Raw genomic sequence first — 56,423 nt, 5'->3', positions numbered from 1 at the left:
AACATCAGCGTGGGTGCCGCCGTTGGCCAGTAAGTCGCTCCATGCAGCCTTGCCGCCTGCATCAGCGGCGCGACCGGTAGCGGTCAGGTACAGATTGTTGATGAAATCGCTATCTGCCTTGGTTGCAGCTTCCTGCGAACCAGCGATGCCCTGAGCCACTTCAGCACGGCTGGTGCCGTTGAACAGTTGGGATACCCAATTGCTCAGGCCACCTTGATCCTGATTGGCATCGCGACCCAGTACTGAGGCGTACAGGTCACGGACGAAGTCGCCGTTCGACTGGTCGAGAGCTTGCGCCTCGGTGGAAACGGCGAGGCCTGCTGCAACGTCAGCCAGAGTGCCGCCGTTAGCTATCACTGCTTGCCAGTTGGCAAGGCCACCAGCGTCTGCCGCACGGCCCAACAGTTCGGTGTACAAGCTACTGATAGGAGCCGCAGAGGAAGTATCGGCAAACTCGGAGGAGTTCAGGAAGCTATTGGCGATGTCGGTCAACGATGCACCGGAATTCGCCAGGCCAGCGAACGCCTGAGCGCCACCCAGATCTGCGTCACGACCCAGAATGCCTTCGAACATGCGCAGAGCTGTAGCTTCTGTATCGTTCTGTGCCAGAACAACAGTTTCAACAGCGCTGGTAGTAGTGTTGACGAAGGTCAGGAACTCAGCGCCAGTGATCGAGGCAGTTTGCGCGCCGGTCAGGTTGACGTTGAAGTTGTTGCCAGCAGTGAAGGTGTAGTCAGCAACCGAACCGTCCAACTGAACAACGTCGTAGCCTGCGCCTGCATTGACGACGTCTGCGTGGTTGGTGCCACTCAGAACGATGGTGTCGTTGCCGCTACCGGTGATCACGTTGTTGTTGCCAGCACCAGCGATAATAGTGTTGTTACCGTTGCCAGTGATGATGGTGTCGTTGCCTGCACCTGCATCGATGAAGTTGTTCTGATTGCCATTGACGATGATTACGTCATCGCCTGTACCAGTGGTCAGCAGGAACTGAGTGGTAGCGGAAGCATCAGCCGACACAGCAACGCGAGCCAGCGACGAAGCGTCGGCAGCAGCACCAGTCGCGATGGTCGGAGTGATGTTGACGTTCAGGTTAGCCTGGCTGTCCAGAATGATTGCCTTGGCAGCAGCCACTTCAGCAGTAACATTCAGGGTGACCAGATCGCCACGTGCACCAGCGATAGTGCCGGTGATGACGTCAGTAGTACCGGTTTGGCCGGTAGGAATCTGGAGAGCGTTTACGCCATCCCAGCTAGCGAGGTCTACGGTGGTCGCAGTGTCGAGAGCCAGAAGAGTACTGATTGCAGCCGTGGTGCTGTCAGTCAGATTGGTAGCCGTCAGAAAAGTGTTGAACTGAGTTGTAGTTACCGGGGCATCGTATTGCATGGGAAATTCCTGTTACTTCAAGCCATCTGGCCTGTGCTGCTAATTTTCTGCGTCAATGCAGAGTTTTCCCACGGAGACTTATAGCGGGCAGCGTTCATCTTCGTAGCGGGTGCGATGCAAATGTGTAACGCCACCAGAGGCTCTTTGCCGGTGGGGCCGTACATCATCTGGTTGGCAACGATGACCTGCGGCGCAGCGCCGCGGAAGACAAGGTGGCCAGACAATTCATAAAAATGCTGATTGGGTCCTACCAGGCTGAAACCTGCCGAGACCAGAGGCAAAGACTTGCCGCGGGTACCTGTGAAGGCTCCCGAAGCGACATTAGGGCTGGGGCCGGAGCCTGCAACGGTAGAGGTGTAAACCAGGTCCACGCCTGCCGGCTTGTCGCCCCAAAGGATGGAGAACCCTTCAAGGCGCCGGGTGCCGTCAGGTTCGCCGGCCCAGCCTTCCGTAGAGACCACATCACCTTCTCCCTGCAGATGCGCAACCAGCTTGAGAGCCACGGGCATGGGAGTTGACGAGATCGCCGCGCTCGGTTCGGCGGTCGCAGCAATAGTGAAATTGCGCATGATGGCGGTGGAAGTGTCGATTCGGTCGATGCGCAAGTCGATAGGGTCGATGACTGCATCGAACATATGGTATTCGGTGATCAGAACCGTGGTAATGCCACCCTTGACGCGAGCAACGATGGTATCGCCCAGCCGGGTCAGCATGTTCTTGCTGACACCTTCGGCCGGGAAGAAATCAATAGATCCCTTACCAAGGGGGGCTTGCTGCAGTGCGATGCACACAGGCTTGTCCGCGGGTGGCTGCGAGGCATAACGGAATATGTACATTCCTGGCTCGAGCAGCGTCACGCGAGAGCTGATCTTTAGTCCATCAAGTTCTGGAGACTGCACCCAACAAGCTTCCTTCTTATCCTAAGCCGGCTACGCCGTCAGTCCTTCTAAAGGGCTGATAACACACTGCTCGGGTACTGCTACACATGGTTGGTGGCTCTGTGCTAGCCAGATTGCGAGAGTAGTCCTTTGGTAGGAAAAGTCAATTTGAATCAGATGAATTTTCGTGGCTTTGTGTAGGAGATTTCTCGTGTACAAATTCTGGCCAAAAGTACCGTTTTATTGTCGCAAAGCGGCGGAATGCCACAAGTTTTTCGAGTCCTTTCTTGTGCTCGGTCCGATTGATTCGAGATGTTTCCGCGCCGGCGTAGAGATTTACGTTTTTCTCTAAAAGACCAGATTTGGCAAATCTGTCGAATTTCGTATCAAGCGGGTCCAGCCCTCGATATTGTTCTACAATTCGCGATAGGTGAATCGTTTAAGCTACAGACAGGGTGCCTCGTGTGCTGACGGTCTATGCCATATAAAGGCTTGTTGAAGCCGGATCCGTATCCTTTTACTGCTTACTGCTTACTGCGCCTTTGCCTATATGACAGTTTTTGCATTGCGCGCTTTTTTTGCACTGTCAGATTGAAAGATTTAACTTTCGAAGTTTGTTCAGGTTTCCGGCGGTATGTGTGGCGGTGTCGAACCTTGACGCCCGGAAACCTTCACTTGTATCTGGCTGAATTTTGCGTATTTTGATGGCGCCTCAATGCTGCTTTGCTTCAAAAGCAGGTGCTACACTGCCGCGCGTTCACCGCTCTCTCATCAGTACGGATTCTATGAGTCGTTCACACGAAAATAATTTGCAGGTAGCCCTCAAGGCTTGCAAAGGCAGCTTTATCTCAGTCGGTTTCTTCAGTCTGTTCGTAAACGCCTTGATGCTGGCCCCCACCCTTTACATGATTCAGATATCCGGACGAGTGGTGCCCAGCAGCAGCGTCCCGACCTTGATCATGCTGACCTTGATCCTGACCGTACTGATGATCACTATGGGGGCGCTGGAGTGGGTTCGTTCCAGAATCATGGTTCGTATCAGCAACAGGCTGGATGTCCTTCTAAGCCGTGACGTCTATCGAGCCAGTTTCAGGAAAGCGTTGAAAAGTGGCGGTATGGATGCGTCAGCACAATCTCTAAACGACCTTACATCGTTGCGCCAGTTCCTTACCGGTAATGGCCTTTTCGCATTTTTTGATGCTCCCTGGCTGCCCATTTATACCGCCGTGATGTTCCTGTTTCACCCATGGTTTGGATGGATGACCGTCGGTTCTGCAATCGTGCTGATAATACTTGCCTATCTGAACCACCGGTTCACCGGTAAGGCTCTGACCGAAGCCAATCAGCAGAGCATGGTTGCGAATCTGGTGACTACCAAAAACCTGCGTAACGCTGAAGTCATCGAGTCCATGGGGATGCTCGATACTCTGATGGCTCGTTGGGGTGTTCGTCAGCGCAGAGTCCTGGTGCTGCAGTCTGATGCCAGCGACAAGGGCGGTATTGTTACCTCAATCTCAAAAACCTTCAGGAACTGGTCGCAGTCGATCATGTTGGCTCTGGGTGCGTACCTGGTCATAACTCACCAAATGAATCCTGGCTTGATGATGGCTGGCTCACTGCTGTTGGGGCGCGCGCTTTCTCCGGTCGATCAGATTATCGGCACTTGGAAAGGTTTTGTGGCTGCGCGCATTCAGTACACTCGCCTGAGTGAAACGCTTGAAAAGCTGCATAACGAACCGGATCGCATGGCTTTGCCTGATCCCGAAGGGCATATTCAGGTCGAAAACCTGGTAGTCACACCGCCGGGTGGCAAGAACCCGGTCATTCGCAACATCAGTTTCGTAACGCCGGCTGGTACCATTGTGGGTATTGTCGGGCCGAGCGCGGCAGGCAAATCGACGTTGGTAAGAGCTCTGTTGGGCATCTGGCCTGCGCAGCACGGCACGGTGCGTCTGGACGGTGCCGACATCAGTGCCTGGGACAAACAGAAGCTTGGCCCGCACCTTGGCTATCTGCCACAAGATATCGAACTGTTCGAGGGCAGCATCAGCGATAACATCGCCCGGTTTACCAAGGTCGACCCCGAGAAAGTGGTTCTGGCGGCGCGCACCGCGGGTGTGCATGAAATGATCCTGCAGTTGCCTGACGGCTACGACACCGTGATCGGCAGTGATGGCGTCAACCTGTCCGGTGGACAGCGTCAGCGCATCGGTCTGGCCAGGGCTATCTACGGCAGCCCGCGGTTGATTGTGCTGGATGAGCCCAACTCCAATCTCGATGAAGTCGGCGAGCGTGCCCTGAGCGTCGCCTTGCAACTGATCAAGGAGTCAGGCGCCACGGTATTCATCGTCTCTCACCGCCCCAATATTCTGTCGCGACTTGATCGGGTCATGGTCATGAACGCCGGCACCATCACCTTGTACGGCGCGCGTGATCAGGTCATTGCCGAATTGGCACAGCAACAGGCCAAGGCGCAGCAGGCTCAGCAACGAGTGGCTCCTGCTGCCACCGGTGTTGCACCGGCGCAACCTGGCGCGTGAAAGGAATTCATGAATGAGCATTAAGACAATATCCACGCTCGACACTCACGCGGATGACATGCCCACCTCAGATCGCGGGATTCGCCGGATCGGTGTGGCGATCGTACTGGTCACCTTCGGCCTGTTCGGTACCTGGGCAGCGCTGGCTCCATTGGATAATGCGGTGTATGGCTCAGGTGTGGTGATGGTGCAGAGTTATCGCAAGACGGTTCAGCATCTTGAAGGCGGTATCGTCAAGGAACTGCTTGTCCGTGATGGGGACACCGTTCACAAGGGTGATCCTCTGATCGTGCTGGACGACTCGCAATTGCGCTCTCAATACGAGTCGACCCGCAATCAGTTGATTTCTACCCAGGCCAAGGAGGCGCGACTGCGCGCCGAGCGCGACGAACTGCCCTCGATTCCGCCACTGACCATCAGTGGTACGGACAGTGTGCGGGCCAAAGAAGCCATAGCAGGCGAGCAACAAGTATTCAGCACCCGGAAAAATTCCCGCCTGACCGAGATATCGGTACAACGCGAACGCATCGGGCAATTGAAGCAGCAGATCAGTGGTCTGCGAGACATGATCCGCACCAAGATCAGCCTTGAAAAATCCTACAGCAGTGAGATCACCGAGCTAAAGGATCTGCTATCTCAGGGCTTCGTGGATAAGCAACGATTGCTTGAGCAGGAGCGCAAGCTGGACATGCTCAAGTCCGAAGTGGCCGATCACGAGTCCACGATCACCAAGACTCAGCTACAGATCAGCGAGACCGAACTGCAGATCATTCAGTTGAACAAGAATTTCAGCTCTGACGTCGCGAAAGAGTTGAGCGATGTGCAGTCCAAGGTATTCGATTTACAGGAGACCGCTACCGCGCTGCAGGACCGTCTGTCTCGCGTGGTCATTCGGGCTCCTGAGGACGGCATGGTACTGGACATGAAGGTTCATACCGTGGGCGGCGTAGTCAGCGCTGGCACGCCATTGCTGGATATCGTGCCGGAATCTTCCGAGCTGGTCGTTGAGGCTCATGTCGCTATCACCGACATTGATCGGATTTCCATCGGCAAGCTGACGGACGTTCACTTCAGCGCCTTCAACAGTGCTACTACTCCTGTCATCGAGGGTGAGGTGACGCGTATCTCCGCCGACCGTTTGAAAGACGATGCCGGTGAGCCGTATTACCTGGTTCGGGTAAAACTGACCGAGAAAGGCTTGAAGCGTCTTGGTGACCACAAGCTGCAGCCGGGCATGCCCGCTGAAGTGCTGATCAATGCTGGCGAACGGACCATGCTTCAATACCTGTTGAAGCCGGCGTCCAATGTGTTTATCAAATCAATGATCGAGGAATGATCGTGCTGCGCTTCGTTCCTGTGTTCCTTTCCCTCGGGCTGGTCAGTATTCAGGTTCATGCAGACCCTACGCAGCCCGCTGCGCCTCAGGTCACCAGTGCTTCGGCATACTCCGTGGATCTGATGAAACTGTATCGAGAGGCGCGTCTGGAAGACCCGCGAGTGTTGTCTGCCTATCTGCGTGCTCAGTCGGCAGTCGACAGCGAGCGTGATGCCTTTGGCGGGCTGTTGCCGCAGGTCACTGCGAACAGCAGTTACAACCGGATCCTGCGCAAGGATGACACGGAGCGCGAGATTTATAACAACTCCAGCTATTCGCTCAACCTGACCCAGTACCTGTACAACAAACAGGCTTGGGAAGCCTACCAGAAGGCCAAGAGCACGACGGAGCAGAAGGGGCATCAGGCCGAAGATGCCCAGGCTGAGGCCACGGTTGATCTGGCCAAACGGTATTTCCAGGCGCTGTCTGCCGACGATGAACTCGAGCTGATCATGGCTGAGCGCCGGGCGACGCAAAAGAGCCTGGATCGGGTCAGTGCGATGTACGACAAGAAGATGGCCGTCGTCACTGATCTGCTGGATCTAAAGGCACGTGTCGATTTGCTGGCCGCGCAGGAGGTTGATGCCCGCAACCAGATCAGGCTCAGCCGTGCCGGGCTCTCGGAAATTGTCGGGCGGCCGATCACCGAGCCTTTGAGCCGCATCAGAAACGACATTGCGCTGCAGGCACCGTCTAAATCGATGGATACCTGGGTGGCCCAGGCCATCGACAGCAACCCGCTGCTCAAGGCACGTGAAAGCAGTCTCGACGTCGCCAACGCCGCGGTACGTGAAGGCAAGGGTGGGCATTATCCGACGCTGACCTTCACCCTGGGTGCCCAGCAAAGTGACGTGGGCTACGACAACACCCTGTCACCGCGTAGCGACAGCTATGTGGCGACAATCGGCGTGCGCGTGCCGATCTACAGCGGCGGCTCGACCTCTGCGCGGGTGCGTGGGCTGTACAACGAGCAACTGGCCACCGAACAGGATGTGGAAAGCGTGCGCCGCCAGGTGGTCAAGGAAACCACCAACGCCTACCTGACGGCGTTTTCCAGTGTCGAGAAGATCCGCGCCAACAAGAACGCGCTGGGATCGGCAGAGCAATCGAGTATTGCGGCGCAGAAAGCCTTTTCCTATGGCGTGGTGAACGCGGTCGATGTGCTGACCAGCGTGCAGAACGAGTTCAAGGCGCGGCGTGACCTGCTCAGGGCGCAGTACGACTTCATCACCAACCTGTTCATCCTTAATCGATGGGCAGGCCGTCCGCCGCAGGAGAGTGTCGACAGCGTCAATGTCTGGCTGGGTGGAACCAATCCGGCAGTCGAGAAGGCTGCGGACTCGGCCTTGAAAAAGACGCCCTGATCGCACCTGCTACGCGCTTAAGGGCTTGTGCCTGGTGGCTCTTCTAGCGACGAGCCGCCAGCACTTTGCGGTAAATATCCAGCGTGCTCTGCGCACAGGCATCCCAACTGAAATGACGCGCACGTCCTAGCCCTGACTGGACCTTGCGCTCACGTTCTTCAGGCTGTTCCAGGACTGCGAGCATAGCAGTGCTGATGCTTTCTGCACTGTGTGGGTCGACAGCCCATGCTGCATCGCCTGTCACTTCCGGCAGTGAAGAATTGTTGGACGCGATCAGCGGACACTGCGCCGCGAATGCCTCGATGGCCGGCAGACCGAACCCTTCATACAGCGAAGCAAACACCAGCGCTCCGGCACTTTGCAGCAGCGCCAGCACCTCATTCTGTGGCAGGTAACTCAGCCAGCGACCTTCGCCACGTTGCTGCAACGCCTCAAGCTGCGGTAGCAGTTCTTCGTTACTCCAACCGTCACGACCGACAATTACCAGCGGATGCTCTTTACGTACCTGTGCGGGCAGTTGCTGGAAGGCTTCCAGCACGCGCTGCAGGTTCTTGCGAGGCTGCAGGGTGCCGACTACCAGATAGAAGCCGGGTTTGAGGCTATAGGCGTCCAGCACCCTGTTGCGCTCGGCGGCGCCGATGCGCTCGAAATACACAGGGTCCACGCCTAGGGGTGTAACGCTGATGCGCTCTGGCGCGATGCCCAGGTGACGAATCATGTCCTGCTTGCTGTATTCGGAGATGGTGATGATGTGATCGGCACGTTCGATGCTGGTGGTGAACAGCCAGCTTTTCAGGCGCTTGAGGTCTTGCTTGATCCATTCCGGGTGCAGCACCGGAATCATGTCCATGATCGTAGCGACGACAGGTACGCCTTTGATCCGCGGGATATGGTGATCCGTTGCATGGAACAGTTGTACGTCTTTGGCGATGCTTGTCGAGCTACCCAATGGCAGTTTGAGGACGCCACTGAGCACGGCATGAATACGGTAGTCGCTGGACAACTGTTGCGGCTGACCACAGGCCAGGACTGGCAGTTGCTTGCCGAAAGCGTAAGGTTTGACGTGGATATCTCCAGCCTGACTCAGCTTGGTCAGGCTGTGCCAAAGCGCCCTGGAATATATGCCGATACCGTCCAGATGGCCGGCACGTTCGCCTTTCGCCCAGACCGTACAACTCAAGCCTATATCCATGTTCTGTCGTTCTCAATGTCGATCAATTACATTACTTCTCAATGGTGTACCAAGGCAGCGTATTACGCTTGCGTGTGGCGGATATGCGGAATCGGGCGCGGAATCGGGCGCGAAGACTAACATGCGGCGGCCTGGCTCGCACGGGGTGGCGAGCAGTTGCGGCGACGGAGTTACTGAATGGTAGGCGTATTGTAGTGGCCTTCATGTTGCATAGCAGCCAGAGCACCCGGATAATGGGCCTTTGCCACGCCTTTGTGGCCCAAGAATGGAGCGTCTATGTTCACCCCTGTAATCCTGGCTGGCGGTAGTGGTTCGCGGTTATGGCCTTTGTCGCGACAGAGTTTCCCGAAGCAGTTTCTTGCCCTTGATGGCCAGGATCAGGGAACGATGTTTCAACGCACGCTGGCTCGCCTGAAAGGTCTTGAGCACTCGCCTGCGGTCGTTGTGAGCAATGAAAATCATCGCTTCATCGTCGCCGAGCAACTGCGTGTAGCGAAGATGGGTAGCCGTCGTGTCATTCTCGAACCACTTGCCCGCAACACGGCGCCGGCCATCGCTCTGGCTGCGCTCGAAGCAACGGCGGATGGCACCGACCCGATTCTGCTGGTGCTGGCTGCCGACCACCATATCCATGACGAAGAAGCTTTCCGACAAGCCGTAGCGGTTGCACAGGTACATGCCGAGGCGGGTCGTCTGGTGACGTTCGGGATTACCCCGACTCACGCTGAAACCGGTTTTGGGTACATCCACTGTGGTGAATCCATTGCTCAGGGTGGCTTCGCGATCGAGGCCTTCAAGGAAAAGCCTTCCCCGGAGATGGCTGCCGAATACCTGTCCTCAGGTGCTTACCTGTGGAACAGCGGTATGTTCATGTTTCGTGCCTCGGTGTTCCTGGCTGAGCTGAAAAAGCATCGCTCCGACATATTGTCTGCCTGCCGCATAGCCTTGGCTGACTCCGATGCCGACAACTACTTCCTGCATGTCTCGGCCGAGAAGTTTGCCTTGTGCGCCGATGAGTCCGTGGACTACGCAGTCATGGAGCACACCGACCTCGGTCTGGTCGTGCCACTGGATGCAGGCTGGAACGACTTGGGCAGCTGGGCTGCGATCTGGGATGTAGGCCCACATGATGCCAATAGCAACCGCCTGGAAGGCGATGTGATGGCAATCGACACGCGCAACTGCCTGGTGCAGTCGCACCATCGACTGGTTGCCACTGTTGGCGTCGAGGACCTGATCGTTATCGAAACCAAGGACGCCGTTCTGGTCGCCAACAAGCACAACAGCCAACAGGTCAAGGACGTGGTAAAGCGTCTGCAGGCAGAAGAGCGTCCCGAGTTCGTCACTCATCCACTGGTCAACCGCCCGTGGGGCCACTACGACACGATCGATCTCGGCGAGCGCTACCAGGTCAAGCGCATCAGCGTGCTGCCGGGCGAGTGCCTGTCGCTGCAGATGCATTACCACCGCGCAGAGCACTGGATCGTAGTATCGGGTACCGCCAAGGTAATTTGCGACGATCAGGAACTGATTCTCTCCGAGAACCAGTCCACCTACATCCCGCTGGGCGTCAAACACTCGCTTGCCAACCCCGGCAAGGTGCCGTTGGAGCTCATCGAAGTGCAGTCGGGCTCGTACCTGGGTGAAGACGATATCGTCCGTTTCGAAGACCGCTACGGGCGTCTGAAGAAGTAAGTTTCTCAGGCACCGCTACACGTTTGGTAAAACGCCCCGCAAGCTCGCTTGTGGGGCGTTTTTGTTTGCACGGAAATGTTTACGGGTAGTTGTGGCGATACCGTCGGATGTAACAAATCCTGCCGCTGTGTAGAGGTCTTCCGAGACTTCAGCAGCGTTACCTATATTTTGAATAAATTTGATAAGCTTCGAAGGGCTTAGGAGTGCAGCGATCAAAAAAAGGGAGCTACATGAGTATACAGTCGAGGGATCCGGTGACAGATCGAGCCGCACCAACTGAAGATTCACCCATCAGCTTTTACTGCAAGCTTGAAGACGACAATGCAGTTAAGGATTATTTGAGGGGTGGTCGATGCCTGAGATTTACAGGCGTGAAGAGTTCTGAATGGAATGAGGTATCTCTGCGTCAAGGCGTTGATGTCTATGTCATCGATGTTGATTTCTGGTCAACCAATAAAGGTAACGGGCTTTCCTTTATTGGTACCCACAAGCAATCATTGGTTGAGCATCAGCCGGTCTCCGACTGGTTTCTTCTGGAGTTTACACCTGGGAAAGGGCGTAATTACTACTATGCCGCCTTTAGTGATCCCTCGGAAAACAAACCAACGTTTGGTAGCGTGCTGTTAGACCTCGACCCGAAGGCGGGGCCTGAACTGCCAACCCCGCCTAGCGTAAAGTCGATAAAAATGGATGCTGGCGACGATTACAGCTTTTACTCGTTTCACGTGGGGCAGGGTATGGCGTCGCTCCTTGATAATGAGCATGACGGCGTACTGTTTGATGCCGGGGCTGGTTGCCCGATAAAACGACCGGACTATCCTGATCTACTCGTAAACGATTTGAAAACCGCTGTTCAGGCTTTACACCGCGTCATCATGATCCTGTCTCACCCTGATCTCGACCACTGGCGGCTGTTGCAATGGGATCCGACGCTTTCGGGCAAAATAGACAGCATTTATGTGCCGATCAATACAAAGCAGTTGGTTTTTTCTGATAAAAGTGTAAACAAAAAAATCAAGGTTTTTGACGGTACACTTATTCCTTTGACGGTTGGTTCTTCTCTCGATTTGCATCGTAGTCAACCCAGTTACCCTGACAAGAATGGTGAGTGCCTTGTGTGTGTTTTTCACGCGCGTGGTCAGACGGTTCTTATCCCAGGTGACTACGTGTATGAGCGTATGAGACAAGATACGAACTCGCTTATCTCTGGCTTGGCAAATACTTCATACACCGCGATTATTGTCCCGCATCATGGAGACTTTGCCAGCAGCATTGGTGTATTCGCCGCACGCAATTCACAGTCGATTGCTTTTTTTTCGGCAGGTACCCATAAAGGATATAACCACCCTACTGAAGCATCGTTGATCGCCCACCGCCAAGGGGGCTTTAAGGAAGTTTCAGATAAACACCAGCCCAATATTGTTAAAGTGAGGTTGTGTTGAGCCGATTGGGCCAAGTGAGCCAACGCTCTGGCGGTGTCGCTACCTTCCAGTTGGCAGGCATTCAATCTGCGAAAAGAATCCGCGTCTATCAAACCAGTCGAGTAATCGAGCGTGAGTGAAAATGCGCGGGAGGCCATATTGGCAGTTGCTAAAGCAGCGGCTCAGGTGCACGGCTATAGTGGCATAAATTTCCGCATCATCGGCGAGGCGCTACTGGCAGGACGCCGCAGCTGTGCTGGAGGCATTACGAGATCCGGATCCGAGCCTTAGCTTGCAGCACTATCCTTCAACATTTCGAACATCGCTGGAGCATGCCAACCGACTTTGCATGGCCAGCTTCATGGCCGCTGAGTACGAAGACCTGCCCGAAGAGGTCAAGGTTGAAGTAAAGGCGTTTGCAGATACAAACGTGGCCTGGCTGACCGATGTCCTGATTGACGCAGGACTGGGCGATTCAGCCAGCTGTGAGCGACGCGCCCGTTCCATCTACACCGCCGTTGCCGGTGCGCAACTGATGGCCCGTATCCGCTGTGATATCGGTTTGTTCGATGAGCTGATACTTACTTGTCAGGAAGCGGGACTGATTCCTGTGCGGCAGATGTAACGTGCCTCGCCGGCACGTTACATCAGAAACAGAGCGCCGCGACGTATCGCGGCTTTATCAGGGGTATAATATTCTTCGGTGAATATCTGCTTATAGAAACCAGCTCTTGCTAAGTCCGCCTTATTTTATTACGATCGACAGCTTTTTTGTGGCTGCAGAAGTTCAAAACATTGACTGAGCCGCTTAATGAAAAGCAATATATAAAACGGGTTTTTCATGTTTATGCCTGCCCCCCTTTTGGTAATAATTTCCTTTGGGGGGACATGTCTTGGTTGAACCCATCAGGTACTGGTTTGAAATCCTTAAGGGGTGAGCGATGGCTGGACTGGAACTGACGCAGACCTTGAACATCAATCTCGCCAGTGATGCAGTAGTCATGATTACCCCCTTTGACTCTTAAAAGGTCGCGTTTCCAGCGATCTTTGTAAGGCGCGCGGATTCTACTATCACCGTATTGGCGATTATTGCATTGAATAATGTAAGCGTGTATGTCCAGTGCTGCCGATTCAACAAGAGCGTTAAAGGTATCGGTATCGCTGTTCCATTCTGGTACGAATAAAGCGTCGATCTGACCCCTGAGGTCGGCGCGATAGCGAAGGTTTGTCAACTCACTGCAGTTGAGAAGGGCAAAGCGAAAATCTCCATGTTGAATTATAGGTGGAGATTTCCATGTTTCAGCAGGGATCATTCTCGCACCAGCGAGCCTGAATAACTCCTGTTCTTCATGAAAGGCTGGGAATTGTTTGTCTTGCCTGTAAAGCATTAACGAGGGATAGCCAAGGCCATCATGGGTAAGTGATGCCCATATTTGATTATGAACTTTACTGTCATGAGTGTGTAAATATTCCACGCCCGTAATTAAAGATATCCCCCTGCCTTTAAGTTTTTCAGATATACGCATAAACCACTGTGGTGGGAGTGATAACTCCGGAAGAATGAGATAGCCTGTACCATCTGGTCTCGATATTAGCTCATTTATAAGACGATTGAGCCGTTGATAGCGGCGACGGCTATCAGGATCTGGTTTGCCCATCGCTGCCGCAACAAAGCTTTGGTCTAGAGTTTCCCAGCTTGACACTGCTATAGTCGGTTTGCCTTTAGAGCTGCCATCTGGAATGCTTAAAACTTTGGAATCAGGGTCAAGGTAAGGCATTTGATGCTCTTTAAGCTCAAATCCCCTTATGGCTGAAATAACCTTGCCCAGTTGAGATTCTTTTTCTGATGCGAAAGGTTTGTGGGCAATCAGATACAGCTCATTCAGGCTGAAAGGACGTGTAGCGAAGATTAGCCCAGCAGGCGCACCTTTCTCAAGATTTAGCCAGTTTGATACAACTTTAATCCCGTTAGTGACGCCAGGGCTAAGCAACCCCGTGACTTTCAGAGCCTTGAGGTCGCGTAGAGGCTGAATGCCACGCCGGCTGACCATTTCTTTAGGCATACCGGCAAAGCGTAAAGGCGCGTGAGCGAGATCATGGCTGAATAGGAGAGCTTGGGTTTTTTGTAGGGCGTTCAAGTCCTCTAGTAGCTCAAATAAAGCAGAACCGAAGTACTTGAGGTTGGTTTCCAGAATAAGCATAAAGGCTTTCCAGCCCACACTTCCCCTTTGGCTCAGAGGGAGCGGGAAGGCCGAGGCGATGTTCTCGTGCAAGGTTTGAAGAAGTATCTTCTGCCAGCGCGATATGCACTCATCTTCTGAGACTGGCTTTTTCTGTGCCTTTATCTCGAGTTTGCAGTCTGTCTCCACGGTAAGTCTTAACTTGTCTAATGCCTTGATAAGCTTGCCGAGGTGTTCAAAATCTTCACAAGCAGTAGCCATGCGAATGATACGAGGCATGTACTGAGCCAGTTCAAAAAACTTCATTGGCGTGAGTAGGTGGTCAATTACCGCATCAAAAAATGCGTGTCGATGCGCCTGCCAAGCCTGTGGTGGCAGATCACGCTCATAGGCCTCATAATCCCTAAGATTAAGAGCAAAACCCGCACGATGCAGAGTGAGAGCATCAGTTTTTCGTAAATTGTCCGCCTGTTCGCCACCGTTATTAGTTGCTTTGAGCAAATCAGTAGCGACGGTCGCTGAGGAGTCTGGCAAGCTGGGTAGCGCACGCCACTCACTGGCTCGTTGGTTGATTTGTTCAGAAATCGCATTGACTAAAGCTGTGCCCGGATTTCCTGCAAGAACAAATAATTTATTTTTGCTGTTATTAAAGGCAATATGGCTATCAACGAGATAATCTGGGTTGAACAAAATGCCCTGTTCGCTAATGGTGAGCAGCTCTTTACCGTCCTCTCGGTTTAGTATCCAATTCCAAAATTGCGCGGTTGTTTTAATATTGCTGGTGTTCTCCATCACAAGTAGGACGTCGTCTACATAACGGCCGTAATAAAGAGGTACTACTTGTTTTTCTATGAATTGGTCGAGTCGTAGCAGGGCGGAGTTTGCTACCACTGCTGATGCAGGCAGGCCGACAGGCAGTCCTTTTTTCAATGGCGTATTTTTCGACCAAGCCTGCAAGGCTCTTATAAAAATTCGGTGTAGTTTTTTCTGATTCTTGCTCAGCTTGACTCCGGAAAAACTAAGGAAGCGTTCATCCAGCATAAACTCCGGGTTAAGTTCATGATAAAAACTACTCACGTCAGCCGTCAGGGCTAAGACCTTCTTTTTATCGGTCAAGGCAGAGCGCATCGCTTTGATGCCTCCATCTCGCCAGTCTCGAAAAGGTTTCAGATAAGGTTTGAACGAGCCCAGTGCTAATTTGTTGATTTGTTCGGAGCGGTTCCGGCGTAATCGGCTACCATAGACATTTTCGCCCAAAGCCTTATCGAAGAGATCGCCGACTTCCATCATCCACAGCGCCGACAGTACATGGAAATCCATACTGCATTGCGCCATGAGACGAAACTCAGCAATGGGTTCTTTGCCATTCTCTGTCATGTCTAACCAGTCGTCTTCCGGTGCGGCGAAGATCAGGCCGGGATTTTCAGGCGCATTTTTGATTGGCGCTGGTCTCAGCGCTTTAGGTGCCAGCGTCCATTCACCGAGAAAATCGGTTTTTTTTATCCAGCGTTCATCTTTGCCAAGGAGCTTTTTCTTTAATCTCTTAAGGTTGTCCAGCAAGTCATTCTCATACTCAGCCATTGCGAGTAGCTGTGGATGGGTTGAATAGTAGAGGTCTACCTTCGCCTTGCGCCAAGCGAAAGCAAGCTCCTTCAGTGTGGCTATCATCAAATAGCCTCCTGATGCAGGAAGTTTTTCTTAGGTTTAAGGCTATTTTTGCTTGGTCTGCCAAATAAGCAAAACTGAAGCGTTGAAGCTTTCCTGCTCTCCTTTACCTTAGGGTTTTGAGATTGGGTAATGGGTATTGGCCACAGTATTCCTTGGGGGTAGGTCATTGCTGAATCTTCCATGTGTGATGGAAGGAATACTAAAGTGCTATTACTCGATGTGCAATGATCCAATGAGCCAGGGAAAACGCGAAACTTTTATACGCTCGGGTATCTCACATTTAGCTGCCCCAAGACAAAATATTGTGGAATTGCTCGTTGGGTCAGCACTCGGCGCGAGGTGATTTTCTAACGTTAATAGTTGAAACCCAATCCGTTGCTCAAGCTCTTATCGGGGGATATAAGTGCTTTTTGAGCTGTTCAGACGCGTTCGCAGAATGATAAAAATTCTTTCCATCAAAACAAAAAACCGCGCAAAGGCGCGGTTTTATTGGGCTTAGGCAGCTTCTAAGTGTTTTAACAAGCTGCTGAAGTCAAGTGCTCAATCACACATTAAACCTGAAATGCATCACATCACCATCCTTGACGATGTATTCCTTGCCTTCGAGACGCCATTTACCCGCTTCCTTGGCACCGGCTTCACCCTTGAACTGGATGAAGTCGTCATAGGCCACGACTTCGGCACGAATAAAGCCTTTTTCAAAGTCGGTGTGGATGACGCCTGCGGCCTGTGGTGCTGTTGCACCGACGCGGACGGTCCAGGCGCGAACTTCTTCGACGCCAGCGGTGAAGTAGGTCTGCAGGTGAAGCATTTCGTAGCCAGCGCGAATAACGCGGTTCAGGCCGGGTTCTTCGAGGCCCAGCGCTTCGAGGAACATGTCTTTTTCTTCGCCGTCATCCAGTTCGGCGATTTCGGCTTCGATCTTGTTGCAGACCGGCACCAGCATTGCGCCTTCTTCTTCGGCGATGGCGCGGACCACGTCCAGCAAAGGGTTGTTCTCGAAACCGTCTTCGGCAACGTTGGCGATGTACATGACCGGCTTGGTGGTCAGCAGGTGGAAGCCACGGATGGTGGCCTTCTCGTCGTTGCTCATGCTCTTCATCAGGCTGCGTGCTGGCTTGCCTTCGCTGAAGTGGGCGATCAGTTGTTCAAGCAGGCCTTTCTGGACCACTGCGTCCTTGTCACCGCCCTTGGCATTGCGCGTGACCTTTTGCAGTTGCTTCTCGCAGCTGTCGAGGTCAGCGAAGATCAGTTCCAGATCGATGATCTCGATGTCGCGCTTGGGGTCGACGCTGTTGGAGACGTGAATTACGTTCTCGTCTTCAAAGCAGCGCACCACGTGAGCGATGGCGTCGGTCTCGCGGATGTTGGCGAGGAACTTGTTGCCCAGGCCTTCGCCTTTTGAGGCACCTGCCACCAGGCCTGCGATGTCGACGAACTCCATGGTGGTCGGCAGGATGCGTTTCGGGTTGACGATGGCTGCCAGTGCCGCGAGGCGCGGGTCAGGCATCGGCACGATGCCGCTGTTCGGTTCAATGGTGCAGAAGGGGAAGTTCTCGGCCGCAATACCAGATTTGGTCAGGGCGTTGAACAGGGTGGACTTGCCGACGTTAGGCAGGCCGACGATGCCGCAATTGAATCCCATGGTGTTTCCCCTCGAGTGATGTCAGGCCTTCTGGCTGTGCAGGTTTTTCATCGCCCGGTTCCATTCACCGGCGAGGATATCCGGCAGCACGCCGAGGGCAAAGTCGATACTGGCGTCCAGTTTTTCCTGTTCGGCGCGTGGCGCTCGACCCAGGACAAAGCCGGATACCTTGCTGGCATCGCCCGGGTGGCCGATGCCAAGCCGCAAGCGATGAAATGTGTTCTGGTTGCCGAGCTGCGCGATGATGTCGCGCAGGCCGTTATGACCGCCATGGCCGCCACCCACTTTGAGTTTGGCAACGCCCGGAGGCAGGTCCAGCTCGTCATGCGCCACCAGAATCGACTCAACCGGAATGCGGTAGAAACCGGCGAGTGCCGCGACGGCCTGGCCGCTGCGGTTCATGTAAGTGGTGGGAATCAGCAGACGAACATCCTGACCTTGATGCGTAAAACGCCCGGTCAGGCCAAAGAATTTGCGCTCGGGAACGAGATTGACTCGCTGCGCCGCAGCAATACGCTCAACAAAAAAAGCCCCTGCGTTATGCCGGGTCTGTTCGTATTCAGCGCCTGGATTTCCCAGGCCCACGATCAGTTGTATGGCGGTCACGACAGGGGCTCTTCCTTTGGAGTTGAGGGTTAAACCGCTGACGACAGCGGCAATGTGGGCGAAAACTGCTCATTTACCATGATGTAAACTCAGCGATCTCGCCCGCTTTGCCTGCTATCGCTCGCGATGTTTCCTGAGCAACTCCGACGTTACCAAGTAATGAATTACTCGGCTGCGCCTTCTTCACCTTCTTCTGCTTCGTCTTTGACGATGCGCGGTGCGTGGACGTTGGCGATTGCCAGGTCAGTACCGTGTGCCAAGGCAACGAACTCGACACCTTTAGGTGCTTTCAGCTCGGACAGGTGAACGTTGTCGCCTACTTCCAGCGCGCCCAGATCAACTTCGATGAACTCAGGCAGGTCTTTAGGCAGGCAGGTCACTTCCAGTTCAGTGGTAGTGTGCGAGATCTCGCCGCCTTTCTTGACTGGAGCTTCTTCGTTCAGGAAGTGGATCGGCACGATTGCGGTCAGTTTCTGGCCGGCAATAACGCGCACGAAGTCAGCGTGCATCACGTGGCCTTTGGCCGGGTGACGTTGCAGCGCCTTGATGATGACGTTCTGCTTCTGGCCGCCAACGTTCAGCTCGATGATGTGGCTGTAGGCCGCATCGTTTTCGAGCAGTTTGGCAACTTCCTTGGCCAGCATGCTGATGGACTCAGGGGCTTTGTCGCCACCGTAGACGACAGCTGGAACCAGGCTGGCGAGACGACGCAGGCGGCGGCTCGCACCTTTCCCCAGGTCGGAACGCTGTTCTGCATTCAGGGTAAATTCGTTCATGTTGTATCTCCAAATTAACCACATCCGCCGTTGCGTTTGCGACCAGCGCTTGGGCGGTATGGGCAAAAAAGCCCCGCCCTGACCGGATGTCAGGGCGGGGCGCTTTTCGTCTGCGTGATGTCAGTTAACGGAACATCGCGCTGATCGATTCTTCATTGCTGATGCGGCGAACCGCTTCGGCGACTACCGGCGCAATATCCAGTTGACGGATACGGCTGCAAGCTTGTGCTGCTGCGGACAACGGGATGGTGTTAGTGACCACCAGTTCGTCCAGCACGGAATTTTCAATGTTTTCGATCGCCCGGCCCGACAGCACAGGGTGTGTGCAGTAGGCAAAGACCTTGGCTGCGCCATGCTCTTTCAAGGCCTTGGCCGCGTGGCACAGGGTGCCGGCGGTGTCGACCATGTCATCGACCAGAATACAGGTACGCCCTTCGACATCACCGATGATATGCATCACTTCAGAGTGATTGGCTTTCTCACGGCGTTTGTCGATGATACCGAGATCGACACCCAGGGATTTCGCAACAGCACGTGCACGCACGACGCCGCCGATATCCGGGGAAACGATCATCAGGTTTTCAAAGCGCTGGTCTTCGATGTCATCCACCAGAACGGGGGAGCCGTAGATGTTATCTACCGGAATATCGAAGAAACCCTGGATCTGGTCAGCATGAAGATCAACCGTAAGAACACGGTCGATTCCCACCACGGTGAGCATGTCAGCAACAACTTTCGCGCTGATGGCAACACGTGCGGAGCGCGGACGGCGATCCTGGCGGGCATAACCAAAGTAGGGAATCACAGCAGTGATTCGGGACGCTGAGGAGCGGCGGAAGGCATCAGCCATCACAACCAGTTCCATCAGGTTATCGTTCGTTGGTGCGCAAGTCGGCTGAATGATGAAGACGTCTTTACCGCGGACGTTTTCATTAATCTCAGTGCTGATTTCGCCGTCGGAAAATTTTCCGACAGAAACATCACCGAGTGGGATATGCAGCTGACGTACTACACGCCGAGCGAGATCGGGGTTGGCATTCCCCGTAAAGACCATCATCTTGGACACGCGCAGTACCTAGAGGCTGAGGGTAACCTGGATGAGTATAGAAAATGGCAGGGGCGGCTGGATTCGAACCAACGCATGGCAGGATCAAAACCTGCTGCCTTACCGCTTGGCGACGCCCCTGTATTGAATCAATCGAGTGCCTGGCACTCAATTCCTGTTACAGAATTTGCAGCTTGCGATGCAACATCGAAATGTTACTTCCTTTTGCTACGAACCCCGTAAGGGTCTCTGTAAGAAGGGCCGAGACTTTATCAGCTTCAGCTTTGTTTGGGAAGGCCCCAAACACACAACTTCCAGTTCCGGTTAATTTTGCTTCGGTAAAATTACCTAACAAATTCAAAGCGTTACGTACTTCTGGGTAACGCCTCTCTACAACCGCCTTACAGTCATTTCGACTGTTTCCCTTGGGAACGGGGCGCACTTTAATGGGCGGCGTGTCGCGTGTCAACAACGGATCTGAAAAAATTTCTGCTGTACTTACAGCGACTTGCGGAACGAGCACCAAATACCAGGGTTCTTCGGGGTCAACCGGGGTGAGAATTTCCCCGACACCCTCAGCAAATGCGGCGTGTCCACGGACAAAAACCGGTACATCAGCGCCCAGAGTCAGGCCCAGTTGCGCCAGACGATCTTCATCCCAGCCAAGCTGCCACAAATGATTCAGCGCCAGCAGTGTGGTGGCAGCATCCGAGCTGCCGCCGCCAATGCCGCCGCCCATGGGCAGGCGTTTTTCCAGCCAGATATCCATGCCCAGCGTGCAACCGGACTGTTTTTGCAGCGCGCGGGCGGCTTTGACGATCAGATTGCTGTCATGCGGGACGCCGGGTACATCGGTCTGCAGACAAATTTCGCCGTCCTGGCGAACGGTAAAGCCCAGTTCGTCACCATAATCGAGAAACTGAAACAGGGTTTGCAGCTCATGGTAGCCGTCCGGGCGGCGTCCCAGAATGTGCAGCATCAGGTTCAGCTTTGCCGGGGCAGGCAAAACCAGCTGGGGTGTGGCCATATCCTGTAATGCAGTCATGGTCATTGCCCCAGTTTGCGAGGTTGCCAGTCCTTGATGACCAGCGTGACATCGAGGTCCTGGCCGTGCAGCTTGACGCGTTCGGGCAGCCAATAGCCATTCTGTTCGACATAACTGAGGTATTCCACCTGCCAGCCGTCCTGTTCAAGGCTGGCCAGACGACTGTCGCCATCAAGCGTCACGTTGCTTTTGCTGTCCGGTGCCGGCAAACCGCGCACCCACCATACGAGGTGGGAAACCGGCAGCTTCCAGCCCAGTTGATCCTGAAGCAGTGTTTCCGGCGTCGTGGCTTCGTAGCGACCCTGGTTGGCGACTTCAAGCGCGACAGCGCCGGGCCTGCCGGTCAGTCGTGCTGCGCCACGGCCGAGCGGACCGGACAAGCGGATATCGTAGTAATCCTGACGCTGCAGCCAGAACAAGGTGCCGCTGCCGGAGTCCTTCGGCGCACGGATGCCGACCTTGCCGTTGATCTGCCAGCCATCGAGGCTGCTCAGTTGCTGTTTGTGTTCGCGCCATTGCGCGGGGTCGCCCTTGCCCTGAACGGCTTCGCGGGAAGTGAGACCGGCACAGCCGGTGAGCAGGGCGATGAGGCTGAATACGATTACGTGGCGCAAAAACATAACGTCAAAGGGTCTCTGAACCGGTCAAGCGTCGCAGTGTGCTGCGCAGGACGGTGCTGTCGGGTTGTTGTTCCAGGGCCTTGGCCCATACTTTCCGGGCTTCGCGCTGTTCGCCTTTGGCCCAGAGTACTTCGCCCAGATGTGCGGCTACTTCGTGGTCAGGGAAGCGTTCGAGCGCCTGGCGCAGGTAGCGTTCGGCAGCATCCAGATTGCCCATGCGGTAATTCACCCAGCCAAGGCTGTCGAGAACTGCCGGATCGTCGGGGCTGATCTGATGGGCTTTCTCGATCAGTTCGCGGGCTTCGGCGTAACGCGTGGTGCGATCGGAGAGGGTGTAGCCCAGTGCATTCAGCGCCATGGCGTTTTCCGGCTCGCGCTTGATGATGCTGCGCAGGTCTTTTTCCATCTGCGCCAGATCATTGCGCTTTTCAGCCAGCATGGCGCGGGTATAGAGCAGGTTGGCGTCGTCCGGGTATTGCTTGAGTGCCGTGTTCAGCACCTGCCAGCCGCGATCCAGTTGATCATTGCTGGTCAGGGTTTCGGCCTCGATCAGGTACAGCTGAATGGCGTAATCGGGCTCTTCGGCACGTGCTTCAGCCAGGCGTTTGGCCGCTTCTGCGCCGTTGCCATTGCTGACCAGAATATCGGCCTGGCGCAATTGAGCCGCCAGGAAGTCCGGTCCCGGTCCGACCTGAGCGTATTCGTTGAGCGCGCTTTGCGGGTCCTCACGTTCTTCGTGGATGCGACCCAGATTCAAATGCGCTGAATCGACGTGTGCACCACGGGCGATCAGTTCTTCCAGGTAGCCAGCCGCTTCGTCCCAGGCCTTGGCTTCAAGGCACACCAGAGCCAGCGAGAAGCGCAGTTCGTCATCGTCCGGATATTGCTGCAAAAGAGCGGAAAACTGCACTTTGGCGTCTTCCATGCGGTTTTGCTCGACGAGCATGCGCGCATACGTCAGGCGCAGGCGTTTGTCGTCCGGGTATTTCTTGATGCTTTTCTCAAGCAGGGGCACCGCTTCCTTGCCCCGGTTCATGCTTTGCAGCAGACGGGCATGCAGCAGGATGGGCGCGATTTCGCCTTCTTTGGGTGGGTTGTCTTCCAGCAGCTTCAACGACTGTTCGGCGTCACCATTCTGCTGAAGCAACAGCGCCTTGCCGAAAATCAGCTGGCTGTTGTTCGGGTATTTGCCCAGCAACCGATCAAAACTTTTGAGCAGGCCGTTGCGGGTGTCCGGATCGGTTTCGGCCGCGGACAGTGCCAGAAAGTCGAAGTGCGTGTCGCCCTGACCCTGCAGGACTCTCTCCATGTACACCAGAGAATCGTCGTAACGTCCCGCGCGCGCCAGTTGAATGGCTGCGGCGCGTTGCGCTTCAAGGTCGGTCGGTGCGTTTCTTGCCCAGATCAGCGCGGTTTCCAGCGCAGACTGATCAGCGCCCATGTATTCGGCGATCTGATAGGCGCGCTCGGAGACCCCCGGGTCCTGAGTCTTGATCGCCTGGGTCACGTAGTTATCCAGGGCGATGTCGAAGCGGTTGCGCTGGCCGGCCAGCTCCGCGCTCAACAGGCTGACCAGGGTGTCCTGAGTGAACGAACCATAGACCTTCGGCTTGGCTTCAGGCGCGGGGGGGGCGTCTTTCTGAGCGGGCACGGGCTGTGACGAGGCGGGGGCCATTGACTGGCAGCCGCCTAGAAAGGCAAGAGCAAGGAACAACGCGGAGGATCTATTCATATATAAGAAGGGCGGCTTACCTGCGGTGGGAGCATCATGACACAAGGCTGTTGGCAAAACCCACAGCCGTCGGAAAAACTGATGCAATGCGTGTGTTTGCAGTGTCGCGAGCCTGAAAACGCAGGCTGTGACGATCGATTGTAGTGGGACAATAATATGTGGTGGTTGTTCTGAGCTTATTGAAGTAGGACAATTACCGGCTTCACGTCACCACCTGCGACCCTGAATGGCCTTCCTTGCACTCGGTATCAATCATAAGACCGCCTCGGTCGACGTTCGCGAGCGCGTGGCATTTACCCCGGAACAGTTGGTGGAGGCGTTGCAGCAGCTTTGCCACCTGACCGAAAGTCGCGAGGCTGCGATTCTTTCAACCTGTAATCGCAGCGAGTTGTACATCGAGCACGAGCATCTCGGTGCGGACAGCATTCTTGCCTGGCTTGCCAATTACCATCACCTCAGCCTGGAAGAACTGCGCGCCAGCGCTTACGTCCACGAGGACGATGCCGCCGTGCGACACATGATGCGTGTCGCCTCGGGGCTCGACTCCCTGGTGCTCGGCGAGCCGCAGATTCTCGGCCAGATGAAGTCTGCGTATGCCGTTGCGCGCGAGGCCGGAACGGTCGGGCCGTTACTGGGACGTCTGTTTCAGGCCACGTTCAGCGCTGCCAAACAGGTGCGTACAGACACTGCAATTGGTGAAAACCCGGTGTCCGTGGCCTTCGCCGCGGTCAGTCTGGCCAAACAGATTTTCAGTGACCTGCAACGCAGTCAGGCCTTGTTGATCGGTGCGGGCGAGACCATTACTCTGGTCGCCCGGCATCTGCATGACCTGGGCGTCAAGCGTATCGTGGTTGCCAACCGTACGCTGGAGCGCGCCAGCATGCTGGCTGCCGAGTTCGGTGCCCATGCGGTGTTGCTGTCGGATATCCCGGCCGAGCTGGTCAACAGCGATATCGTGATCAGCTCCACCGCCAGCCAGTTGCCGATCCTGGGCAAGGGGGCCGTGGAAAGTGCGCTGAAACTGCGCAAGCACAAACCGATTTTCATGGTCGATATTGCCGTACCGCGGGATATCGAGCCTGAAGTCGGCGAACTGGACGACGTTTACCTGTACAGCGTTGATGATCTGCACGAAGTGGTGGCAGAAAATCTCAAGAGTCGCCAGGGGGCTGCACTGGCTGCCGAGCAGCTGGTCAGCGTGGGTGCCGAAGACTTCATGTCGCGGCTGCGCGAACTGGCGGCGGTCGATGTGTTGCGCGCCTATCGTCAGCAAAGCGAACGGCTGCGTGACGAAGAACTGAGCAAGGCGCAACGTATGCTGGCCAACGGTAGCAATGCCGAGGACGTATTGATCCAGCTGGCACGTGGTCTGACCAACAAATTGCTGCACGCACCCAGCGTGCAGCTCAAGAAGCTGTCTGCCGAAGGTCGCGTCGATGCGCTGGCCATGGCTCAGGAACTTTTTGCCCTCGGTGAGGGCTCGACGGATAAAACCCCGCAATGAAAGCTTCACTGCTCAATAAGCTGGATGTCCTCAGCGACCGTTTCGAGGAACTGACCGCGCTGCTCGGCGATGCCGAAGTGATCAGCGATCAGACACGCTTTCGCGCCTATTCCCGTGAGTACGCCGAAGTGGAGCCGGTCGTTGCGCTTTACCAACAGCTGATCAGGGTGCAGGGTGATCTGGAGGGCGCGCAGGCGCTGCTCAAGGACAGCGACCCGGACATGCGCGAAATGGCCGTCGAGGAAGTTCGCGAGACAAAACAGCAACTGGTCGAGCTGGAAGCGCAATTGCAGCGCATGTTGTTGCCCAAGGACCCGAACGACGGCCGCAACGTGTTTCTGGAGATCCGTGCGGGCACCGGCGGTGATGAAGCCGCGATCTTCTCCGGTGACCTGTTTCGCATGTACTCGCGTTACGCCGAGCGGCGTGGCTGGCGGGTGGAAATTCTGTCCGAAAACGAAGGCGAGCATGGCGGCTACAAGGAAGTCATTGCGCGCGTCGAGGGTGACAGCGTCTACGGCAAGCTGAAATTCGAGTCCGGCGCGCACCGTGTGCAGCGCGTGCCCGAGACCGAGTCGCAGGGTCGCATCCACACGTCTGCCTGTACCGTTGCAGTGCTGCCGGAGCCTGACGAGCAACAGGCGATCGAGATCAACCCGGCCGACCTGCGTGTCGACACCTATCGCTCCTCAGGGGCCGGTGGTCAGCACGTCAACAAAACCGACTCGGCGATCCGCATTACCCACTTGCCATCGGGTATTGTCGTCGAGTGCCAGGAAGAGCGTTCGCAGCACAAGAACAGGGCCCGGGCAATGTCCTGGCTATCTGCCAAACTGAATGATCAGCAGACCAGCGCGGCGGCCAACGCCATCGCCAGCGAGCGCAAGCTGCTCGTGGGGTCGGGTGATCGTTCCGAGCGTATTCGTACGTATAATTTCCCTCAAGGGCGAGTGACGGATCACCGCGTGAACCTGACGCTGTATTCGCTTGATGAAGTTCTGGCGGGCGGGGTCGATGCAGTGATAGAGCCGCTACTCGCTGAATATCAGGCTGATCAACTTGCGGCACTGGGTGAGTAAATGACCATCATCGCAAGTTTGTTAAGAAGCGCCGAGCTTCCCGATTCACCGACCGCGCGGCTCGACATAGAGCTGCTGCTGGCGGCAGCGCTGGGCAAACCGCGCAGCTTTCTGCACACCTGGCCTGAGCGCATCGTCAGCACCGAGGCTGCGCTGGCCTTTGCAGGTTATTTGCAGCGTCGACGCACGGGCGAACCGGTGGCTTACATTCTCGGTCAGCAAGGTTTCTGGAAGCTTGATCTGGAAGTAGCGCCGCATACCTTGATCCCGCGGCCAGAGACCGAAATGCTGGTCGAGGCAGCGCTGGAACTGGTGCCTGCGTTCGCGCCCGCCAAGGTGCTTGACCTGGGCACCGGCACTGGGGCGATTGCGCTGGCGCTGGCCAACGAGCGCCAACAATGGAAAGTCACAGCGGTCGACCGTGTGCCTGAAGCGGTAGCGCTGGCCGAACGCAACCGCCAGCGTTTGCAACTGGATAACGCCCAAGTGCTCAACAGCCACTGGTTCAGTGCTCTGGAAGGGCAGCAGTTTGATCTGATCATCAGTAACCCGCCGTACATCGCCGACGCTGATCCGCATCTGTCGGCCGGTGATGTACGTTTCGAGCCGAGCAGCGCGTTGACTGCCGGTTCCGACGGGCTGGACGATTTGCGCACGATCATTGCCGACGCGCCGGTGCACCTCAGCGCCGATGGCTGGCTGCTGCTGGAGCACGGTTACGATCAAGGCCCGGCGGTGCGCGAACTGTTGATCCGTCATGGTTTCGAGCGCATCCAGACCCGCCGTGATCTGGGTGAGCACGAGCGCATCACGTTCGGATGCAAGCCGTGCTGAGTGATCAGGAGCTGCTGCGCTACAGTCGCCAGATTCTGCTGCAACACGTTGATATCGACGGCCAGCTGCGCCTCAAGCAAAGTCGCGCGCTGATCGTCGGCGTCGGCGGGCTTGGTTCGCCGGTTGCCCTTTATCTGGCCGCCGCAGGGGTCGGTGAACTGCATCTGGCGGATTTTGATCACGTCGACCTGACCAACCTGCAACGCCAGATCATTCATGATACCCAGAGCATCGGACAGGCCAAGGTAGATTCGGCTCTGGCCCGGCTCAAGGCGATCAATCCCGAGATCACTCTCGTCGCTCATCGCTCAGCGCTGGATACCGACTCACTGGAGGCGGCGGTGCAGGCTGTCGATCTGGTGCTGGATTGCTCGGATAATTTCGCCACCCGCGAAGCGGTCAATGCCACCTGTGTCGCTGCCGGCAAGCCGTTGGTCAGCGGTGCTGCCATTCGGCTTGAAGGGCAGTTGTCGGTGTTCGATCCGCGTCGTGCGGACAGCCCGTGTTACCACTGCCTGTACGGTCACGGCAGCGAAGCCGAACTGACCTGCAGCGAGGCCGGTGTCATCGGGCCGCTGGTTGGCCTGGTTGGCAGTCTGCAAGCACTCGAAGCCTTGAAGCTGCTGGCCGGTTTTGGCGAGCCAATGGTCGGGCGACTACTATTGATTGATGCCTTGAGTACCCGTTTCCGTGAACTGAAAGTCAAGCGCGACCCGGCGTGCAGCGTTTGCAGTGCAGCAAGCGGGCAGGGCGAACATGCCTGACATGCAGATGAGCCATGCCAGCGATGCGCCTGTCGCAATCTTCGATTCCGGGGTCGGTGGCCTTTCAGTGCTCAATGAAATCCGCCAGTTGCTGCCCAGCGAGTCACTGCTGTATCTGGCGGACTGCGGGCATATTCCTTATGGCGAAAAGACCCCTGAATTCATTACCGAACGGTGCCTGACAATTGCGGGATTCTTCCGCGAGCAGGGTGCCAAGGCACTGGTCGTCGCCTGCAACACCGCGACGGCGGCGGGTGTGGCGCACATTCGTCAACGCTACCCGGACTGGCCAATTGTGGGTATGGAACCTGCTGTCAAACCTGCTGCCGAGGCGACCCGCAGCGGTGTTGTCGGTGTGCTGGCGACTACCGGAACGCTACAAAGCGCCCGCTTTGCGGCGTTGCTGGACCGATTTGCCAACGATGTTCGGGTCGTGACCCAGCCGTGCCCAGGGCTGGTCGAACTGATCGAAACCGGTGATCTGCTCAGTCCGCAAATCCGTCAATTGCTGCTGCATTATGTCGAGCCGCTGCTGGCAGCGCGCTGTGACACGATCATTCTGGGCTGTACTCACTACCCGTTTCTCAAACCTTTGTTGCGGGAGATGCTTCCCGAATCGGTCACCCTGATCGACACCGGGGCTGCGGTAGCGCGTCAGTTACAGCGTCTTTTGTCGCGTTCCAGCCTTCTTGCCACTGGCGACGCGCGAGATACTGTGTATTGGTCTAGTGACATTCCGGACAATTTCAGAAAAATCCTACCTTTTTTGTCGCAAAGTCCTGGCAATGTGAGAAGCTTCCGTTTGTAAAAAAAACGTGAAAAAAGGCGCTTTTGGGGTGAACTAACGTCGCCTCCGCGGCTTCTATAAAAGCGGCTGATGAATTCCAACACTTTTCGTACAATTTAATATATTTAGGACGTTTCTCATGAAGAGACTCTTTTGCCTGGCCGTGATTGCGGCCGCTTTGGCAGGGCAAGCTTCAATCGCGCAGGCTGATGGTGTTGAGTTTTCGGTCGGTCAGACCGGCGAGTCGACCATGACTTATCGTCTGGGCGTGCAGTTCGATTGGGATAAAACCTGGCTGCAAAGCGACATCGGCCGTTTGACCGGCTACTGGGATGGCGCTTACACCTATTGGGATGGCAAGGACTACAAGGATAACCACAGCCTGTCGTTCTCCCCGGTTCTGGTCTACGAGTTCGGCAACGGCAACGTCAAGCCTTACGTAGAAGCCGGTATCGGCGTCTCGGTGTTCTCCAACACCCAGGTTGAAGATCGCAAGTTCGGTTCTGCCTTCAACTTCGAAGACCGCATTGGTTTCGGTCTGCGCTTCGCGGGCGGGCATGAGGTCGGCATCCGCGCGACTCACTATTCCAACGCCGGCATCAAAGAGCCGAACGACGGTATAGAAAGCTACGCACTGCACTACAAGATGCCGTTCTGATTTGACTGGCATTCGTGCCAACGCTTCGCTGCAGCACAACGTAATGCCCTGCACAAAAGCCATTGCGCATAAAATGCTTTTTTATCGCGATGGCACTGACAACGCAGAGTGCGACGTTAGTGACGGCTGAGCTCTGACGCTGATCCGGAGGATGCGAGGCAGGACGCCGAGCAAGCCGCACCGGGCCAAGGATGGCCCGTTGCGGCGGCCCCCGGATCAGTGACAGGGCGAAGGAACCCGACGAAGTCGGGCCGGAAACAGGAGCGAAAGGCTTTGGTTACTTTGGCCTCATCAAAGTAACTCGCCGAGGGGCGAAAAGGTGACCTGAGTCGGGCACCAATTCACCTGATGTCGAAGAAGCCGCCATGTGACGCGGAGCGTCACGAACTGCATTCCCACGCGGAGCGTGGGGACGATAGTTATCAACCAGGCAACACTGATCAGAGATACGCCGTCGCAATCCCTTTGCGTTCGTTCAGGCAGTCTTCTGCTCCTGCTTCGAACTCACGGCAGATCAGCGGGCGTTTCTCGTAGATCGTGCACATCATGGTGTTGCGATCCAGTGCTGCACACCAGCCGTCGTCCAGACGCAGCATGACCTCGCCACCCCACTCGTCGGTATCAATGTAGCGCTCAGGCACGCCCGTGTCGGTGATGAGCATCACTTCCAGTTGGCAACAGCAGGCTGCGCAGGTCGAGCAGGTGACTTCCGTTTCGCTGTGAATGTCTGCGAGCGGAATGAGCGTAGCGTTCAGAGCGTTTCTCCCGATTGTCTGGCTGCGCGTGCTGCCAGCCATTGCAGCAAGGGAAACAGCCCCGCCCAGACCAGCCCCAGCACCAGCATGCCAGGCCACACTCCGAGGGGAAGGTGGACCTGAGCCAGTTGTGAGCCGGCATAGTACGACATCGGGCCGCCAATAGCGCCCAGCACGGCGGCGCGCCATAGCGGCTTTGCGGTCCACGCCAGGCAATGATTGAGCGTCGTGCCCAGCACCGCCCACAATACCGCCAGCCACAGCGGCAGCAGGTAGCCGCCGCTGCCAAAGTCGAAAACGCCGAGTGTCATCAAGGCACTGTCGAGCACGATCCCGATTAACGTAACCGTCAGGATCAGCCGGCCTTCCGCTGCCCATGAGCTGGTCCACAGAAAATGCACCGCCAGCACGCCGACTGCAATCAGCAGCCAGTAACTGTTACCGCCCAATACGCAGGCGAACCAGCCGATCTGAAAGAGCAGCGCGTTGGCGATTGATTTAAGCATTGAAGCGCCCAAGCAAGGGTTCTCGCAGGGCATCGGGTTTGGCCAGGAGCAACTGCGCCGTACCGATGGTCCGCTCCAGAAAGCCGCCTTCGCAGTAGCACAGATAGAACTCCCAAAGGCGCAGGAAGTGTTCGTCGTAACCCAGTTCGGCCAGTTTGCCGTGCGCGTGTTTGAAGTTGTCGTGCCACAGGCGCAGCGTGCGCGCGTAGTGCAGGCCGAAATCTTCCATATGCAGCAGGTTCATGTCGGTATCGCTGCCGACAATGTCCAGCATCTTCGCCACCGAGGGCAGAGCACCACCGGGGAAGATGTAGCGCTGGATGAAGTCCACATTGCGTTTGGCCTGAGCATAACGTTGCTCGCGGATGGTGATCGCCTGCAGCAGCATCATGCCGTTGCTTTTGAGCAGATTCGCGCATTGCTTGAAGTACGTCGGCAGAAAACGATGGCCGACCGCTTCGATCATCTCGATGGACACCAGCTTGTCATATTCACCGGTCAGGTCCCGGTAGTCGGTCAGCAGCAGCGTGACGCGTTCCTGCAGGCCCAGTTCGATCAGGCGTTGCTCGGTGTAGGCGAACTGTTCTCTGGACAGGGTCGTGGTGGTCACCCGGCAGCCGTAATGCTGCGCAGCATAAATAGCCATGCTGCCCCAGCCTGTGCCGATTTCCAGCAGGTGATCTTCAGGTTTCAGGGCCAGCTTCTGACAGATGCGTTCCAGTTTATTCAACTGCGCCTGTTCCAGCGTGTCGTCCTCGCTGAGGAACTGTGCGGCGGAGTACATCATCGTCGGGTCGAGAAACTGCTCGAACAGCGTGTTGCCCAGGTCGTAATGGGCAGCGATGTTTTTCTGCGAGCCTTCGCGTGTATTGCGATTTAGCCAGTGCAGGGCATGAATGAACGGACGGGTCAGGCGAGCCACGCCGCCTTCCATTGCATCCAGCACATCCAGATTGCTGACAAATACCCGTACCACTGCCGTCAGGTCCGGGGTAGTCCAGTAGCCGTGAATAAACGCCTCGCCAGCGCCGATGGAGCCGTTGCTGGCAACCATGCCCCATGCTGCCGAATCAAGAATGTGGATTTCAGCCTGAATCAGCGCGTTGTTCTTGCCGAACACATGGCGCTCACCCCGTTCGATAACCACCAACTGGCCGTTGCGCAGTCCTGCTAATTGCCGTAACACACCTCGGCGCAGGATATTGGCCGTCAGACCATTGGTGCCCAGATTGGCAGAAAAACTACTGCTACTGCTTTTCATGGCGTGAGTCCTTGGTTTGCGCGGCGGCAGCACGGTACTCGCCGTCGGCGGCCTGATGAGAAAAAATGGGTATGCGCTTGACCAGCAGACGCATCGCCTGCCAGTAAATCGCCAGACAGGTTTTGGCGGTCATCCACGGGTAAGCGATCAGGTAACGATGCAGCGTCTGGCGGCTGAGGTTCTGGCGGGTCAGGTTGAGCGTGGCGTCGAACATTTTCAGCTCGCCTTGCCAGTCAGCCATGTGCACACCAATCCGCTCGGCGGGCTGGCTGAAGCTCATACGGTATTCAAGGTCGCGCGGCAAAAACGGTGAAACGTGAAAGGCCTTGGCCACCGCGAAATACTGATGTCCTTCACCTGTCGCGGGCAGCACATAGCTGTAGCGTTCGCCCCACGGTGTGTTGGTGACTTCACAGAGAATGCCTGCCAGTGTGCCGTCTGCCTCATGGCAGTAGAAAAAGCTTACCGGATTGAACGACAAGCCCCAGCTGCGTGCCTGGGTCAGCAGGCAGACACGACCTGATGGTACGCGGCCCAGCGCTTTGCCAACCTGCTCGCGGACCGCCTCTATGAGGCTCATGCCTTGCCCGGTCAGCGCTGGCAGGTAGTCACGTTCGCGGAACGAGAAGGGCGCGAAACGCTTGCTGCCAGCCAGTGGCGAAAGCCCCAGCACGCTGTCCTGTTCATCCAGATCCAGATAAAGCAGGCCTATCCGATAGGTGAACTCATGGGCACGCGGCGCAAATCGCCGGTGGCTGATCCAGCCACTGTAGAGCGCGCTGTTCACAGCGTTTCACCAAACGCCTGGGCGACACGCAAGCCGCTGACCACGCCGTCTTCGTGAAAGCCGTTGGCCCAGTACGCGCCGCAGTACGACGTGTGGTCGACGCCATTGATTTCTTCCCAGCGCGCTTGCGCGGCGATTGCATCAAGGCTGTATTGCGGGTGCGCGTAACGGTAGCGGCCGAGGATTTTTGTCGGGTCGATGGCAGCGGTCTGGTTGAGGCTGACGCAAAAGGTTGTGTCGCTGTCGATCCCTTGCAGGATGTTCATGTCATAAGTGACGGCTGCCGATTGCTGTTCGCTGCCGCCGAGCCTGTAGTTCCAGCTGGCCCAGGCCAGTTTGCGCTCGGGCAGCAGTCGTGTATCGGTGTGCAGCACCACGTCGTTTTCGGCATAGCGCAGTGCGCCGAGCACCGACTGCTCGGCACTTGACGGCTCAGCCAGCAGGGCCAGGGCCTGATCGCTGTGGCAGGCAAACACCACCTTGTCGAAGCGTTCGCTGCCCATGGCGCTGTGTAGCGTCACACCGTCGCTGTCGCGCTCGACCCGTGTAACCGGGCATGACAGACGAATCCGCTCGCGGAACGACGCCGTCAACGGTTCGACATAACTTCTGGAGCCACCTTCGATCACGCACCATTGCGGCCGATGGGTGACCGAGAGCAGGCCGTGATTCTTGAAAAAGCGCACGAAGAACTGCAGGGGAAAGCCGAGCATGTCGGCCAGCGACATCGACCAGATGGCCGCGCCCATGGGCACGATGTAATGATCGATGAAACGCTGCCCGTAGCCGCCGCTCTTCAGGTACTCGCCCAACGTGGTGTCGGCCGCGATACGCTGGTTTTCCAGGTCGTCGACCGATTGACGATTGAAACGCAGGATATCGCGCAGCATGCCCCAGAACCTGGGCGACAGCAGGTTGCTGCGTTGGGCGAACAGACTGTTAAGGTTGTTGCCGTTATATTCCACGCCAGTGCGCGGATCATGCACCGAAAAGCTCATTTCGGCGGGCTTGAAGCCAACACCCAGCTGACTCAGCAGGCGAATGAAATTGGGGTAGGTCCAGTCGTTGAATACAATGAAACCGGTGTCAATGGCGTAAGCCCGGCCTTCGACCTGCACGTCCACCGTATGAGTGTGCCCGCCGACCCAGTCGGAGGACTCAAACACTGTCACCTCATGCGCGCGGTTGAGCAGGTAGGCACTGGTCAGGCCAGCGATCCCGCTACCAATGACGGCGATTTTCATTGCGCATCCTTATTCGACGACTCGGTCCACGCCATACGTTTGCCGAGGGCCAGTCTGGCGCGTGCCGGGAGCATTGCCAGCGCGCGCATGCTGAAAATGAACAGCGCCGGGAACGCGATATCCAGTGGGCGTTTGTTGCGCCCCAGTTTGCTGGCGATATGTTTGGCGGCCTTCTCGACAGGCCAGCGCATCGGCATGGGGAAATCATTTTTCTGAGTCAGGGGCGTGTCGACGAATCCTGGGCTGACCACGGTCACGTCGATGTTCTCGCTGGCCAGGTCCAGACGCAGCGCTTCGAACAGATAACGCAGGCCGGCTTTCGAGGCGCCATAGGCTTCTGCGCGAGGTAGCGCCAGGTAGGTCACCGCACTGGCCACGCCGACCAGGTGCGGCTGATGCCCCTTGCGTAACAGCGGCAGTGCTTGCTCGATGCAATAACTGCTGGCCAGCAGGTTGGTGCGCACCACGCGCTCGACCATTGCCGCTTCGAACTGCCGCACGTCGATGTATTCACAGGTACCCGCGTTGAAGATGGCGGTGTCCAGCGCGCCCCATTGCTGCGCGATCAGGTCGGCCATGGCCTTGACCTGCGCAGGCTCGGTGATGTCGCCTGTCACCAGCAGCACCTGGGTCGGGTAAACAGTCGCCAGGTTCTGCAGCGGTTCAAGCGTACGGGCGGTCAACGCCAGCCGATGTCCTGCGTTGAGCAGTTCTTTGGCCAGCGCCAGACCAATGCCGCTGCTAGCTCCGGTCAACCAGATGCGTCGTGCAACAGGAGTGCTCATCCCAACCTCTTCTTCAGCCAATGGATGACTCGACCCATGATGGGCAGATGTTCGTAGAGCAATGCACCGGCATCGAAGTAATCCCGGTGTCGATAAACCTTGTCGTGCCACTTCAGGTGCGAACAGCCTTCGACACGAATCGTCCGGCCGCCAGCCAGGCGCGGGTGCGAATAGCTCATGGTCCAGACCAGATAGCCCTCGCCGGGGCGCACTTCATCGAAGGCATGAAAGTCGAAGTGCAGATCCTGGACGTTGGCATACAGCTCGTCGAAATAACGTCGCATGGCTGCAAGGCCATGGATGTCATGCATCGGGTCGCTGAACGACACGTCGTCGCTGTACAGCTCGGCGATCTGATCAAGGTTGTCCTTGTTCAGCGCGGCAAAACCTTCGGCGAAGCGATGCAGGAAATCAGTCATGTTCGATTCCCGCAGCGGGTTGGCGGGCCGGAAGCGCTTTGAACGCTGTCAGGGCGCGGGCGCGGCTTTTGCTCAGATCGACGATAGGTTTCGGGTAGTCGGCAGCGCCAAACAGGCCGCCGATGGACGCGGGGTCATGAATCTGCTTTTTATTCAGATCGGCGAGCTCCGGCAGCCAGCGTTTGATGAACACGCCTTCTGGGTCGAAGCGTTCCGACTGCGACAACGGATTGAAAATACGGAAGTAGGGCGCCGAGTCGGTGCCGGTGGACGAGCTCCACTGCCAGCCACCATTGTTCGACGCCAGGTCGCCGTCGATCAGGTGGCGCATGAAAAAGCGCTCGCCCTCGCGCCAGTCGATCAACAGGTTTTTGGTGAGGAACATCGCAACGACCATCCTTAGCCGATTGTGCATCCATCCGGTTTCCAGCAACTGGCGCATCGCTGCGTCAATAATCGGCAGACCGGTACGCGCCTCTTGCCACGCCAGCAGTTCTTCGGGGGCATCGCGCCACTTCAACGCCTCGGTTTCCGGGCGGAAGGCACGATGCCGTGATACACGAGGGTAGCCGACCAGCGTGTGTTTATAAAACTCTCGCCATAATAGCTCGTTGATCCAGGTCACAGTGCCAACGTCGCCGGTCTCGAATTCCCCCTGGTTGCTGCCCAGCGCCGCATGCAGGCACTGGCGCGGCGAAATCACCCCTGCCGCCAGATACGCTGACAGCTGACTGGTGCCGGGTTTGGCGGGAAAGTCGCGTTCGGTCTTGTAGTAACTGATTTGCGCGTCGGCGAAGGTCGCCATGCGCCGCCTGGCTTCGGCCTCGCCTGCTGGCCACAGGTCACGTAATGCTTTCGAGGGCGTGGCAAAGCCCTCGACCTGATCAGGGATCGAATCGCTCTTGATCGACAGTGATTGCTGCGCTTTGGGTGTGCGCACCGGCTGCGGCATGGCCTGGTGCATCCGGTTGTAGCAGACTTTCTTGAACTGAGTGAACACCTGGAAATAATTGCCGGTCTTGGTCAGTATGCTGCCCGGCTTGAACAACAGCTGATCAAGGTAACTGGTGACCTGCACACCGGCTTTTTCCAGCGCCTTTTGCACCGCCTGATCACGGCGTGTTTCGTTGATGCCGTATTCCTGATTGAGGTGCAGGCCTTCGACCTTGAACTGCGTGCACAGTGTCGACAGCACTTCAGGTGCCTGATCCCAGGTATCGGCCTCGCGAATCAACAGCGGTACGTTCAGCGCGCCCAGTGCCTTTTCCAGCTCGACCAGATTACGCAGCCAGAAATCCACCTTGCAGTCAGCGTCGTCGTGGCTGCGCCACTGTGCCGGGCTGAGCAGGTAAACCGCCAGCGTCGGACCGCGCTCCATGGCAGCGGTCAGGGCGGTATTATCGTGAACGCGCAGGTCGCTACGCAGCCAGATCAGTTGCATGAGAAGTCCTTAGATAAGTCCGAGCTTGCCCAGCTCTATCTGCGCGCCGAGTGCGTCGTGGGCAAGGGTCAGTCCAGCTATCTCGCTAGCCTGTACGAGCAGCTCGGCGTTATGGATCTGCACCGTTGGTCCGCTCAGCACCACGGGGCAGGTGATATTGGCCAGCAAGCGGGGTAGTTGGGCCACATTCAGGGCTTTGCTGGAGTACAGCAATATGCCACGTGGCTTAAGGTATTCCGCGGCCAGCGCCAGCTCACCGACCGGCAATGGCCAGTCGAACACCTCGACCGGGCAGTCGGCACTGCTCACCAGCCAGGCCGCGAGCCACAGGTGTGGTTCCAGCGGCAGATCGGACTGATTGACCAGCAGCAACGGGCTGCCATTGAGCTGGCGATTGTTGTGATAGATCCGCGCGCCAAACTTGCTGCGTAGCCAAGAGTAGAAAAAAGTGCGCTCCAGCTGTGCGCCGAACTTGCCTTGCCAGCGCTGCTCCAGTTCGGCAAGCAGCGGCAACAGCAGCTGTTCGCACAATGTGCGTGGCGGGTACAGCGACATCGCCTGATTGAACACGTCATCAACCCGGCGTTCAGCCAACTCGCCGATCGCCACCAGCAGGGTCTGACGCAAGGCGTCCCAGTCGTTGGTCGGCGGCAGGGCGTCCTGGCGGTTGTCATCGATCAGGCCTTTGACCTGGCTCACGGAAACGCCACGGTTGAGCCAGGTCAGAATCTTCATGACGCGCTGCACATGCTCGTCTGAATAAAGCCGGTGGCCTTTGGCGGTGCGGTGCGGGACGATCAGTCCGTAACGGCGTTCCCAGGCGCGCAAGGTAACGGCGTTGACGCCTGTCTGCCGTGCGACCTCGCGGATAGGCAGCCAGTCGCCCGGCACCTCTGTGTCTGTTTCATTCATGAGTCAAATCGCATTACGCAGGCTGAGGTTTTCCGGATGGGGCTGCATGTACACCTGCAGCGCTACATACGGATCCGGATGTTGGCGAAAGTGATGCTTGAGCAGGGTCAGCGGTACGATCAGGGGGACGATGCCCTGGTGATACTGGCTGATCACTTCCTGAATTTCCTGCTTGTCCTCGGCACTGATGGTTTGTTTCAAGTAGCCGCACAGGTGTTGCAGGACGTTGGTATGAGTGCGACGCGTTGCGCACTTCTTCAGCGCCGCCATCAGCTCGCTGAAATACAGCGGCGCGATTTCGTTCGGGTCGGTGCGGCCCATGCTGCCAAGCATTTTGCCCAGTGCCTTGTATTGCACCGGGTCATTGGCCATCAGCTGGTATTTGTAGCGCGAGTGAAATTCGGTCAGTGCACGCCGGGTGACGCCGTCTTTCAACAATTGCTGCCAGGCGGCATAGGCAAACACGCGGGTCACGAAATTTTCCCGCAGCACAGCGTCATTCAGACGCCCGTCTTCCTCGACCGGAAGGTTGGGGTGGCGCTCGCAAAAGGCCTGCGCGTAGATACCACGACCGCCACCGTCTACCGGGGCGCCGTTTTCGCGGTAGACCTTGACTCGCTCCAGGCCGCAGGACGGGGATTTCTGCATGAAAATGTAACCACAGATATCACCCAGCTCCTCGGCCATCTGTATGCCGTAATTGGCGAGCGCCTCGGTAACGTCCAGCTCACGATTGAGGGTGCCCAGCGCCTTGGGGTTTTCCGCGTCGCCCACCAGCCTGATCGGCTCGCGCGGGATGCCCATGCCGATAGCGACCTCGGGGCACGCCTGGACGAAATCAAAATACTTGCTCAGTGCCCGCGTGCACAGATGGGACTCCTTGTGGCCGCCATTGAAACGAACCTCGGCACCCATCAGGCAGGCACTGATGCCGAGCTTGGGTTTTTCGATTGCGGACATTGGCATCGGTCACCTCTACAGAAGACTTGTACAGATAGTTCGCGCTGTACAACTTGTCTTCATCATAGGGGGATAGGTGTACAAGTCAAATTCTTTGTAGAGGGTTTTGAAGACTGCTCTGAACTGGCCGGTGCCAAAGCTGCGTTCGCACGCATCCTGTGACGCAGAGCGTCACGAACTGCATGCCGACGCGGAGCATCGGCACGATAATCATCTGAATCCGGGCAAACCCGCTACTTCCAGCCCATCCGCCATGTATCCGCCTGCTGCAGCACCTGCCACGGCAGTCGTTCGCTGCGCTGGGTCAGCACGGCCTGCAGTTCGATTTCCAGCACAGTGCCTTCTTCATCCTTGAACAGCTCAGTCACCAGAAAATGTTTTTCCCGGTTGAGCGGGGTGGCTGCGGTCCATTTCGACAGCAGCAGTTTGCGAGGGTTGATCTGATTCATTGCAGGTGTTCCAGCAGTCGGCGTGCCGCTTCCTGGCCACTCAGCCAGGCGCCTTCGACGCGACCCGACAGGCACCAGTCGCCACAGACATAAATGCCCAGGTCGGCATCCGACAGCGCGCCCCATTCATGAGAGCCGGCAGGTCGTGCATACAGCCAGCGGTGCGCCAAGCTGAATACCGGCGCGGGCATGGCGCAGTCGATCAATTCCGCAAATGCGCCGTGCAAGTGTTCGATAACCTGTTCTCTGGAGGCGTCGAGGTTCTGCCGGCTCCATTGGCTGGTGGCGTGCAGGACCCAGCTATCGAGCGTATCGTCGCGCCCTGGTTTGCTGCGGTTGCGGGCCAGCCAGTCAAGCGGGCTGTCCTGCACGAAGCAACCCTGCATGGGCGTTTGCAAGGGTGTTTCGAAGGCCAGGGCCACTGCCCAGGTCGGGTCCATCTTGACGCCTGCCACGACACTTGCCAGCTTCGGTGCGGCAGCCAGCAGAGCAGTGGCCTGCGGCGCCGGGGTGGCGATGATCACATGGCTGAAAGGGCCGTGGTTTTCGCCTTCGGCATCCAGTAGGTTCCAGTGCTGCTCCCCGCGAAACACATCGGTGATGCGGCACGAGAATGACACTGGCAAGTCGCCGCGCATGGCCCGGGTGATGGCGCTCATGCCTGGCTCGCCCACCCAGCGCACCTGCTCATCCGGCGATGGGCTGAGCCTGCCGCCGTGAAAGTTGTAGAGCAAGGGCGTCCACTCGGCGACGTGCCCTTGAGCCTGCCATTGCTTCACGGCGGTGGCGAAACGCCGGTCACGAGCGGTGAAATATTGTGCACCCATGTCCAGCGAACCTGCGTCGCTGCGCTTGCTGGACATTCGACCGCCGCTGCCGCGGCTTTTGTCGAAAAGGTGCACCTGATGCCCGGCGGATGTAAGCGCCTGAGCTGCTGAGAGTCCGGCGATACCGGTACCGATGATTGCGATAGGGACAGTCATAGGGGCCTCGTTACCTTGTCTGTACAGACTACGCCGTAGTTAAAACCTGTACAATCTTCTTCTTTGGTATAACTTGCAGTGGTTTTGGAATTTGCCTGTTGAGTCACATTGCTGCTTTGAGGGTCGAACGGGGCAGCCATAAAGGCAAGGGCCTCATGGCTGCGCTCCATTAAGCTGTGGCCTATGGTTCAAATGACAGTTTCGTTTTCCGGACAAGCGTCACGGAGATCGTCACTGGTAAAAATAAGACTACTCAATTGTCACGTACGCCACGCGAGGTTATCTGCCATGCACATATTGCTGACCGGTGGTACTGGTTTGATAGGACGAGCGCTCTGCCGTTTCTGGTCTGCTCAGGGCCATGAACTGACGGTATGGAGCCGAAAACCCGCCGATGTCGCCGAGCTATGCGGCGCCTCGGTGCGTGGCATTGCCAGCCTTGATGAGCTGGGTGCGCAGCCGGTGGATGCAATCGTCAATCTGGCGGGCGCGCCTATTGCGGATCGCCCCTGGACCCGCAAGCGTCGCCTGCTGCTGTGGGAAAGCCGCATCGGGCTGACCGAACAACTGCTGACCTGGCTGGGCACCCGCTCGCAAAAACCTGCGCTGATGATTTCCGGTTCTGCGGTCGGCTGGTACGGCGACAGCGGCGAGCGTGAAATCGATGAAACTTCACTGCCTGCCAAAGAAGATTTTGCCAGTCAGCTGTGCAACGCCTGGGAAGAAACCGCGCAACGTGCCGAGTCGCTGGGTGTGCGCGTGGTGCTGATCCGTACCGGGCTGGTGCTGTCGGACCGCGCCGGCTTCCTGCAACGCCTGTTGCCGCCCTTCAAATTCGGCATGGGCGGGCCTATTGGCAATGGCAGGCAGTGGATGCCCTGGGTTCATATTGAGGATCAAATTGCGGCGATTGATTTTCTGTTGAATCTGAATGAAGCAAAGGGTCCTTATAATGTTTGTGCGCCATCACCGGTGCGCAATCGTCAGTTTGCCAAGGTATTGGCAGGTATTCTGCATCGACCGGCATTCATGCCCATGCCTGCGCTGGCCCTGAAAGTATTGCTGGGTGAGCTTTCGGTACTGCTGCTCGGTGGCCAGCGTGCCCGGCCAGAGCGTTTGCAGAAAGCCGGTTTCACATTCAAGTACACCGAACTCGACACTGCCCTGCAAGATTTGCTGGGTCGCCACTGAACGCTTTGAAATAGGATGTTGCATGACCGATCACGCTTTGTTGCTGGTCAATCTGGGTTCGCCTGCTTCTACTCAAGTGGCAGATGTGCGCAGCTATCTGAACCAGTTCCTGATGGATCCTTATGTGATCGACCTGCCGTGGCCCGTTCGCAGGCTGCTGGTCTCGCTGATTCTGATCAAACGACCAGAGCAGTCCGCGCATGCCTATGCGTCCATCTGGTGGGATGAAGGTTCGCCGCTGGTGGTGCTGAGCAAGCGCCTGCAGCAGGCGATGAAAAAAGAGTGGTCGCACGGGCCGGTCGAGCTGGCGATGCGCTATGGCGAGCCGTCTATCGAAACGGTGCTGACGCGCCTGTCAGAGCAGGGCTTCAAGAAAGTCACTCTGGCGCCGCTCTATCCGCAGTTTGCCGACAGCACAGTGACCACTGTGATCGAAGAGGCCAAGCGCGTGGTGCGCGCCAAATCGTTGAAGATGCAGTTCTCGGTTTTGCAGCCGTTCTACGATCAGCCTGAATACCTGAGTGCGCTGGTGGAGAGCGTGAGGCCGCATCTGGAACAACCTTACGACCACTTGTTGTTGAGTTTCCATGGTTTGCCCGAGCGGCATCTGCACAAGCTCGATCCGACCGGCAAGCACTGCCTCAAGGAAGATTGCTGCATGACCGCGCCTGCCGAAGTGCTTGCCACCTGCTACCGCGCCCAGTGCATACAATCGGCGGCGGCGTTCGCCAAGCGCATGGGCATTCCTGACGGCAAATGGTCTGTGTCGTTTCAGTCACGTCTGGGGCGTGCCAAGTGGATCGAACCCTACACCGAGGCGCGTCTCGACGAACTGGCTGCGCAGGGCGTGAAAAGGCTGCTGGTCATGTGCCCGGCATTCGTGGCTGACTGCATCGAGACCCTGGAAGAGATCGGCGACCGTGGTGCCGAGCAGTTCAAGGAAGCGGGGGGAGAGGAACTGGTGCTGGTGCCGTGCCTGAACGACGACCCCAACTGGGCGAAAGAGCTGAACAGACTATGCGAGCGCGCACCGCTGATGCTGTGATGCGCCGCACGCAATAGTCGCAGAACTATCGTTCCTCACGCTCCAGCGTGGGAACGCCTTGGGTGACGCTCTGCGTCACAGATCTGTGCAGCGCCACAGCTTCAAAATCGGACGCGAAGCGTCCAGAACGGCATGCCGACGCGGAGCGTCGCACGATAGTCAAACTATCGTGCCTCACGCTCCAGCCATTACAGCAACTGATCATCCGGCTTGTTGCGCTTCCAGCTGTCATGTCCTGGCAGGACCAGATTGAGGATGATCGCGGTGATGGCGCACAGGGCGATGCCCTTCAGGCCAAAGTCGTTCGGACCGTTGCCGGTGCCGATCAGTACGCCGCCGATCCCGAATACCAGCGTCACCGAGACGATGACCAGGTTGCGTGCTTCGGCCAGGTCGATCTTGTGGCGGATCAGTGTGTTCATCCCCACCGCTGCAATCGAACCGAACAGCAGGCACAGAATCCCGCCCATTACCGGCACCGGAATACTCTGCAGCAACGCACCGAACTTGCCGATGAATGCCAGTGTTATGGCGAAGAACGACGCCCAGATCATGATCTGCGGGTTGTAGTTCTTGGTCAGCATCACTGCGCCGGTCACTTCGGCGTAAGTGGTATTGGGCGGGCCGCCAAACAGGCCTGCCGCTGTCGTGGCGATGCCATCACCGAACAGCGTGCGATGCAGGCCCGGCTTTTTCAGGTAGTCGCGTCCGGTCACACTGCCGACTGCGATCACGCCGCCGATGTGCTCGATGGCCGGGGCCAGAGCAACCGGGACGATGAACAGAATCGCCTGCCAATTGAATTCCGGTGCGGTGAAGTGCGGCAGTGCCAGCCAGGCCGCGTCAGCAATCTTTTTAGTGTCGACTACGCCAAAGTAGAACGACAGCGCAAAGCCCACCAGCACACCTGAGATAATTGGCACCAGACGGAAAATGCCTTTGCCGAACACCGCCACGATCAGAGTCGTGAGCAACGCGGGCATCGAAATCAACATGGCGGTCTGATAAGGAATCAGCACTACGCCGTCGCCGGTCTTGCCCATCGCCATGTTGGCCGCAATCGGGGCCATGGCCAGACCGATGGAAATAATCACCGGCCCTATCACCACCGGAGGCAGCAGCCGGTCGATGAAACCTGTGCCCTTGATCTTCACCGCCAGACCGAGAAAGGTGTAGACGAAGCCTGCCGCCATCACGCCACCCATGGTCGCGGCCAGACCGAACTGGCCCTTGGCGAGGATGATCGGGGTGATGAACGCAAAGCTCGAGGCCAGAAACACCGGCACCTGACGCCCGGTGACAATCTGGAACAGCAATGTGCCAAGGCCTGCCGTAAACAGCGCCACGTTTGGATCGAGCCCGGTGATCAGCGGCATCAATACCAGTGCGCCAAAGGCCACGAACAGCATTTGCGCGCCGGAAAGAATCGTGCGCCACAGTGGATCGTTGAACTCCTGCTGCGTCATCGGGTTACGCGTCCTTCTGTTTGGTGCCGAAAATCTTGTCACCGGCATCGCCCAGGCCCGGAATGATGTAACCGTGTTCGTTCAGACGCTCGTCGATGGAGGCGGTATAGATCATCACGTCCGGGTGTGCCTTCTCTACGGCCGCGATGCCTTCAGGTGCCGCGACCAGAACCATCGCGCGGATTTCCTTGCAGCCAGCCTTCTTCAGCAGGTCAATGGTGGCGACCATCGAGCTGCCGGTGGCCAGCATCGGGTCGATGATCATTGCCAGGCGCTCGTCGATTTCCGGGACCAGTTTTTCTAGGTAAGTGTGTGCCTGCAGGGTTTCTTCGTTGCGGGCCACGCCGACCGCGCTGACCTTGGCACCCGGAATCAGGCTGAGGACGCCGTCGAGCATGCCGATACCGGCGCGCAGGATCGGCACGACAGTGATTTTCTTGCCCGCGATTTTCTCGACTGAAACCGTACCGGCCCAGCCCTGAATGTCGTAGTTTTCCAAGGTCAGGTCGGCGGTGGCCTCGTAGGTCAGCAGTGCGCCGACTTCCTGAGCCAGCTCACGAAAATTCTTGGTGCTGATGTCGGCACGGCGCATAAGGCCGAGTTTGTGGCGGATCAGTGGGTGACGGATCTCACGAATAGGCATGGGGAAAGGCTCCAGCGGGGCAAAAATCGGTCTAGGTTAATCTATTCAGCTGTTACTGTCTTAAAGCACGTGCAGTATCGTTACGGAGCTTCGACGTTCGCGGCTTTTGCAAGACACTCGCAACGTTAGTCCAGAATCACTTGCTCTGGCTTGAACGGATGCGTACCTTTGCCCGCTTTTCTCAAACTGCCTTACCTGGAGAGCGTCATGTCCGCTGATCTCGAGCATATCCGTCAAATCATGCGCGAAGCCGACTGCCTGTACACCGAGGCCGAAGTGGATGCTGCCATTGCCCGCGTCGGCGCGCAGATCAATGCCGAACTGGCCGAACGCAACCCGGTTGTGTTCTGCGTGATGAATGGCGGCCTGATTTTCTCTGGCAAGCTGCTGACTCATCTGAATTTCCCGCTGGAAGCGTCCTACCTGCACGCAACACGCTATCGCAACGAAACCACTGGCGGCGATCTGTTCTGGAAAGCCAAACCCGAAGTCTCGTTCATCGACCGTGACGTGCTGATCATCGACGACATCCTCGATGAAGGTCACACCCTGGGCGCCATCATCGACTTCTGCAAACACGCCGGTGCCCGCGCTGTGCACACTGCCGTGCTGATCGATAAAGACCACGACCGCAAGGCCCGCCCGGACCTGAAAGCCGACTACGTAGGTCTTCCATGCATCGACCGTTACATCTTCGGTTTCGGTATGGACTACAAAGGCTACTGGCGTAATGCTGCCGGCATCTATGCCGTCAAAGGGATGTAAGGCATTCTGACGACCGCTTCTGCAAAAAGGAGCGGTTGTCGATTCGCAATTATCTGGAAACCCTCAATGAAGCTACTGATTCCCGGCGCTTTTGTGTTGGTGCTGTTGTCTGGTCTGGCAGTTGCTGCACCTGCTGCGCCGGTATCGGCCAGCCCGATGCATGAGCAATATCTGCCGCCTGATGACCTGAGCCTGCGTGAGGGTGCGCCCGAGCAGCAACAGTTGATGCGTGTCACCGAATACACCATCGTTGCCGGTAACCAGCGGCAATCCAGCCAGCAGCCGATTCCGGTTACTTCCCCGCTGTCGTTGCGCCTCAAAGGCAAGTCGCTGAACAAGGGCGCGTCCATTTCACAGGTGCTTGTGCACTTTGATGGTGGCGACAGCAAAAGCCTGAAAAAACCGACCTACGACGAGCCAACCAGCACCCTGACGCTTTATTACCCACTGGCCCAGTACCGCGTGCTGGTCGACTTGCTGCGCAACGAGAAGGTTTATTGCCAGTTCCTCAGTTATGCCAACGGGCATATCTGGGCCGATTTGCATACCACCTCTGCACGTGCGCGTTGAGCGCTGTGCTTGCCGAGGGGTAAACTGCCCGCCCGTGAAAGTGTCTGCGACCTGCTGGAGCCTGTAATGCGTAAAGATAAGAAGCAGCTGATTGGCGATGAGATCGGCGATGAGCAGATCAAACTGTTCCTCGACTTCGAGCCGTATGATGCTACCTCGCCGTCGCTGCACAAACTGATCAAGGCCTACCGTGGGCTGCGCATCAACGATTTTGAACGCTTTCTGGTGTTCTTCAGAGAGGCGGGCCACGACTTCGATGGCAAGGACGAGCACGGCAATGACTTCATTGCCCTGATCAAGGATCAGCGTAATGCCGATGAATACATCGAACTGATCGAAAAAGCCCGTAGTTAAAACCTGAATTTGGCTGAAACGCTTTTCAGGTGGGAGCGAACTTGTTCGCAAAGGCTTTATTTCGGACGATAAATCCTTTGTGAATGACGCGCCTCTTCACGAGCAAGCTCGCTCCCACAGTAATATGTATTATCAGTTAATCAACCAACGTTTCAGCCCTATTTGCGCGCCTGATACGCCTTGCCGTAATGCCGTTCCAGCCTGGACTGCAACAGCTCCAGGCCGATCGACATGATCCAGTACAGCACCGCTGCGGTGGTCAGCATTTCGATGTATCGATAGCTGGAGCGGCCATACGACTGGGCCAGAAACATCACCTCCCAGACGCCCATCACTGAAATCAGTGACGAATCCTTGAGCATGGAGATGAACTGGTTGGTGGTCGGCGGAATGATCGTGCGCATGGCCTGGGGCAGGGTGACGCGCCAGAATATCTGCGCAGGGCGCAATGCCAGGGCCAGTGCGGCTTCTCGCTGTCCGGCTGCGACGCCGATGATTCCAGCGCGAAAAATCTCGCTCAGGTAAGCCCCGTAGTTGAGCGACAACGCGATGACGCCCGCCGTGATGGCGCCGGGCACGATGCCCAGTTGCGGCAAGCCGAGATAGATCAGCAGAATCTGGATCAGCAGCGGCGTGCCGCGAAAGAACGACGCATAAAAGCTGGCGATGCCGAACGCCACCGCGCTGCTGGAAAGCCGCGCGAGTGCCGTGACAAAGCCGAGCGCCACCGAGACCACGATCGAGCACACTGACACGAACAATGTCAGCGCCGCGCCCTGCAGAAAGCCGTTGGGGGCCAGATGCAGCCCGATCAGATTCGGCAGTTTGTCGAGGATGATCGACAGCTTCAGATCGAAACTCAGAAAGAAGCCGGCGAACAGCGCGAACATGACCAGCCAGGTCAGGTACAGCCGCGTACGGAAACCGAAAACTCGCTTGAGCAGGCCTTGATCAGCCTGCTCGGGTGGGCGCTGGGGCTGGAAAGAAGTCATTTGCTGATATCAGCACCGATCCACTTTTGCGACAGCTTGCTCAGCGTGCCGTCTTTCTTGAGTTCGGCGAACACTTCGCGAACCTTGGCGTCCCATTCCGGGTCGTCCTTTTCGATGGCCACGGAGTTGGGTTCTTCGTACAGCGTTTCGCCTGCCAGCTTGAAGCGCTTGTCCTGGTCCAGACGCGGTTTTGCCGTCACCAGATTGGTCAGTATGGCGTCCAGCCGCTTGCCAGCGCCCAGCCCCAGGTCTTGAAACGCCACATTGTCGTTGTCGTACGGGGCAATCTGCACGTCGTCGAACGGGTACTGCAGTGGCTTGTCTTCCGCACCATCGATGACCAGATTCTTGTTCAGGTAGCTTTCGTAGCTTGAGGCGCTGGTCAGGCCGACTTTCTTGCCGCTCAGGTCTTTGGCCGAATGAATGCGATCATCCGAGGCGTTGACCACAATCACCGCAGGCGATGCGTAATACTCGACCGGGAAGTTGAAGACTTCAGCGCGTGCCTTGCTCGGGGTCATCGAGCATACGCAGATGTCGTAACGGCCGCTCCAGTGGCCTGCGGCGATGACATCCCAGGAGGGCGTTTCGAGGCGCAACTTGACGCCCAGCTTTTGCGCCACGGCCTTGGCGACATCCACGTCGAAACCGTCCAGTTCGTTCTTGTCATTCAGGAAAGAGAAGGGCGGGTAACTTTCCATCAGGACGTTGACCAGCTCTTTGTTTTTCTGCACGCGATCCAGCGTGGCACCGGCCAGGGCTTGAGTGGAGGCAGCCAGAGTGACCAGGCCAATGCCCAGCAGAGCGCGATAATTCACAGATATCCCCTGAAAAAAGTGTTTGTAGTTTGATTAAAGGGCCGTATTAAATACGTTATACAAGACTGACTCATAATGAGTTTTTTTCATATACATATAAGCAGATCACATATGACGCAAGGCACAACTGTAATTCTTGATGGCGGCATGGGCCGTGAACTGCAGCGTCGCGGTGCCCCGTTTCGCCAGCCTGAATGGTCGGCTCTGGCATTGAGCGAGGCACCTGAGGCCGTCAGTGCGGTACACGCCGCTTACATCGAAAGTGGTGCTCAGGTCATCACCAGTAACAGCTATGCCGTCGTGCCTTTCCATATTGGTGAAGAGCGCTTTGCCCGTGAAGGTCAGGCATTGGCTGCGCTGGCCGGGCAACTGGCGCGTGAGTCGGCCGACGCTTCTGGCGGACGTGCACAGGTGGCAGGTTCCATTCCTCCATTGTTCGGCTCCTATCGCCCTGACCTGTACAAGCCGGAGCTGGCCGCCGATGTCCTGAGGCCGCTGGTGGCCGGCTTGTCGCCGTATGTCGATCTGTGGCTGGCCGAGACGCAAAGCTGCATTCTTGAAGCGCAAACCATCCGCGCCGGGCTGCCCAATGACGGCAAACCGTTCTGGTTGTCGTTTACCCTTCAGGATGAAGACACCGATGAGGTGCCGCGTTTGCGTTCAGGCGAGCCCGTTGCCGACGCGGCAAAGGCTGCCGCCGGGATGGGCGTGGCGACGCTGCTGTTCAATTGCAGCCAGCCAGAGGTGATCGGCGGTGCAATCGATGCGGCGCGTGAGGTGTTCAAAGCCCTGAACGTCGACATTGCCATTGGTGCCTACGCCAACGCTTTCCCGCCGCAACCCAAGGACGCCAAGGCCAACGACGGTCTGGATGAGCTGCGCGAAGACCTTGACCCGCAGGGTTATCAACAGTGGGCGGCAGATTGGGTAACGCGCGGTGCCACACACATCGGCGGCTGCTGCGGAATTGGTCCGGAGCACATCGCTGTATTGTCCAAAAGCCTCTGACTGACATTCGCAACAAAAAGCCCCGTGACTCGGCAGAGCCACGGGGCTTTTTGTTTATACAGCGTGTCAGATGCGCAGGGCTCTCATGGCACCGCAATCAGCTCAGGCGAAACTCTGTTCCTGACTGCTTTTCTCGATCAGCTCCAGCGCCTCGTCATTCTGGGCGCTGATGCGGTTATACAACTGCGCGTCGGTTTCGAGGATCTTTTCCCGAGCCGGGAAAATCTCGTCGAGTTTGGCAGCCCACTCGGTTCGGGTTTTCTCCGGGAAGCAGCGTTCCAGCAGTTCCAGCATGATCGACACGGTGACAGAAGCCCCCGGCGAAGCACCCAGCAGGGCGGCCAGTGAGCCGTCCTTTGCGGACACCAGCTCGGTACCGAATTGCAGCACGCCGCCTTTTTTTGCATCTTTCTTGATGATCTGCACCCGCTGGCCGGCAATTTCGAGACGCCAGTCTTCGGCTTTCGCTTCCGGATAGAAGCGGCGCAGCGATTCCAGGCGTTGCTCCATCGATTGCATCACTTCGCTGACCAGGTACTTGGTCAGGTCCATGTTGTCACGGGCCACTGCCAGCATCGGTTTGATGTTGGCGACGCGTACCGATAACGGCAGGTCGAGAAACGAACCGTGCTTGAGGAACTTGGTGGTGAAGCCGGCATACGGTCCGAACAGCAGGGACTTCTTACCGTCGACGACGCGGGTGTCCAGGTGCGGCACCGACATGGGCGGCGAACCCACGGCTGCCTGGCTATAGACCTTGGCCTGATGGTGTTTGACCACTTCCGGGTTGTCGCAACGCAGCCACTGGCCGCTCACCGGGAAGCCACCAAAACCCTTGCTCTCTTCGATGCCCGACAGTTGCAGCAGCGGCAATGCTGCGCCACCTGCACCGAGGAATACGAATTTGGCATCTATCTCACGTGTGCCGCCGCCATTCACGTCCTTGACGCTCACTGTCCAGCCTGCGCCGTTGCGGGTCAGGTTGGTGACCCGGCTGCGGTACTTGATCTGCGTGCCCGGAGCGCTGGACAGATGGCTGAGCAGTTGATTGGTCAGTGCGCCAAAATTGACGTCGGTGCCGTTCATCATGCGTGTTGCGGCAATTCTTTCATCAGCAGGCCGCCCAGGCATCATCAGCGGCATCCACTCGGCCAGCTTTGCCTTGTCTTCGGTGTATTCCATCGACGAGAAGGCGTGATGCTTGCTCATGGCTTCAAAACGGGTCTTGAGGAACGAGATGCCGTTTTCGCCTTGCACAAAGCTCAGGTGCGGGACCGGATTGATGAAGGAACGGGCTGAACCGAAGGTGCCTTTGCGCGCCAGGTAAGCCCAGAACTGTTTCGAGACTTCGAACTGGGTGTTGATGTGCACCGCTTTCTTGATGTCGATGGAGCCATCAGCCGCAGGCGGCGTGTAGTTCAGCTCGCACAGACCAGCGTGGCCGGTACCGGCGTTGTTCCACGGGTTGGAACTCTCCGCAGCACCGGAGTCCATCAGCTCAACGACTTCCAGCTTGAGGCCGGGGTCGAGCTCCTTGAGCAATACCGCCAGAGTGGCACTCATGATGCCCGCTCCGACCAGTACTACGTCGACTGCTTCGTTATGCGCCATTAACGCGTCTCCAAAATCTGCAGCACCAAATTGACGGCATACGATCCTGAGGCTGGTTGCCAGGTGTTCGGGGTCTGGATCAAAAGGGTGCCCTCGCTTTCCTGGCCAGGATCGCCTGACCGATTCTTCGCAATTTTCCGCATCTAAAGCGCAGGTCCCGGTCAGGCCCGGTCATGGTTCATCAATGTTTCATGAACGCATTTCCAGGCCTGCAAGGCCATTCGACCATCGTCAGAGAGCCCATCGCCCGATGGGCTCCTGTCGATGGCGTCAGGCTCCGGTCATGGAGGCGCAGTCGCGGTCAGTCCTGTTCAAGAGAGCCGGTTCAGAGGCTGATGGTGCATTTACAAACGCGTACCTATTCATTTGCTCGCCACACTCTTGTGAAGTAGTGAAACCCGTTTTTCACGTCCTTTTGGGAACGTGAACCAAACCTCAAAATGGCTGCGATGACAGCGCTGGCAGGTCAGGGGCACCAAGAGTGAGGCGCTGGCGGGCGAGAAAGGTTCGATACGATTCGAGCATTCTTCACCTTTCATCGAGCACACTCGTGCGCACATGACCTGTATGGGCGGCTCTCTGTGGGCAGTACGAAGGCGCTAATACGGCGATTAGCAATGCTGCGAGGCCCGATCAGGAGACGTCCTTATAATCGGGGGGAGATTATAGCGATGAAATGGCAGGAATTGATCGCTTTAAATGACTTTTATTCGCTGTCGGGTCAGGCGGTGAGCAGCTGGCCGCGCGTTGAACGCGCGCTACGCTGCGCCACTCGGGCGCTGGCGGGCAGTGGCTGGTTCAGCCAGGCAAGTCGTTGCTCGTTCACTTCCACCCATTCGACGCCAGACGGGCGTTGCGCACAATGCTTGAATGCGCGGCAGATGCCCGTCTGATCAATGCGTGCGTAATGGCGATGCTGGTGGCGTGTGGTGAACAAAGACCGGAACAGATTCATGGCGCAGCTCCTGTGACGTGGATGAGCGTCTGTGCGATGAGGGCGAGTCTGCCGACTGGATGTGACGCCCTGATTACACTGCGCTGCACGAATCATTGCCTGAGCTGCTGCCTGAACCCCGAGACGTGCCGAATGTCCGAGGCTTAACGGTCAGCGCCCTCTGGTTAGCGGCTGTTGCTGGCCGCTATACTGCGGCACATTCAGTGTCTGGCCCATGGAGAAATGAGCATGCTGCGTCGCATTTTGTTCGGTTTGCTTGCTGTAAGCAGTTTGACCCTGGTGGGCTGTGCCCACAGTCCGCAACAACTCAGCCCCACTCCCAAGCTCAACGCACAGCTTGCGGCCGTAGGACGTGGTCAGCCTGTGGTGGTGCGCGTAGTCGATGGCCGTCCTGGCCCGACGCTGGGCACGCGTGGCGGTATGTACCCGGAAACCAGCGCCATCAGCGTCAACGGTGCGGATATCGTTCCCAAGCTCCAGGCTCAGGCCGAGGCGGCAGTACGCCTGTTGGGCTTTACGCCGACTCAGGGTGGCAACGCTCCGCAGTTGACCGTGACCCTGGCAGACTTGAAGTACCAGTCGCCCAAAGAAGGTCTGTACGTGACTGAAGCCACCATCAGCTCGACATTCCGCGCTGACGTACGCAATAACGGTCGCAGCTACAGCGGGCGTTACGCAGCATCGCTGGATCAGCGTTTCGGCATGGCTCCGAACCAGGAAACCAACACCAAGCTGGTGAGTGACGTGTTGAGCGATGCACTGACCCGCGTCTTCCAGGACCCGACCATCGGTTCGACCCTGGCGCAGTAAGCTTCAGCGCTAGACAAAAAGCCCGGCCCTTGTTGAAGGGGCCGGGCTTTTATTTTTCCGGGGGTTGCGTCTTGGCAAGCGCAGGCTGGATGGAAGCGGGGTTGCCACCAGGTACGAAACTCATGGCTATGCTCTTTGTGTCGCCTTTTTATGGTTTGCATTTAGTATGCTGTCCCAACTGCAACGGAAGGTGTTTTCCATATGCTTGGCCAGATGACGAAACCGGAGAAAATATTGTGAGGCTCGACACACTGCGAATGCAGAACTATCGCTGCTTCGGTGAATTCGAGATCGACTTCGATCCGCATCTGACCATACTTATTGCCTCCAACGGAGGCGGAAAAACCACTATTCTTGATGCCGCTCGAGTTGCGCTGTGGCCTTTCGTCAAGGGTTTTGATCTTGGCGGTCAGACAGGAAAATCCGCCACTATTCAGATTGAAGATGTGCGACTGGCCCAATTCGGCAGTGGCAATATGGAGTCGCAGGTACCCAGCGTTATCGAGGCAAAGGGCGTCTGGTGGGAAAGCGCCGTTGAAAGTAGCTGGGTGCAGCAGCGCGTCAGCCTGAAAAAGTCCACTAACACTATTGGCGATGCTGGATCGAAAGCACTGACTTCGTACGGTAAGTCGCTTCAGGACCGTGTGCGAAGCGATGCACATGTCACTCTGCCAATGGTGAGTTACCTTGGCACTTCCAGGCTATGGTTCGAGGGACGCTTCAGTTCGGCGGCGGCTCAGACAACACTCGATAAAAGTGAGTACTCCAGAACGTCCGCATACCTAAATTGCCTGTCTTATTCATCCAGTTTCAAGACCTTCACCGCATGGTACATCTGGATGTACCGCAGCTATCGTGAAGCTCAGTTGATAGCTCTGGAGCGCGATGAAGAAATGTCTGATGCCGGGCAGCGCTTTGAGAAAATCATCTCAGCTGTCAAAGAAGCCATCGACAGGTTGATAAAGGCTCCTACGGGGTGGCACAGACTGGAATACAGTGCCAGTCATCAACAGCAACTGGTTATGCATCATCCGGACCAGGGGGTTTTACCTGTCGAAATGCTTAGCGATGGGCTGCGTAACACTATCGCCATGGTTGCGGACCTCGCTTTTCGTGCCTGCAAACTCAACCCGCACCTCGGCGAGAGGGCGCCCTTGCAAACGCCAGGTATCGCCTTGATTGATGAAGTGGATATGTTTCTGCATCCCTTCTGGCAACAGACGATAGTCGGTTCATTACGTGCGGCTTTTCCCGCCATGCAGTTTATTGTCACCACCCACAGTCCGCAGGTGTTGAGTACAGTCCGACGCGAAAATATTCGGGTGATCGGTAAAGATGCCCAAGGGCGTTTGATTGCATCCCGGCCCCTTGCCATGACCTACGGTGAACCGAGCAACAGCGTGCTGCGAAGCGTGATGCAGGTCGATCCGCAGCCTCCGGTGGATGAAAAGCCGGGCCTGCTACAACTCACGGAATGGGTGGACAAAGGTCGCTATGACGAACCACAGGCGATCTTGCTGATGCAGCAGATAACGGAGGCTCTCACTGAACAACACCCTCAACTGCAGCGCCTGCAGCGCAGCATAAAGCGGCAGAAGGCATTGAGGGGATGAGGTCAGTGCACAAGCGGGGAGGAGGACCTTATCAGTTGGCGCGTTCACATCGCAGCCCACCTGCTACCAGCGACACTTCCACAAGCCGGTGGAGTAGTTTTGGCTACAAGGCTCAGGTACTGGGCTGTCTTTTGGAGGAGCAGTACGGATTATGTTGCTATAGCGAAATTCGACCTGACCGGGTTGGCCTGAGTTTCCATATAGAGCACGTCGAAAACAAGAGCCAAAACCCTCAGCGTACTTTTGACTACAACAACCTCGCTGCCTGCGCGCTGGACAGTCAGAGCGATCTGGAGGTATTGAAAATACAGGGCGCTGAGGTATTTGGTGGGCACGCGTCAGGTAAGTCGAAAGGGGTCGACATGGCTCGCTTCGTTTCGTGTCACATGCCCGACTGTTCGCGCTTCTTCGCCTATTTGTCTGACGGCCGTGTAGTGCCTGCTGACGGGTTGTCACCGGAGGAAGTTGACCGAGCTGAATACACCATCGGCCTGCTGAACCTTAACAGCCCTTATCTCCAAGGCTTGCGACAATCCTGGTGGGATGAGCTGGAAGCTCTTTTTGAAGAGCATGTTAATCAAAATATGAGTCTGCATTGTCTGGCGGGGATTGATCTCATCCCTGTGGGGGCGAACTTAAGTCAGTTTTTCAGCATTACCCGGAATTTTTTCGGAGGTATCGCTGAAGAGGTCCTTGAGCAAGAGGCTGGTCGCTGGTAAAAAAAACTCGACCCCATCATCCTGTGATAGCGGCAAAGTGATAAAAAAGCCCGGCCTTTTTTGAACGGGGCGGGCTTTTTGCTTTCTGATGTGTGCCCTGAGGTAGGGCTCAAGCTGCCTGCTGATAAAAATCCAGAAAACTGAAACCGGTGTTCTGATCCATATCCGGCAGGTCATGATGAACGTGCCCGCCCAGTGCACAATAGACCAGCCAGTGGCGGTCCTGAACGTTGAAGGCCAGACCGTCGATCAACTCCTGCTGTTCATCGCTCTGGGCGATGAGGTAAAGGCGATCCTGATTTTTTGCGTGCAGCATGACAAGCTCCAAAAAGAGGGAAGTCCGTTTCTCGAGGAGCCACACAATGAGGGTGTCACGTTACGCTTGGGTGACAGCGGCAGCGAATTGTCATGCGGGATGTTTCGGGGGCTGCATGAATATGCGGAGCACGGACATGATACGTGCTCTCCCGTACACCTATCGTTCCTCACGCTCCAGCGTAGGAATGCCTTGGGTGACGCTCTGCGTCACGGCGCGCTGACGAGCGTCCAGAACGGCGTACCCACGCGGAGCATGGGCACGATAGACGTTCCGGTTCTTAAAGCGCCAACCCGGCCTTGACCCGATATTGGTTGCGTACCGGTGTCGCGTACTGCTGAATCAGGTAAGGGCGATGCTCGGTCGGCACGCCTGCCAGGCGACCTTCCCATTCATCTTTGGCGCGTTCGAGTTCGTCGGCCGCAAACACTGCGGACGCTGGCGGTACGTCGAGGCTCGGGTCGGCGTCGCTCCATTGCGCGTACGCCAGGTAATGCACCGGGAACAGACGATAGCCGCCTAGAATCTGCCGGTCCATTTCGATAGCCAGCTGCTTGGTGTCCTCAAAGTGCTCGGTGATCGGCGGCGCGAAGTTCACATGCACGCGACCTTTATAGCCAGTGATGCCCAATGCAATGCTCACGTCGTCTTCGCCCGGCGTCTTGGTGTATGAGCCGGTGGTCGCACGAATGTACAGCTCGCGCGCTTTGGCGCTGTCGCACGGATCGTACTCATAGCTGATCGACACCGGGATCAGGTTCAGCGAACGAATCACGTCGCCAAACGGTTCATCCTTGCGGCTCATGTGGAACATCTTGAGGATCGCCGACTCGGTGCGGTCGTCACCATCCTTCGCGCGGCCTTCGGCCTGGGCGATCCAGATGGACTGGCAATCCTTGGTGATCGAGTGGTTGATATACGCCGACAGCAATTGGTAAGCCGCCATTTTCTCGCGCCGCCCTATAATCGAACGGTGAACGATGAAGCTCTTGTTCAGGCGCATCAGATCGCTGACAAACGGCTTTTGCAGCAGGTTGTCGCCAATGGCAATGCGCGGAGTTGGCAGGCCTGCGTGGTACACGGCATAGTTGACGAACGCCGGGTCCATGACGATATCGCGGTGGTTGGCCAGAAACAGATAGGCACAACCGGACTTGAGCTGCTCGACGCCGGTGTAGGTGACTCCGTCCGTGGCGCGCTCAATGGTGTGGTCGACGTAATATTCGACTTTGTCCTGCAGCGTGGCGACCGAGTCGATACCGGCAAACTCGCGACGCAGCTTGCGCGCCAGGGTCGGCTGCAGCAGCCAGCCGAATGCGCCCGCCAGGCGGGGAAAACGGAATCGGGTCAGAATTGCGAGAAAGGCTTTGTCGCTCAGCAGGCGTGCCAAGACGGCGGGGACTTCTGCATCGTTGTACGGTCGGATGGCATCAAATTCGCCCATCATGCTCTCTTGTTGGAATCGGATAGGGTAAAAAGAAGACGTACTTGTTAAAACAGCCTTCTGAAGAATGGGGCAATTATACGCATAACTGATCCCGGAGACCGTGATGCAGGAATTACAGAGTTACGACTGCCCTTATTGCGGCGAACCTGTCGAGGCCGTACTGGACCTGTCCGGTGGCGATCAACAGTACATTGAAGACTGTCCGGTCTGTTGCCGCCCGATCATTTTCGATCTGCAGACCGACGGCGAAGACTGGAACCTGGATGTTCGCAGCGAGAACGAGTGATGCAAAAGATCTACGAGCCCGAGAACCTCATGGAGGCCGAGTTGCTGCTGGCGATGCTCGCCAGCGAAGGCATCGAGGCGCATCTGGCCGGTCGCGACCTGCTCGGTGCGATGGGCGAGCTGCCGGGGCTGGGGCTTCTGGCGCTCAAGGTCGACGACGCACAGGTCGAACAGGCACGCGAGCTGATCACTGCGTACAATAGCGCTTCGCCCTTGTCTGGCGATGAGCCGGACGACTTTCCCGATGTACTGGTGTGCTGAGCACCTTCAATAGAGTCTGATTAGCCCCCATGTGTGGACGCTTCGCCCTGTTTCGCTGGACCCCTGCCTTTGCCGCCTTGCCCGGTTTTCCCGCCGACCAGCAGGCGCAATGGAATATTTCGCCAGCCGACTGGGTGTTGATCATGCGTGCCGCTGAAAACGAGGGCGGGATCGAGCTGGTGCGTGCGCGTTGGGGTTTGACCCCGGCCTGGCTCACCGATCTGTCGAAAACACCTGCCCATGCACGCGCCGAAACCG

General features: G+C 56.9%; 54 protein-coding genes, 1 tRNA gene and 1 pseudogene (2 of these 56 only partly in view). 24 read left to right on the top strand and 32 right to left on the bottom strand.

All coding sequences use genetic code 11. The features are described from left to right. Both RYC18_RS12620 and RYC18_RS12615 read right to left on the bottom strand, forming a co-directional pair. A protein-coding gene (locus RYC18_RS12620; RefSeq protein ID WP_316886179.1) for a DUF4214 domain-containing protein crosses the window boundary here: on the bottom strand, positions 1-1,386 show its 5' portion. It extends 75 nt beyond the left edge of the window; 1,386 of the gene's 1,461 nt are visible here — the first part of the coding sequence; the start codon lies at positions 1,384-1,386; its stop codon lies beyond the left edge, outside the window. 17 nt (positions 1,387-1,403) lie between these two features. After that, complete coding sequence (locus RYC18_RS12615) at positions 1,404-2,222, bottom strand: hypothetical protein (protein ID WP_316886212.1); 819 nt, start codon at positions 2,220-2,222, stop codon at positions 1,404-1,406. Between the two features lie 827 nt (positions 2,223-3,049). On the opposite strand from RYC18_RS12615, the gene RYC18_RS12610 reads away from it, so the two are divergent. Genes RYC18_RS12610 through RYC18_RS12600 form a run of 3 tightly spaced genes read left to right on the top strand, consistent with a single transcriptional unit; the run spans position 3,050 to position 7,543 of the window. Beyond that, positions 3,050-4,804, top strand: coding sequence for a type I secretion system permease/ATPase (locus RYC18_RS12610; RefSeq protein ID WP_316886178.1), 1,755 nt, complete (start codon positions 3,050-3,052; stop codon positions 4,802-4,804). Between the two features lie 13 nt (positions 4,805-4,817). After that, positions 4,818-6,140 (top strand): HlyD family type I secretion periplasmic adaptor subunit, encoded by a 1,323-nt coding sequence (locus RYC18_RS12605; RefSeq protein ID WP_316886177.1) that lies wholly within the window; start codon positions 4,818-4,820, stop codon positions 6,138-6,140. Beyond that, the gene (locus RYC18_RS12600; RefSeq protein WP_316886176.1) at positions 6,137-7,543 is read left to right on the top strand and encodes a TolC family outer membrane protein; all 1,407 of its coding nucleotides are present in this window, start codon (positions 6,137-6,139) and stop codon (positions 7,541-7,543) included. The genes RYC18_RS12605 and RYC18_RS12600 overlap by 4 nt, the downstream gene beginning before the upstream one ends. Positions 7,544-7,586: 43 nt before the next feature. On the opposite strand, the gene RYC18_RS12595 is transcribed toward RYC18_RS12600, so the two are convergent. After that, positions 7,587-8,735, bottom strand: a complete 1,149-nt coding sequence (locus RYC18_RS12595) for a glycosyltransferase family 1 protein (protein ID WP_316886175.1) — start codon at positions 8,733-8,735, stop codon at positions 7,587-7,589. 276 nt (positions 8,736-9,011) lie between these two features. Here RYC18_RS12595 and RYC18_RS12590 point away from each other — a divergent pair, with 276 nt between their 5' ends. The 3 genes and pseudogenes from RYC18_RS12590 to RYC18_RS12580 all read left to right on the top strand — a co-directional run bounded on the left by RYC18_RS12590 (position 9,012) and on the right by RYC18_RS12580 (position 12,476). Further along, complete coding sequence (locus RYC18_RS12590) at positions 9,012-10,430, top strand: mannose-1-phosphate guanylyltransferase/mannose-6-phosphate isomerase (RefSeq protein ID WP_316886174.1); 1,419 nt, start codon at positions 9,012-9,014, stop codon at positions 10,428-10,430. 230 nt (positions 10,431-10,660) lie between these two features. Next, positions 10,661-11,872, top strand: coding sequence for a hypothetical protein (locus tag RYC18_RS12585; RefSeq protein ID WP_316886173.1), 1,212 nt, complete (start codon positions 10,661-10,663; stop codon positions 11,870-11,872). A 111-nt stretch (positions 11,873-11,983) separates the two neighbouring features. After that, a pseudogene (locus RYC18_RS12580) lies at positions 11,984-12,476 on the top strand (TetR/AcrR family transcriptional regulator). Positions 12,477-12,696: 220 nt separating this feature from the next. Here the strand turns inward: RYC18_RS12580 and RYC18_RS12575 are convergent. The 9 genes from RYC18_RS12575 to RYC18_RS12535 form a co-directional block, all read right to left on the bottom strand. Then, entirely contained in the window at positions 12,697-15,699 is a 3,003-nt protein-coding gene (locus RYC18_RS12575; protein ID WP_316886172.1) for an RNA-directed DNA polymerase, read from the bottom strand. A 544-nt stretch (positions 15,700-16,243) separates the two neighbouring features. Beyond that, positions 16,244-17,344, bottom strand: a complete 1,101-nt coding sequence (gene ychF / locus RYC18_RS12570; RefSeq protein WP_004663905.1) for a redox-regulated ATPase YchF — start codon at positions 17,342-17,344, stop codon at positions 16,244-16,246. A gap of 21 nt (positions 17,345-17,365) precedes the next feature. Continuing rightward, complete coding sequence (gene pth / locus RYC18_RS12565) at positions 17,366-17,950, bottom strand: aminoacyl-tRNA hydrolase (RefSeq protein ID WP_316886171.1); 585 nt, start codon at positions 17,948-17,950, stop codon at positions 17,366-17,368. Positions 17,951-18,114: 164 nt separating this feature from the next. Next, positions 18,115-18,726 (bottom strand): 50S ribosomal protein L25/general stress protein Ctc, encoded by a 612-nt coding sequence (locus RYC18_RS12560; RefSeq protein WP_002552144.1) that lies wholly within the window; start codon positions 18,724-18,726, stop codon positions 18,115-18,117. A gap of 124 nt (positions 18,727-18,850) precedes the next feature. After that, positions 18,851-19,792, bottom strand: a complete 942-nt coding sequence (locus RYC18_RS12555) for a ribose-phosphate pyrophosphokinase (RefSeq protein WP_002552145.1) — start codon at positions 19,790-19,792, stop codon at positions 18,851-18,853. A 45-nt stretch (positions 19,793-19,837) separates the two neighbouring features. Next, positions 19,838-19,912: transfer RNA gene (locus RYC18_RS12550), tRNA-Gln, on the bottom strand. 37 nt (positions 19,913-19,949) lie between these two features. Further along, a complete protein-coding gene (ispE, locus tag RYC18_RS12545; protein ID WP_044294212.1) occupies positions 19,950-20,798 on the bottom strand; it encodes a 4-(cytidine 5'-diphospho)-2-C-methyl-D-erythritol kinase in 849 nt (282 codons plus the stop codon). Positions 20,799-20,818: 20 nt separating this feature from the next. Then, positions 20,819-21,436 carry a lipoprotein insertase outer membrane protein LolB gene (gene lolB / locus RYC18_RS12540; RefSeq protein WP_004660426.1) on the bottom strand — a complete coding sequence of 206 codons (618 nt, stop codon included), beginning with the start codon at positions 21,434-21,436 and terminating at the stop codon, positions 20,819-20,821. Between the two features lie 4 nt (positions 21,437-21,440). After that, entirely contained in the window at positions 21,441-23,168 is a 1,728-nt protein-coding gene (locus RYC18_RS12535) for a tetratricopeptide repeat protein (protein ID WP_080396227.1), read from the bottom strand. Between the two features lie 226 nt (positions 23,169-23,394). Here RYC18_RS12535 and hemA point away from each other — a divergent pair, with 226 nt between their 5' ends. The 6 genes from hemA (at position 23,395) to RYC18_RS12505 (ending at position 28,794) form a co-directional block, all read left to right on the top strand. Then, positions 23,395-24,672, top strand: a complete 1,278-nt coding sequence (hemA, locus tag RYC18_RS12530; protein ID WP_002552149.1) for a glutamyl-tRNA reductase — start codon at positions 23,395-23,397, stop codon at positions 24,670-24,672. Continuing rightward, complete coding sequence (gene prfA, locus RYC18_RS12525; protein ID WP_002552150.1) at positions 24,669-25,751, top strand: peptide chain release factor 1; 1,083 nt, start codon at positions 24,669-24,671, stop codon at positions 25,749-25,751. The genes hemA and prfA overlap by 4 nt, the downstream gene beginning before the upstream one ends. After that, positions 25,752-26,585 (top strand): peptide chain release factor N(5)-glutamine methyltransferase, encoded by an 834-nt coding sequence (gene prmC, locus RYC18_RS12520; protein ID WP_005746222.1) that lies wholly within the window; start codon positions 25,752-25,754, stop codon positions 26,583-26,585. Next, positions 26,579-27,349 carry a molybdopterin-synthase adenylyltransferase MoeB gene (locus tag RYC18_RS12515; protein WP_162181469.1) on the top strand — a complete coding sequence of 257 codons (771 nt, stop codon included), beginning with the start codon at positions 26,579-26,581 and terminating at the stop codon, positions 27,347-27,349. The genes prmC and RYC18_RS12515 overlap by 7 nt, the downstream gene beginning before the upstream one ends. Beyond that, the gene (murI, locus tag RYC18_RS12510; RefSeq protein ID WP_002552153.1) at positions 27,342-28,157 is read left to right on the top strand and encodes a glutamate racemase; all 816 of its coding nucleotides are present in this window, start codon (positions 27,342-27,344) and stop codon (positions 28,155-28,157) included. The genes RYC18_RS12515 and murI overlap by 8 nt, the downstream gene beginning before the upstream one ends. Positions 28,158-28,275: 118 nt before the next feature. Next, on the top strand, positions 28,276-28,794 hold the full coding sequence (locus RYC18_RS12505; RefSeq protein WP_002552154.1) for an acyloxyacyl hydrolase: 519 nt from the start codon (positions 28,276-28,278) through the stop codon (positions 28,792-28,794). A 440-nt stretch (positions 28,795-29,234) separates the two neighbouring features. Here the strand turns inward: RYC18_RS12505 and RYC18_RS12500 are convergent, their stop codons facing one another. The 12 genes from RYC18_RS12500 to RYC18_RS12445 form a co-directional block, all read right to left on the bottom strand. Further along, entirely contained in the window at positions 29,235-29,591 is a 357-nt protein-coding gene (locus RYC18_RS12500; RefSeq protein WP_044294123.1) for a YkgJ family cysteine cluster protein, read from the bottom strand. Further along, on the bottom strand, positions 29,546-30,055 hold the full coding sequence (locus RYC18_RS12495; protein ID WP_002552155.1) for a DUF2878 domain-containing protein: 510 nt from the start codon (positions 30,053-30,055) through the stop codon (positions 29,546-29,548). The genes RYC18_RS12500 and RYC18_RS12495 overlap by 46 nt, the downstream gene beginning before the upstream one ends. Then, entirely contained in the window at positions 30,048-31,316 is a 1,269-nt protein-coding gene (locus RYC18_RS12490; protein WP_005746219.1) for an SAM-dependent methyltransferase, read from the bottom strand. The genes RYC18_RS12495 and RYC18_RS12490 overlap by 8 nt, the downstream gene beginning before the upstream one ends. Continuing rightward, positions 31,303-32,103, bottom strand: coding sequence for a DUF1365 domain-containing protein (locus RYC18_RS12485; protein WP_004663913.1), 801 nt, complete (start codon positions 32,101-32,103; stop codon positions 31,303-31,305). The genes RYC18_RS12490 and RYC18_RS12485 overlap by 14 nt, the downstream gene beginning before the upstream one ends. Next, positions 32,100-33,347, bottom strand: coding sequence for an NAD(P)/FAD-dependent oxidoreductase (locus tag RYC18_RS12480; RefSeq protein ID WP_005746217.1), 1,248 nt, complete (start codon positions 33,345-33,347; stop codon positions 32,100-32,102). Before RYC18_RS12480 ends, RYC18_RS12485 begins: the two co-directional genes overlap by 4 nt. Then, positions 33,344-34,132, bottom strand: coding sequence for an SDR family NAD(P)-dependent oxidoreductase (locus tag RYC18_RS12475; RefSeq protein WP_316886170.1), 789 nt, complete (start codon positions 34,130-34,132; stop codon positions 33,344-33,346). Before RYC18_RS12475 ends, RYC18_RS12480 begins: the two co-directional genes overlap by 4 nt. Continuing rightward, complete coding sequence (locus RYC18_RS12470; protein WP_005746214.1) at positions 34,129-34,551, bottom strand: nuclear transport factor 2 family protein; 423 nt, start codon at positions 34,549-34,551, stop codon at positions 34,129-34,131. The genes RYC18_RS12475 and RYC18_RS12470 overlap by 4 nt, the downstream gene beginning before the upstream one ends. Further along, positions 34,544-35,992: a deoxyribodipyrimidine photo-lyase gene (gene phrB, locus RYC18_RS12465; protein ID WP_005746213.1), complete on the bottom strand. Its 1,449-nt coding sequence runs from the start codon at positions 35,990-35,992 to the stop codon at positions 34,544-34,546. The genes RYC18_RS12470 and phrB overlap by 8 nt, the downstream gene beginning before the upstream one ends. A 9-nt stretch (positions 35,993-36,001) precedes the next feature. Further along, positions 36,002-36,904, bottom strand: a complete 903-nt coding sequence (locus RYC18_RS12460; protein WP_005733601.1) for a MerR family transcriptional regulator — start codon at positions 36,902-36,904, stop codon at positions 36,002-36,004. A 3-nt stretch (positions 36,905-36,907) separates the two neighbouring features. Next, a complete protein-coding gene (locus RYC18_RS12455; protein WP_005746211.1) occupies positions 36,908-37,864 on the bottom strand; it encodes a YbgA family protein in 957 nt (318 codons plus the stop codon). Between the two features lie 233 nt (positions 37,865-38,097). Further along, complete coding sequence (locus RYC18_RS12450) at positions 38,098-38,313, bottom strand: TIGR02450 family Trp-rich protein (RefSeq protein ID WP_002552164.1); 216 nt, start codon at positions 38,311-38,313, stop codon at positions 38,098-38,100. Continuing rightward, positions 38,310-39,296, bottom strand: coding sequence for an NAD(P)/FAD-dependent oxidoreductase (locus RYC18_RS12445; protein ID WP_004660400.1), 987 nt, complete (start codon positions 39,294-39,296; stop codon positions 38,310-38,312). Before RYC18_RS12445 ends, RYC18_RS12450 begins: the two co-directional genes overlap by 4 nt. Before the next feature lie 288 nt (positions 39,297-39,584). On the opposite strand from RYC18_RS12445, the gene RYC18_RS12440 reads away from it, so the two are divergent. Together RYC18_RS12440 and hemH are read left to right on the top strand one after the other, a co-directional pair. Continuing rightward, positions 39,585-40,487, top strand: coding sequence for a TIGR01777 family oxidoreductase (locus RYC18_RS12440; RefSeq protein ID WP_316886169.1), 903 nt, complete (start codon positions 39,585-39,587; stop codon positions 40,485-40,487). 22 nt (positions 40,488-40,509) lie between these two features. Next, positions 40,510-41,532, top strand: a complete 1,023-nt coding sequence (hemH, locus tag RYC18_RS12435) for a ferrochelatase (RefSeq protein ID WP_002552167.1) — start codon at positions 40,510-40,512, stop codon at positions 41,530-41,532. A gap of 188 nt (positions 41,533-41,720) precedes the next feature. On the opposite strand, the gene RYC18_RS12430 is transcribed toward hemH, so the two are convergent. After that, on the bottom strand, positions 41,721-42,998 hold the full coding sequence (locus RYC18_RS12430) for a uracil-xanthine permease family protein (protein WP_002552169.1): 1,278 nt from the start codon (positions 42,996-42,998) through the stop codon (positions 41,721-41,723). A gap of 4 nt (positions 42,999-43,002) precedes the next feature. Next, positions 43,003-43,641, bottom strand: coding sequence for a uracil phosphoribosyltransferase (gene upp / locus RYC18_RS12425; protein ID WP_002552170.1), 639 nt, complete (start codon positions 43,639-43,641; stop codon positions 43,003-43,005). A gap of 207 nt (positions 43,642-43,848) precedes the next feature. On the opposite strand from upp, the gene RYC18_RS12420 reads away from it, so the two are divergent. From RYC18_RS12420 to RYC18_RS12410, 3 genes are all read left to right on the top strand, one after another. Then, positions 43,849-44,406, top strand: coding sequence for a hypoxanthine-guanine phosphoribosyltransferase (locus tag RYC18_RS12420; protein WP_002552171.1), 558 nt, complete (start codon positions 43,849-43,851; stop codon positions 44,404-44,406). Between the two features lie 66 nt (positions 44,407-44,472). Next, positions 44,473-44,976: a hypothetical protein gene (locus RYC18_RS12415; protein WP_005746210.1), complete on the top strand. Its 504-nt coding sequence runs from the start codon at positions 44,473-44,475 to the stop codon at positions 44,974-44,976. Between the two features lie 66 nt (positions 44,977-45,042). Then, on the top strand, positions 45,043-45,330 hold the full coding sequence (locus RYC18_RS12410) for a PA4642 family protein (protein WP_002552173.1): 288 nt from the start codon (positions 45,043-45,045) through the stop codon (positions 45,328-45,330). A gap of 158 nt (positions 45,331-45,488) precedes the next feature. Here RYC18_RS12410 and RYC18_RS12405 read toward each other — a convergent pair whose 3' ends face one another. Together RYC18_RS12405 and RYC18_RS12400 are read right to left on the bottom strand one after the other, a co-directional pair. Beyond that, on the bottom strand, positions 45,489-46,322 hold the full coding sequence (locus RYC18_RS12405; RefSeq protein WP_316886168.1) for an amino acid ABC transporter permease: 834 nt from the start codon (positions 46,320-46,322) through the stop codon (positions 45,489-45,491). Beyond that, on the bottom strand, positions 46,319-47,140 hold the full coding sequence (locus RYC18_RS12400) for an ABC transporter substrate-binding protein (protein WP_002552174.1): 822 nt from the start codon (positions 47,138-47,140) through the stop codon (positions 46,319-46,321). The genes RYC18_RS12405 and RYC18_RS12400 overlap by 4 nt, the downstream gene beginning before the upstream one ends. Before the next feature lie 111 nt (positions 47,141-47,251). Here RYC18_RS12400 and RYC18_RS12395 point away from each other — a divergent pair, with 111 nt between their 5' ends. Next, entirely contained in the window at positions 47,252-48,148 is an 897-nt protein-coding gene (locus RYC18_RS12395) for a homocysteine S-methyltransferase family protein (RefSeq protein WP_054083671.1), read from the top strand. 102 nt (positions 48,149-48,250) lie between these two features. On the opposite strand, the gene mqo is transcribed toward RYC18_RS12395, so the two are convergent. Next, a complete protein-coding gene (gene mqo / locus RYC18_RS12390) occupies positions 48,251-49,759 on the bottom strand; it encodes a malate dehydrogenase (quinone) (protein WP_117139489.1) in 1,509 nt (502 codons plus the stop codon). A 721-nt stretch (positions 49,760-50,480) separates the two neighbouring features. Beyond that, positions 50,481-50,714, bottom strand: a complete 234-nt coding sequence (locus RYC18_RS12385; RefSeq protein WP_004659896.1) for a hypothetical protein — start codon at positions 50,712-50,714, stop codon at positions 50,481-50,483. A 228-nt stretch (positions 50,715-50,942) separates the two neighbouring features. Between RYC18_RS12385 and RYC18_RS12380 the strand changes: the two genes are divergently transcribed. The 3 genes from RYC18_RS12380 to RYC18_RS12370 all read left to right on the top strand — a co-directional run bounded on the left by RYC18_RS12380 (position 50,943) and on the right by RYC18_RS12370 (position 53,856). Further along, positions 50,943-51,524 carry a YajG family lipoprotein gene (locus tag RYC18_RS12380; protein WP_002552178.1) on the top strand — a complete coding sequence of 194 codons (582 nt, stop codon included), beginning with the start codon at positions 50,943-50,945 and terminating at the stop codon, positions 51,522-51,524. A 122-nt stretch (positions 51,525-51,646) separates the two neighbouring features. Further along, positions 51,647-53,137: an AAA family ATPase gene (locus RYC18_RS12375; RefSeq protein ID WP_316886167.1), complete on the top strand. Its 1,491-nt coding sequence runs from the start codon at positions 51,647-51,649 to the stop codon at positions 53,135-53,137. A gap of 35 nt (positions 53,138-53,172) precedes the next feature. Further along, positions 53,173-53,856 carry a retron system putative HNH endonuclease gene (locus tag RYC18_RS12370; protein WP_223886626.1) on the top strand — a complete coding sequence of 228 codons (684 nt, stop codon included), beginning with the start codon at positions 53,173-53,175 and terminating at the stop codon, positions 53,854-53,856. A gap of 109 nt (positions 53,857-53,965) precedes the next feature. Here RYC18_RS12370 and RYC18_RS12365 read toward each other — a convergent pair whose 3' ends face one another. Further along, complete coding sequence (locus tag RYC18_RS12365; protein ID WP_002552179.1) at positions 53,966-54,172, bottom strand: hypothetical protein; 207 nt, start codon at positions 54,170-54,172, stop codon at positions 53,966-53,968. A gap of 280 nt (positions 54,173-54,452) precedes the next feature. Continuing rightward, complete coding sequence (locus RYC18_RS12360; protein WP_010192881.1) at positions 54,453-55,616, bottom strand: 1-acyl-sn-glycerol-3-phosphate acyltransferase; 1,164 nt, start codon at positions 55,614-55,616, stop codon at positions 54,453-54,455. Between the two features lie 106 nt (positions 55,617-55,722). Here RYC18_RS12360 and RYC18_RS12355 point away from each other — a divergent pair, with 106 nt between their 5' ends. The 3 genes in view from RYC18_RS12355 to RYC18_RS12345 are tightly spaced (at most 29 nt apart) and all read left to right on the top strand, a layout consistent with a single transcriptional unit that may run on beyond the window. Then, positions 55,723-55,905 carry a CPXCG motif-containing cysteine-rich protein gene (locus RYC18_RS12355; protein WP_002552181.1) on the top strand — a complete coding sequence of 61 codons (183 nt, stop codon included), beginning with the start codon at positions 55,723-55,725 and terminating at the stop codon, positions 55,903-55,905. After that, positions 55,905-56,165, top strand: coding sequence for a DUF2007 domain-containing protein (locus tag RYC18_RS12350; RefSeq protein ID WP_002552182.1), 261 nt, complete (start codon positions 55,905-55,907; stop codon positions 56,163-56,165). The genes RYC18_RS12355 and RYC18_RS12350 overlap by 1 nt, the downstream gene beginning before the upstream one ends. Positions 56,166-56,194: 29 nt before the next feature. Continuing rightward, positions 56,195-56,423, top strand: the beginning of a protein-coding gene (locus RYC18_RS12345; protein WP_016981446.1) for an SOS response-associated peptidase. The gene runs 401 nt beyond the window's last position; the window shows 229 of its 630 coding nt (coding positions 1-229); the start codon lies at positions 56,195-56,197; its stop codon lies beyond the right edge, outside the window.

It is taken from the genome of Pseudomonas syringae group sp. 247E2, from assembly GCF_032587795.1.
GTDB lineage: Bacteria > Pseudomonadota > Gammaproteobacteria > Pseudomonadales > Pseudomonadaceae > Aquipseudomonas > Aquipseudomonas amygdali.
Note: the sequence above shows the minus strand (reverse complement) of the source record. Positions and strands in the feature narration are given on the sequence as shown.

Bases quoted from the DNA above. Each gene is read 5' to 3' on its own strand.
- RYC18_RS12615 (WP_316886212.1), bottom strand. From the start codon at position 2,222: ATGTACATATTCCGTTATGCCTCGCAGCCACCCGCGGACAAGCCTGTG.
- RYC18_RS12610 (WP_316886178.1), top strand. From the start codon at position 3,050: ATGAGTCGTTCACACGAAAATAATTTGCAGGTAGCCCTCAAGGCTTGC.
- RYC18_RS12605 (WP_316886177.1), top strand. From the start codon at position 4,818: ATGAGCATTAAGACAATATCCACGCTCGACACTCACGCGGATGACATG.
- RYC18_RS12600 (WP_316886176.1), top strand. From the start codon at position 6,137: ATGATCGTGCTGCGCTTCGTTCCTGTGTTCCTTTCCCTCGGGCTGGTC.
- RYC18_RS12595 (WP_316886175.1), bottom strand. From the start codon at position 8,735: ATGGATATAGGCTTGAGTTGTACGGTCTGGGCGAAAGGCGAACGTGCC.
- RYC18_RS12590 (WP_316886174.1), top strand. From the start codon at position 9,012: ATGTTCACCCCTGTAATCCTGGCTGGCGGTAGTGGTTCGCGGTTATGG.
- RYC18_RS12585 (WP_316886173.1), top strand. From the start codon at position 10,661: ATGAGTATACAGTCGAGGGATCCGGTGACAGATCGAGCCGCACCAACT.
- RYC18_RS12575 (WP_316886172.1), bottom strand. From the start codon at position 15,699: ATGATAGCCACACTGAAGGAGCTTGCTTTCGCTTGGCGCAAGGCGAAG.
- ychF (WP_004663905.1), bottom strand. From the start codon at position 17,344: ATGGGATTCAATTGCGGCATCGTCGGCCTGCCTAACGTCGGCAAGTCC.
- RYC18_RS12560 (WP_002552144.1), bottom strand. From the start codon at position 18,726: ATGAACGAATTTACCCTGAATGCAGAACAGCGTTCCGACCTGGGGAAA.
- ispE (WP_044294212.1), bottom strand. From the start codon at position 20,798: ATGGCCACACCCCAGCTGGTTTTGCCTGCCCCGGCAAAGCTGAACCTG.
- lolB (WP_004660426.1), bottom strand. From the start codon at position 21,436: ATGTTTTTGCGCCACGTAATCGTATTCAGCCTCATCGCCCTGCTCACC.
- RYC18_RS12535 (WP_080396227.1), bottom strand. From the start codon at position 23,168: ATGAATAGATCCTCCGCGTTGTTCCTTGCTCTTGCCTTTCTAGGCGGC.
- hemA (WP_002552149.1), top strand. From the start codon at position 23,395: ATGGCCTTCCTTGCACTCGGTATCAATCATAAGACCGCCTCGGTCGAC.
- prfA (WP_002552150.1), top strand. From the start codon at position 24,669: ATGAAAGCTTCACTGCTCAATAAGCTGGATGTCCTCAGCGACCGTTTC.
- prmC (WP_005746222.1), top strand. From the start codon at position 25,752: ATGACCATCATCGCAAGTTTGTTAAGAAGCGCCGAGCTTCCCGATTCA.
- murI (WP_002552153.1), top strand. From the start codon at position 27,342: ATGCCTGACATGCAGATGAGCCATGCCAGCGATGCGCCTGTCGCAATC.
- RYC18_RS12505 (WP_002552154.1), top strand. From the start codon at position 28,276: ATGAAGAGACTCTTTTGCCTGGCCGTGATTGCGGCCGCTTTGGCAGGG.
- RYC18_RS12500 (WP_044294123.1), bottom strand. From the start codon at position 29,591: ATGGCTGGCAGCACGCGCAGCCAGACAATCGGGAGAAACGCTCTGAAC.
- RYC18_RS12495 (WP_002552155.1), bottom strand. From the start codon at position 30,055: ATGCTTAAATCAATCGCCAACGCGCTGCTCTTTCAGATCGGCTGGTTC.
- RYC18_RS12490 (WP_005746219.1), bottom strand. From the start codon at position 31,316: ATGAAAAGCAGTAGCAGTAGTTTTTCTGCCAATCTGGGCACCAATGGT.
- RYC18_RS12480 (WP_005746217.1), bottom strand. From the start codon at position 33,347: ATGAAAATCGCCGTCATTGGTAGCGGGATCGCTGGCCTGACCAGTGCC.
- RYC18_RS12475 (WP_316886170.1), bottom strand. From the start codon at position 34,132: ATGAGCACTCCTGTTGCACGACGCATCTGGTTGACCGGAGCTAGCAGC.
- RYC18_RS12470 (WP_005746214.1), bottom strand. From the start codon at position 34,551: ATGACTGATTTCCTGCATCGCTTCGCCGAAGGTTTTGCCGCGCTGAAC.
- phrB (WP_005746213.1), bottom strand. From the start codon at position 35,992: ATGCAACTGATCTGGCTGCGTAGCGACCTGCGCGTTCACGATAATACC.
- RYC18_RS12460 (WP_005733601.1), bottom strand. From the start codon at position 36,904: ATGAATGAAACAGACACAGAGGTGCCGGGCGACTGGCTGCCTATCCGC.
- RYC18_RS12455 (WP_005746211.1), bottom strand. From the start codon at position 37,864: ATGTCCGCAATCGAAAAACCCAAGCTCGGCATCAGTGCCTGCCTGATG.
- RYC18_RS12450 (WP_002552164.1), bottom strand. From the start codon at position 38,313: ATGAATCAGATCAACCCTCGCAAACTGCTGCTGTCGAAATGGACCGCA.
- RYC18_RS12445 (WP_004660400.1), bottom strand. From the start codon at position 39,296: ATGACTGTCCCTATCGCAATCATCGGTACCGGTATCGCCGGACTCTCA.
- RYC18_RS12440 (WP_316886169.1), top strand. From the start codon at position 39,585: ATGCACATATTGCTGACCGGTGGTACTGGTTTGATAGGACGAGCGCTC.
- hemH (WP_002552167.1), top strand. From the start codon at position 40,510: ATGACCGATCACGCTTTGTTGCTGGTCAATCTGGGTTCGCCTGCTTCT.
- RYC18_RS12430 (WP_002552169.1), bottom strand. From the start codon at position 42,998: ATGACGCAGCAGGAGTTCAACGATCCACTGTGGCGCACGATTCTTTCC.
- upp (WP_002552170.1), bottom strand. From the start codon at position 43,641: ATGCCTATTCGTGAGATCCGTCACCCACTGATCCGCCACAAACTCGGC.
- RYC18_RS12420 (WP_002552171.1), top strand. From the start codon at position 43,849: ATGTCCGCTGATCTCGAGCATATCCGTCAAATCATGCGCGAAGCCGAC.
- RYC18_RS12415 (WP_005746210.1), top strand. From the start codon at position 44,473: ATGAAGCTACTGATTCCCGGCGCTTTTGTGTTGGTGCTGTTGTCTGGT.
- RYC18_RS12410 (WP_002552173.1), top strand. From the start codon at position 45,043: ATGCGTAAAGATAAGAAGCAGCTGATTGGCGATGAGATCGGCGATGAG.
- RYC18_RS12405 (WP_316886168.1), bottom strand. From the start codon at position 46,322: ATGACTTCTTTCCAGCCCCAGCGCCCACCCGAGCAGGCTGATCAAGGC.
- RYC18_RS12395 (WP_054083671.1), top strand. From the start codon at position 47,252: ATGACGCAAGGCACAACTGTAATTCTTGATGGCGGCATGGGCCGTGAA.
- mqo (WP_117139489.1), bottom strand. From the start codon at position 49,759: ATGGCGCATAACGAAGCAGTCGACGTAGTACTGGTCGGAGCGGGCATC.
- RYC18_RS12385 (WP_004659896.1), bottom strand. From the start codon at position 50,714: ATGAATCTGTTCCGGTCTTTGTTCACCACACGCCACCAGCATCGCCAT.
- RYC18_RS12380 (WP_002552178.1), top strand. From the start codon at position 50,943: ATGCTGCGTCGCATTTTGTTCGGTTTGCTTGCTGTAAGCAGTTTGACC.
- RYC18_RS12375 (WP_316886167.1), top strand. From the start codon at position 51,647: ATGGCTATGCTCTTTGTGTCGCCTTTTTATGGTTTGCATTTAGTATGC.
- RYC18_RS12365 (WP_002552179.1), bottom strand. From the start codon at position 54,172: ATGCTGCACGCAAAAAATCAGGATCGCCTTTACCTCATCGCCCAGAGC.
- RYC18_RS12360 (WP_010192881.1), bottom strand. From the start codon at position 55,616: ATGGGCGAATTTGATGCCATCCGACCGTACAACGATGCAGAAGTCCCC.
- RYC18_RS12355 (WP_002552181.1), top strand. From the start codon at position 55,723: ATGCAGGAATTACAGAGTTACGACTGCCCTTATTGCGGCGAACCTGTC.
- RYC18_RS12350 (WP_002552182.1), top strand. From the start codon at position 55,905: ATGCAAAAGATCTACGAGCCCGAGAACCTCATGGAGGCCGAGTTGCTG.